Source organism: Streptomyces sp. NPDC050703 (genome assembly GCF_040654435.1).
In the GTDB taxonomy this organism is placed as follows: domain Bacteria; phylum Actinomycetota; class Actinomycetes; order Streptomycetales; family Streptomycetaceae; genus Streptomyces.
Genome location: NZ_JBFAHX010000007.1, coordinates 170957 through 227701, shown reverse-complemented (window position 1 = coordinate 227701; position 56745 = coordinate 170957). Strand labels below are relative to the sequence as shown.

Genomic DNA, 56745 nt, shown 5'->3' with positions numbered 1-56745 from the left:
TGTACGGGGAGTGGGCGAGCAGGATGCGGCCCTGGTGCTCGGGGAGCGGGGTCCGCGGGAAGTAGCGGTCGGCCTCGCCCGCGACCAGGTTCTCCAGCTCGTCGCCCTCGTGCGCCCCCGTGGCCTCCCAGAGCCAGTGGTCGGCGTTGCGCACGACCAGGGGGTGCGGCTCGGGGACCCGGCCCGCGTACTGGATGCCGATCAGCTCCTGTTCGGCGGTCTTGTCGCCGTCCCGCTCGCGCCAGAGGGCGGGACGGCCGGGGCCCCGCCGCTTGCGGCAGGTCAGCAGGCGGTCGGGGACGCCGGACGGGGAGGGTGCGAGCTCCACCTGCCAGTACATGGTGTTGGCGGAGAGGAAGACCAGGGAGGTGCCGCCGTCGCGGGCCAGCTCGGCGGTGCGGCGCATGGCGGGTGACCAGTACTCGTCGTGGCCGGGGAAGACCAGGCCGCGGTAGCGCCCGGGGTCGATGCGGCCCGCGTGCAGGTCGCGGGCGTCCGCGTACGCGATGTCGTATCCGTACCGCTCGGCCCAGCGGATGAAGTCGTAGGCGTGGCCCACGTGGAGCGGCAGGCCCGCCCCGGCGAACGGCCGGTCGAAGGAGACCGTGACGGCCGCCTCGGCCTCGCCGAGGAGGCGGCCCTGCTCGTCCCACGCGTGGTAGAGGCTGGCGCCCGTGCGGCCGTCCTCGGGGTAGAGGTTGTACGCCTGCCAGGTGACGTCCGGCAGGAGCAGCAGGAGGTCGGCGGGGTGGTCGTCGCGGACCGTGAAGGGGACGTGCGAGCGGTACCCGTCGGCGGTGGTCAGCACCGCCACGTACGCTCCCACGCTCCAGTAGCTCGGGATCTGCAGCCGCCAGGAGAGCCACCAGTGGTGGCAGGAGACGGTGCGGTCCGCGGTGAGCGGGGCGGGCTGGACGATGCCGGAGAGGCGGGGGCTCGTGGTGATCTTCGACGCGCCGTCGCCGCCGTAGTGCCCGATGCGGTAGATGTCGACGCTGAACTGCTGGGGCGGGTCGACCGTGACGTGGAAGTCGATGGCCTCGCCGGGGGCGGCCGCCCCGGTGGAGGTGAAGCCCTTGATCTGGCGGCGCACGTCGTCGGCGTTCAGGGGGCCGCCGGTGCGGGCCGCCGGGATGTTGGCCCCCGGGGCCGAGGCGTGCTCCACGTACCAGGGCATGACCTGGCCCGTGTCATCGAAGTAGTGCTCGGAGCCGCGGAGCCAGGGCAGCGGGCCCTGCCCGAAGGGGTCCGACACGGCGTGCGCCAGTGCACCCGATTCCCAGCGGCGGATCGGCTCCTGCCCCATGTGCCCTTCCCTCCCTCGCTCCCCCGAGCCGGCACCACCGGTCTGTACGTACGACCGGCGCCGCGCCCAGCACATCACATTACGCACGCACCTCGTCACCGTTCGTCGCGAATTGACGAGATCGGAACGTTGCCTTCCGGATATCTGTGCTCCGGCGCCTTCGGCGCGTGCGCCGGAGAGGGGGTGGGGAGGGTCCGGGGGGGCCTCGGGGGGGCGGGAGCCTCGGGGGGCGGGAGCCTCGGGGGGCGGGAGCCTCGGGGGCGGGAGCCCGGGAGCCTTGGGGGGCGGGAGCCCGGGAGCCCTGGGGGGCGGGAGCCTCGGGGCCGATGGCCCGGAAGCCTGGGGAGCACGGGAGCCTTGGGGGGGCGGAAGCCCGGAACGGGAGGCCGGGGCCGAGGGCCGAGGACCGGGGGCCGGAGGGCCGGAGTCCCTGGGAGGCCGGGGAGCCCCGAGGAGACGGGGAGCCCCGGGACGGGTCGGGGAGTCCCGGAAGGGCTGCGGCGGGCGGCCCGGTCAGGCCAGGCGGACCGGCTTCTCCGGGCGGACGCCGAGGCGGGCGAGCCAGTCGCGCAGCGGCGCGGGGTCGCCCCGCTCCACCAGGCTCCGCACGCTCGGCGCGAGGTCCGCCGCGCGCTCGCCGTCGACCAGCAGGGCGGGGCCGTCGAGCCAGTCAAGGCCGGGGGCGGCTCCCGCGGTGTCCACGGCGGCGCAGCAGACCATCGCGGTCACGTGGTCGGCGAGGAGCTCCCGCCCGGTGCGGGGCGGCTGGAGCGGGAAGAGGGGCAGCGCCCCGTCGACCCAGAGCGCCTCGTCCGGTCCCAGGCCGGCGGGGGCCGGGCGGGGCGGGGCCGCGGCCTCCTCACGGGCCAGCTCGGCCGTGAGCGAGGCGGCGAGCATGCCGCGGGGGCCCTCGTCGTGGGCGTCGTCGTGGGCGTCATCGTGGGTGACGCCGTGGGTGACGCCGATGACGTCACCGCGGGTGGCGTCGCCGTGCGTGGCGTCGCCGTGCGTGGCGTCGGGGGTGGCGCCGAGCGTGGCCTCGCTGCGGGTGGCGCCGAGCGTGGCCCCGCTGCTGGTGTCAACGGGCGCGGCATCGGTGGCGAGGCCGTACACGGCGTCACCGCGAGTGGCGCCGCCGGCGGGGGCTTCGGCGTGGTCGTCCGGGGCGGGAGCCGCCCGCCCAGCGGCGGGGTCGAGGCCGTCCGGGGCCCCGGGGCCCGGAGCCGTGAGGTGGGCGAGGACGCGGCCGAGGGTCGGCCCCTCGGGCCCGTCGCCCGCCGGGTCCGCGCGGTGGCCGACGCCGAGGGAGTCGAGGACGCGGTGCAGTCGCGCCGCGTCCGTACGCCACTTGCGGTCCACGACCTCGTCCGGATACTCCTGCCACGCCACCGGCGCCCAGTCGGGGCCCGGCTCGGCCGGACCGCCGTGGAAGAGACGGGCGGCGAGGAGCGACGCGGCCTCGTCCACCATGCCGGGCTCTTCGAGCAGGTCACAGGCGGGGCGCTCGCCCAGCCGCGAGGCGAAGCCCTCCGCGAGCCGGTCCCTGCGGGAGAGCTCGGTCAGCGCGGCGACCACGCCCGCGTCGAGCCGGGACGGCCAGCGGCCCATCCGCCAGGCGGGCAGCGCGACCCGGGTGAGCAGCCGGTCCCACCCCGCGTACGCGAGGCCGACCTGCTCCTGGGCGACGATCCGCACGCCGTAGTCCACCGCCTGGGCGCGCTCGGCGGCCGCCGCGGCGACGCCGCGCTCCATCTCGGCGGCATGCACCCGGCAGTTGCGCAGCAGCAGCCGGGCCACCCGGCCGACACCGGCGAGCAGCGGCCGGACCAGGGCGCTGCGGCCGGGGGCGGAGGCGTCGGCCACCGCGGCGTCCAGCCCGCGCACGAAGCGCCGGGCTGCGGCTATGTCGGGGTGCGCCGAGGGTCCCGTACCCGCCACGACGGGGGCGAGGACCGCGCGCAGTTCGCCGACCCGCATCCACCACAGGAACGGGGAGCCGATGACGAGCACGGGAGCGGTGAAGGGCGGGTGGTGCGGGGAGCGGGCGCCCTCGGCCGCCGCCTCGGCGGGTGGGCCGTGCGCCGGGTGGGTGCGGTCCTCCAGCCAGCTGTCGCAGTCGGGGGTGAGCGCTATCGCCGAGGGCGCGGGCACGTCGAGCCGGTCGGCGAGGTCGCGGACCAGGCGGTACAGATCCGGAGCGGACTCCTCGGGCACCGGCACCGTGGGGCTCAGGGCGGGCCTCGCCCTGGCCACGACCAGGGCGACGGCTCCCGCGGCGAGCAGGACCAGCAGGGCGAGGGCCGTGACGGCCCAGCGCGCGACGTCCCAACCGGGGCCCTCCATATGGCCCGTGACCCCGCCTGCGACGAGCACGACGGCCACGGCCGCGGGCAGCAGGGCGACGGCCAGCGCCCTGCTGCGCAGCCGCAGCACGGCGAGAGCCCGTGAACGCGCGGCCTGCGCGCCCACTTCCACACCCGGACCTGACACGACCGATGGCACCCCCTGCTGCCTACTGCTCGGCCACCGGCCGGGGCCGGTGGTACCCGTCAATGGCGTTGGCGTTGCTCATTCCCCCACTGTTGCACCCGCCGCCGACACCGCAATGCCGGTGGTCTGTTCGGCTATGGGTGCTCGGAACGCTTTCGCCGCACCCTAGTTGGGGTGCCGGACGTCGTCAGCCGGATGGGGCAGCGGTCACTCGATGGAATGGCTTTGGCTAAAGGTGACCGTCGAAACAGGCACCGGACGAGCGCCGAACGGGCATCGAACGAGCCCGAACGGACCCGAGCGAACCCGAGCGGACCTCAGCAGACACGGAACAGGCCCTGAATCCGAGGCTGGATTCAGGGCCTGAACTTGACCGAAAGTCATACGGCGGCGCCGCTTCGGCGTGCGTGCGCGGCGCCTGCGTGCGGTGCCGCTCGGTGCCTACGCCTCGGCCGCCGCCTTCGCGGCGATGTCCGTACGGTGCTGCGAGCCGTCGAGACGGATGCGGGACAGCGCGGTGTACGCGCGCTCCCGTGCCTCGGTGAGGCCGCTGCCGGTCGCCGTCACGGACAGCACGCGGCCACCGGCGCTGACCACGGCACCGCCCTCGCGCCGGGTACCGGCGTGCAGGACGTACGCGTCGGGGGCGTCCCGCGCCGCCACCTCGTCGAGCCCTTCGATGGGGTCGCCGGTGCGGGGCGTACCGGGGTAGTTGTGCGAGGCGACGACCACGGTCACCGCGGCGTCGTCGCTCCAGCGCAGCGGGGGCAGGTCGGCCAGGTTGCCGGTCGCAGCGGCCATCAGGAGCCCGCCGAGCGGCGTCTTCAGACGGGCGAGGACGACCTGGGTCTCGGGGTCGCCGAAACGGGCGTTGAACTCGATGACCCGTACACCGCGACTCGTGATCGCCAGGCCCGCGTACAGCAGCCCGGCGAACGGCGTGCCCCGGCGGCGCAGCTCGTCCACCGTCGGCTGGAGCACGGTCCGCATGACCTCGTCGACCAGCTCCGGGTCGGCCCAGGGCAGCGGCGAGTACGCGCCCATGCCGCCCGTGTTCGGGCCCGCGTCGCCGTCGAGCGCGCGCTTGAAGTCCTGGGCCGGCTGGAGCGGGACGACCGTCTCGCCGTCGGTGACCGCGAAGAGGGAGACCTCGGGGCCGTCGAGGAACTCCTCGATGACCACGCGGTCGCAGGCGAGGGCGTGCGCGCGGGCCGCCTCGACGTCGTCGGTGACGACGACGCCCTTGCCCGCGGCGAGCCCGTCGTCCTTGACGACGTACGGCGCCCCGAAGGCGTCGAGGGCCTTGTCGACCTGCTCGGGCGTGGTGCAGACGTAGGACCGTGCGGTGGGCACGCTCGCGCCCGCCATCACGTCCTTCGCGAACGCCTTGGAGCCCTCCAGCTCCGCGGCCTCCTTGGACGGGCCGAAGCAGGGGATGCCCGCGGCGCGCACGGCGTCGGCGACGCCCGCGACGAGCGGGGCCTCCGGGCCCACGATCACCAGGCCCGCGCCGAGCCGCTCGGCGAGCGCGGTCACGGCGGTGCCGTCGAGGGCGTCGACCGGGTGGGTCTCGGCCACTTCTGCGATGCCGGCGTTGCCGGGGGCGCAGTGCAGCTCGGAGACGTCGGGGTCGAGGGACAGAGAGCGGCACAGGGCGTGTTCGCGGGCACCACTGCCGATGACGAGGACCTTCACGGTGGTCAGCCTAACGGGTGGCTTCGTATGCCTCCCCTAGGTCCGGCTCCTGACCCTTTTGTACGTTCGTCCAGTCCTGGGTGCCGCGGTGGCTCGGCCCAGCCTCGCCGGGCCGGTGGCCTCTGGCCTCGATCGGCGCCCCGGGGCGAACCCACCGCCCTTCGCCCGCGCACCGGCCCGGCCCACCCCTTCGCCCGCGGACCGGCCCCGGGCCTGCCCCTTCCCCCCCGGCCCCCCGCCACTCCGCGACGGGTCTCTCCCATCCGCCCGCCCGTTCTCCGGGCCGTGCGGGCGGGTAGGGGCAGGCCGGCCGAGGCGCGGCCGAGGGCCGTTCACGGGCCACCGGGCACTGTCCTCGGGGCACGAGGCACGGGGCACGAGGCACGGGGCACGGAGCACGGGGCCCGCGGTCAAACGTTCGGGTACTCGTCCACCACCGTCGCGCCCAGTTCCCGCACGATCAGGTCGTGGCCCGAGAGGGCCGAGTCGACCAGGTCGGGGTCGTCGTCCGCGGGCATGTCGTCCTCGGGCGACACGTGCTCCGGAGCGGGGGCCGGGGCCGAGCGGGGCGGGGCCGCCGGTTCCGGCGCGGGGGCCGGGGCCGGGGGGGGCTGCTGGGGCGCGGCCTGGGGGCGCGGGGGCGCGGGGGCGCCGGCGCCGAAGCCGCCGCTGTAGCCGCCGCCGGGGGTGCCGCCGCCGAAGCCGCCCGAGGCTCCGCCGCCACCGCCGAAGTTGCCCGCGGCGGGCGGGGGCGCGGAGCCGCCCGAGGGGTCGACGATCGCCTCGACCTTCCACTGCACGCCGAACTGCTCCGACAGCGCCTGGCGCAGCACGTCCTCGCTGCCGCTGCTGGCGAAGTTGTCCCTCGCTCCCGCGTTGACGAAGCCGATCTGCAGGGTCGTGCCGTCGAAGCCCGCCACCTGGGCGTTCTGGCTGAGCAGAATCCAGGTGAAGCGGCGGCGGTTCTTCACCGCCTCCAGGATGTTCGGCCACAGGGTGCGGGGGTCGGGGCCGCCCGCGGGGGCCTGGGCGGCCATCGGGGCGGGCGCGGGGGCGGACGGCTGCGGGGCGGCTGCCTGCGGGGCAGGAGCCTGCGGGGCCCCGCCGGAGGGGGCGGCCGTGGGCCAGCCGCCGGGGCGCTGGGGGGCGGCCGTCTCGGCGGGAGCGGACGGGGCCGCGGGGCCGCTGCCCGGGGCGGATGCCGTGGGCCAGCCGCCGGGGCGCCGCTCACCGGACGGGGCGGCGGGGGCGGTGGCGGGCGGCGGAGTCGGGGCGGCGGGCGGCGCCGCCTGCGGGGCGGGGGCCTGCGGGGCGGGGGCCTCCGGGGCTGCGTCGCCCTGCGGTGCGCCAGGCCCTCGTACGGCCGCGCGGGCGGCGGCGGGACCGCCTCCCGGCGGCACGGGCGGGCCCTGCGGAACCTGCGGGGGTCCGGCCGGGGGCATGGCCACGCCGGGCTGCTGCACGCCCGCGTGGGCCTCGGGCCCCGGGACGTACCCCATGGCGGGTCCGGGGCCCGTCCCGCCGGGGACGAAGTTCCCCCCGCGCTCCAGGCGGTCGAGGCGGGCCATGACGGAGCGCTCGTCGTCATACGCCGCCGGAAGCAGCACGCGCGCGCAGATCAGCTCCAGCTGGAGCCGCGGCGATGTGGCGCCGCGCATCTCGGTCAGGCCGTCGTTCACCAGGTCGGCGGCGCGGCTCAGCTCGGCGGCGCCGAAGACGCCGGCCTGCGCCTGCATCCGCTCCACGACGTCGACGGGGGCGTCGATGAGGCCCTTCTCGGCGGCGTCGGGCACGGCGGCGAGGATGACGAGGTCCCGCAGCCGCTCCAGCAGGTCGGCGACGAAGCGCCGGGGGTCGTTGCCGCCCTCGATGACGCGGTCCACGACCTCGAAGGCCGCCGCCCCGTCGCCGGAGGCGAAGGCCTCGACGACGGAGTCGAGCAGCGAACCGTCCGTGTAACCGAGCAGGGACGTCGCCATGGCATACGTCACACCGTCATCGGCGGCGCCGGCGAGGAGCTGGTCCATGACGGACATGGAGTCACGCACGGAACCGGCGCCGGCCCGCACGACCAGCGGCAGCACGCCGTCCTCGACGGCCATGTCCTCCCGGCCGCAGACCTCCGCCAGGTAGTCGCGGAGCGTGCCGGGGGGCACGAGGCGGAAGGGGTAGTGGTGCGTGCGCGAGCGGATCGTGCCGATGACCTTCTCGGGCTCGGTCGTCGCGAAGATGAACTTGAGGTGCTCCGGCGGCTCCTCGACCACCTTCAGGAGGGCGTTGAAGCCCGCCGAGGTGACCATGTGGGCCTCGTCGATGATGTAGATCTTGTACCGGCTCGACGCCGGACCGAAGAAGGCCTTTTCCCGCAGGTCGCGGGCGTCGTCCACGCCACCGTGCGACGCGGCGTCGATCTCGATGACGTCGATCGAGCCCGGGCCGTTCCTCGCCAGGTCGCGGCAGGACTGGCACTCGCCGCAGGGCGTGGGAGTGGGACCCTGCTCACAGTTCAGACAGCGGGCCAGGATGCGCGCGCTCGTCGTCTTGCCGCAGCCGCGGGGGCCACTGAACAGGTAGGCATGATTGACCCGGTTGTTGCGCAGCGCCTGCTGCAGCGGGTCGGTTACATGCTCCTGCCCGATGACCTCGGCGAACGACTCCGGGCGATAACGGCGGTACAGCGCAAGGGACGACACACATACGAGGTTAATGGCGACCACTGACAACCCGGACCGCCCCAACGCAAAGCGCCCCCCACGCACCCGCCAGAGCCGACCTACCCTTGCTGCCTTCCGGCCCTGGGGGAGTTCAGTCAGATAGCGCCACGTGAGGGGCTGACGCCCACCCTAGCGGATCGCCGCCCCCGGATCGACTCCGCCCCCGCCCCCGCACCGCTCCGACCCCACCCCGGGAGCCCCCGACAGGATCATGTTCGCGAGCACCCCTCAACGTCTTGTATTGTTTGCGGCGGAGGATTCGCCTAGTGGCCTAGGGCGCACGCTTGGAAAGCGTGTTGGGGGCAACCCCTCACGAGTTCGAATCTCGTATCCTCCGCACTCGCCCGTCAGGGCAAACGAAGGGTCCGACCGCTCAGCGGTCGGACCCTTCGTCGTGAGCGCCCGCAAGGTCAGCCGCACTCTCCCGTGGGTCGGGCGGGTACTGGGCCGCAGCGGTCAAGTGGCTGGGGAACTCGGCGTTCGACAGCCACGACCCGGCCGCACGGCATGAGCACCGGGCGGTGATCACCGACGATTCCGTACCTCTCGTCGCCGTCTCCCGCAGCGGGTCGCTCGTTCCGGCCACTCGTTTCGGCCGCTCGTTGCGGCCTTCAGGCGGCGTACGGCCCCGACGGACTGCTCGGGTGTTTGGCGCCCGGTGTGAGCGGCCGGAGGGGTTCACCGTTCGCGGTGAGGGCTTCCGGCGTTCGTGGGGCGCCAGTCGAAGGGGAAGTGCTTGCTCGAACCGCCGCGGTACTCGTGGGAGAAGTCGAAGCCCTCCGCGTGGTCCCCGTCGACCACGCCCCAGGTGGCGATCTGGCCGGGGCCGACTTCGGCACCGGGTGCGTTGACGAGCTGAACCCGGCGGTCGGGGTCGGCCGTCGGGCCGGTGAGGGCGGTGGCGCCGACCGCGACCTTGTCGGCGACGGCGGCCCGCCAGTACGAGAGGTCCTCGGCGGCGTCGAAGCGTATGGGTGCGTAGCGGACTTCGCGCAGGTCGCTGATGAGCGAGCCGAACTGGCCGGGCCAGCCGCCGGCGCGGCCCGCGAAGATCTGCTCCAGGGCGTCGCGTTGCGACTGGTCGCCCCTGTCGTCGATGTACAGCATCGCCTTCATCGTCGCGTCGGGATCTCCGACCCACATGTTCCCGGCGAACTCGCCGAGCGCGACCACGCCCAGGCCGTCGAGGCGTACGTCGCCGAAGTACCCCTCATGGACCTGCCAGACGAGAGTGAACAGGCAGTCCCCGTGCGTCGGCGCCTGGGCGAAGGTGCACGGGCAGGGCAGCGAGCAGCTGCATACGTCGAACCACTCGCCCCGCAGATGCCAGTCCGGCACGGCGCCGTCGCCGTCCGCGCTGCCCGCCCTGTCCGCTCGTACGACCGTGCGGACGTCACTGACGGGGATGGGCTTCGACGCTGCTGAGGATGTGCACATGGTGGCCTCCTGCTTTCAGTGGCTTTCAGTGGCTTTCAGTTACTTTCGGGTACTTGCGGGTTGTCCGTGGATGCTTGTGGGTGCTTATAGGTGTGGGGGGTATGTCCGCACGCCTGGCCGATGCGGAGGCAGTGCGTATCGGCGTCAGTGGTGCGCGTGGACGACCGCGTGGCCCTTGCCGCGACCGATCATCCATTTGTTGACCGGGGTCGTGATCGCGAAGGCGACGGCGAAGCCGCCGAGCAGTGCCAGCCAGAACAGGGCGTCCGACAGATGCGCGTCCATCGCGCCCGGCGTCAGAGCGATGATGCCGTTGTCGACCAGTTCCATCACGGCGATCGAAACGGTGTCCGCGGCCAGCGCCACCTTGACGGCGCTCCTGAAGTCCAGGCCGGCCCTGAGGACGGCGAACAGGGTGAAGGAGTAGCCGAAGAGGAACGCCAGGGCGATCGCCAGGGCCATGGTGGGCACGTTGCCCCACATCAGGGCGGTGCCGATGACCATGCCGAGGATCTCGCCGATGGCGCATCCGGTCAGGCAGTGCAGCGTCGCCTTCGCCGCCATCGCCCAGGACGCGCCTCCGCCCGCGTGGCCGTCGTGTCCACCGCCACCGTGCCCACCGCCGCTCCGGTGTGCGGCGTGACCCTCGTGTCCGGCGCCGGCGTGGTGCGCGCCGTGGTCCATGGCACTCATGCGCTCATCCCCATTCCGAATTCCGAATTCCGATCGTGCGGTGCGGTGCGGTGATTCCGTCCGACCCGTCTGATCCGTCTGCTTCATCCGCTTCGTCCGCGCGTTGCGGCTGCTCTCGCGATGTGCAGGACCATATACCCCCCAGGGGTATCTACGCCACAGTTTTCTCCGACTACGGGCAGGGAGCGGGGAGGCCGAGGGAGGGGAGGGGCCGGTCGGCCCCTCCCCTCCCTCGCTCATGGGCCGGAGGTCAGTCCTTGCCGAGCAGGCCGTTCATCCTGGTGATCTCGGCGGTCTGGGACTTGATGACGGCGTCGGCCATCTTCTTCGCGCCGGGGAAGGCTCCTTCGGCCTTCTCCGTCTTCGCCATCGCCACCGCGCCCTCGTGGTGCTTCACCATCATCTTCATGAAGGCGGTGTCGAAGGCCCTCCCGGACGCCCTCTCCAACTCGTCCATCTCCTCGGGCGTCATCATTCCGCCGGAGCCGTGCGCGGAGTGGTCCATGGCGCCCTTCGCGGGGACTTCCTCACCCCAGGACGTCAGCCACCCGGACAGGGTCCTGATCTCCGGGTCCTGGGCCTTCTTGATCTCCCCCGCGAGCTTCTTCACCTCGGTCGACCCGGCCCGGGACGGAGCGAGGTCCGCCATCTCCACGGCCTGGCGGTGATGAGGGATCATCCCCTTCGCGAAGGCGACGTCGGCGGCGTTGTGCGCGCCCTTCTCCGCCGGCGCCGAGGCGGCCGGCGACTTCGAGCCGTGGCCGTCGTGTCCGGCGGAGCTGTCGCCGTCCGAGCCGCCGCAAGCGGCCAGGACGAGCGCGGCCACTCCCGCGCTCGCGACGGCGGCGGTGACACGGCGGAGGCGGGAACGGGTCTCGCCCGCGATGGCCTCGGTCAGAACGGCCCAATTGGTCAGATCAGACCGATTGGTCAGATTTGCCTGATTGGTCAGATCGGTCTTGCTCATGGTGGTGCTACTCCTTGGTACGCAGCCGCTCAGGGCATGCGTCAGTACGGATGAGGGCGTTCCTGGGCACGCGCCCGTCACCGGCCGGCCCGATGGCAGGACGGGAAGGGCGACGCGCGGGCCGCTCTATATCCGTAGGAGTTGCAGTTCAGCCAGGTCGGGCGGCGCCCGCCCGCTCTCGGCCGACCCCTCGGCGAGGGCGGGGAGTTCGGCGGCCGGGGGTGCGCCCCGCAGGGCCACGGCCGACGCCGGGGGCACGTAGGAGGTGCCGATCCCGGTCGCCGCGCAGGTCGCGTCCGCGTGGTCGACGTGGCCCGCTCCGCCGTCGGTGTGGGCGCAGTCCCCGCCCGCCTCGTGCGCAGCCGCTCCGGTCATCGCCGTTCCGTGCCCGCTCGCGGCGCTCGTGTGCGCCGCGCCGGGCACGGGGCCGGGGCCGGGCCCCAGACCGTGCATCGCCAGCACACCGGCCAGCACGACGAGCCCCAGCAGCAGAAGGCCGTGCCCGGCGGGGCGACGGCGCGACGGCTGCGCGGCGGAGGTCATGAAGCTCATCGTACGGTCGGGCCGACCACCCACCCTTCACCCCTCGCCCCTCCGCCCCGTCGCGCCCACCAAGAGACCTGCGCGGGCTAGGAGACCCGCGCGGACTTCGCCGGCGGCGATGGTTCCGTGGCCGCGGCGACGGCAGTGGTCAGGAAGCCGCGTATGTAACCGGCCACGGTGTCCAGGTGGCTTTCGAGGAGGAAGTGGCCGCCCCCGGGGATCACGTGGATCTCCGCGTCCGGCAGGTCCTTCGCGAAGGCGCGCGCGCCGTCCGGGCCGAAGATCTCGTCGCCCTCGCCCCAGACGGCGAGGAGGGGGACCCGCGACTTACGGAAGTAGGCGTGCACCTCGGGGTAGAGCGGCCGGTTGTGGAGGTAGTCGCGGAACAGGGCGAGCTGTACGAGGTCCTGGCCGGGACGGTTGACCTCGCGGTGGTCGGCGGCCCAGGTGTCGGGGTCGACCAGCTCGGGCCGCGCCACGCCGTGCAGGTACTGCCAGCGGATGGCGTCGAGCGAGAGGGCGGTGCGGGCGGCGGGCTCGGTCAGGGGGCCCGGGTTCTCGCCGTACGCCCAGAGCGGCGCCCAGAAGTCCGGTACGAAGCCCTCCTCGTAGGCGTTGCCGCTCTGCGAGATCACCGCGGTGATCGCGTCGGGGGCGCGCAGGGCCAGCCGCCAGCCGATGGGGGCGCCGTAGTCCTGGACGTAGACGGCGTAGCGGTCGATGCCGAGCTGGGCCAGGAGGGCTTCGGTGATGTCCGTCAGGGAGTCGAAGGTGTACGTGAAGGCGTCCGCGGGCGGGGCGTCGGAGTTGCCGAAGCCCAGGTGGTCGGGGGCGATGACGTGGAACCGGTCGGCCAGCGCCGGAATGAGGTGGCGGAACATGCGAGAGCTGGAGGGGAATCCGTGCAGCAGGACGAGCGTGGGCGCCTCGGGCGCTCCCGCCTCGCGGTAGAAGACGCGGTGTCCCCGCACGGACGCGTACTGGTGGCGGACCTCAGCCATGCTTAACCCCTTCGGAGCCTTATGGTGGTTACTGCCGGGTGACCAGTAGACCGCCGCGGGAGTAACCTGTCAAACCCCTTGATGGAGTTAGCGGAAGATGAGGTGCGGTCGATGCTCGACGACCAGGCCCTGATGTGGGCGCTGAACAGCACTCCCGTCGTCGACGGCCGGCCTCGGGATCTGTGGGACGACGACCGCGAGCTGGAGCGATGGGCCCGGGAACACGGTGGCCTCGGCGGTGACGAGGAGCGCCGATGGCTGCGCACCGCGCGGGACGCGCTCCAGGCCGTGGAGACGGGCGGGGCGGCGGGGCCCGGTCTGCGCCAGGTCCTCGCGGGCGTCCGCCGCGTCCCCGAGCCCGGCCCCTCGGGCGTCGAGTGGCGCCTGGAGGTGCCGCCGGAGCGCAGGCTCGCCGTGGAGCTCGTCCTCGCCTGGGCGGACGTCAAGGAGCGCTTGCCCGGCCGCCTGCGGCCCTGCGGGAACCCCGAGTGCCGCCTGTTCCTCCTGGACCGCAGCCGCGCCAACGCCGCACGGTGGTGCTCGATGAAGACCTGCGGGAACCGGCTCAAGGCCCGCCGGCACCAGGCACGGACACGGGAGAACCAGCGGCCCGGGCAGGGCCAGCGGTCGGAGTAGGAGCAGCGGCCCGGGCAGGACCAGCGGTCCGGACAGGACCAGCGGTCCGGGCAGGGCCAGCGGGACCACCGGGGCGGGCAGGGGCAGGGGCGGACAGCGCCGGAACCGTCGTGAGCGCGTGGAGGGAGGGGATGGCCGCCGTCGGGCTCACGGTCCTGACGGCGGCCATCGGCGAGGACGGTGCGGCTCCCCTCCGGTGCCGCCCTCGCATCTGACGTCCTCGTCGGTCCGTCCGGGACGAGCGGGAGTACGTCCCGGCCGTGCGCGGGCCGGAGGACGGGGCGCTGGTCGGTGCGGTGGGCCCGGGGTCAGGGGGCTCGGCGTGCGCGCACACCCCGCGACGGGCGCAGGGCGCGGCAACAGGCGGACCGGGGCGGTGAACGCCCGTTCGTTCGGTGCGCCTTTCCCCCGCAGTACAGCTCAGTTCATCTGCCCGCGCCAGAGCGCTATTCGGCCGCGGCGGGGCGGTTGTCCGGACGTGCACTCGTCACCTTCGGACATATCCCCCCATGTCCCCGGCGAGTGCGGTCCGGAACCAGGGGTACCCGGGCGCCACCTGATCACAGGACGAGGCGCCGCGAGGCGCGGAACGAAGCGCCGCGAGGCGCTGGACGAGGCACCGGAGGGTGCGGGACAAGGCACCGGAGGGTGCGGGACAAGGCACCGGAGGGTGCGGGACGACGCGCCACGGAGCGCAGGGCCAGGCGCCGCGGAGCGCAGGGCCGGGCGCCACGGGACGCGGGAAGACGCGCCGCGGCGCGCGGGACGACGAGGCGCTGTTGAGCGCGGGAATGGGAGCGTCATGACGGAGCGGTTCACGGCGGCGGACCTGGTTCTCTCCGCCGCGGCCCACGACGACGCCGAGGATCTGCCGCGGCGCCTGTGCGAGGCGCTGTGCGAAGGGCTGCCGGTCGACGGCGCCAGCCTGTCCTTCCTGACCGACACCCCTTACCGCCAACTGCTGTGCGCCTCGGGCACGCTGTCGCTCCGCCTGGAGGAGCTGCAGTTCCTCGCGTCCGAGGGGCCCTGCGTGACGGCCGTGACCAGCGGTCGGCCCGTACTGGTCAGCGACTTCAGGCAGCCGCTGACCCGCTGGCCGCTGTTCGAGGCCGCCATGCAGAGCGAGCTGAGGCAGGTCGGAGCCGTCTACGCCTTCCCGCTCGCCTTCGACGACAAGGTGTTCGGCTCGGTGGAGCTCCTGCGGCACGAGCCGCTGGTGCTCGACGAGGAGACGGCCGAGCAGGCCGAGACGGCCGCCTGCACCGTCGCCAAGGTCATGCTGCCCGCCTTCTGGCAGCTGCTGGCCCACGGGGAGCTGCCCCTCTGGGAACCCGCCGAGCAGATCGACACCCACTGGGGCACCACGCACCAGGCCACCGGCAGGCTCGCCGACCGCCTGCACATCACCCCGGAAGAAGCGCTCGCCCACCTGCGGGCCTCCGCCTTCGTGACCGGGCGCCCGCTGCCCGAGATCGCCCAGGAGATCATCGACCCGCCCACCTAGCCCGCCGTACAACCCTCACGTCCCGTCGAAGGTCTCTTGATCGCCCAGCGCATCGTCCACGCGCGCGTGGGCGCCCCTTTCGTAGCGGAACGCCCGTCTCCCGGGCTCCGCATGCCGCCGCAGGAGAGACCCCGCATGCCCCAGAAGTTCCGTACGGCCCTGGCCTGTGCCGCCACGGCCGCCCTGACCGGTTCCCTGCTCGCCGCGGGCTCCGCGCCGGCCGGGGCCGCGCCCGCGCCCGGTGGGGACCGGATACGCGCCGACTTCAACGGCGACGGCTACGGCGACCTCGCCATAGCGGCCCCGACCGCCAAGGTCTCGGGGAAGTCCGGCGCCGGTTACGTCGCCGTCGTCTACGGCACCGCCCGCGGCCTCGACACCGCCGAGCGCACGCTGATCAGCCAGGCGACCTCCGGCATCCCGGGCACCCCCGAGAGCAGCGAGTACTTCGGTGACCGGCTGACCGCCGGCGACCTCGACGACGACGGCTACACCGACCTGGTCGTCGGCGTGCACGCCGAGCAGATCGGCAGCACCGACGACTCCGGCGCGCTCACCGTGATCTGGGGCGGCGCGAGCGGCCTCAAGAAGGCCACGGACATCACGTCGCCCCTGCCGGCCAACCGCCACGAGCTGGGCTGGTCGGTGGCGACCGGCGACTTCGACGGGGACGGGAAGACCGACCTCGCCGCCGCCAACCTCGCCTCGCCCGAGCTGAACATCTTCAAGGGCCCGATCTCGCGCACCGGCAAGGCCGTGAAGCGCACGGGCATCGACACGTACGAGGCGACCGGCATCAACACCGACAGGATCGTCACCGGTGACGTGAACGGTGACGCCGCCACCGACCTGCTGATCATGGGCCAGGAGGAGCACGGCGACGGCTACCGCACCCGCGGCGTCCTCTACACGGGCGGTACGACGCCCAAGCCCGCGGGCAAGGTCGCGGGCGGTTACGCCGCGACGATCGCCGACGTGGACAAGGACGGCTACGGGGACATCGTCACCGGCAACTTCATGGAGAAGTCGACCGACGAACCGGACGGCGGCAAGGGCGGCGCCATCACCGTGACGTACGGAGCCGCGAACGGTACGAGCACCCGCACCCCGGTCCGCGTCACCCAGGCCACCTCGGGCGTGCCCGGCACCGCCGAGAAGGGCGACGCCTTCGGCTGGAGCCTCTCCGCGGGCGACACCAACGGCGACGGATACGCCGACATCGCGGTCGGCGCGCAGTCCGAGACCATCGGCTCCGCGCAGCAGGCGGGCACCGTCGTCGTACTGCGCGGTTCGGCGCGCGGGCTCACCGGCACCGGCGCGAAGGCCTTCTCGCAGAGCACCGCGGGTGTGCCCGGCACGGCCGAGCGCATGGACAACTTCGGCGGCGCCGTCCAGCTCACGGACGTGGACGGCAACGGGCGCGCCGAGCTGGTCGCCGCCGCCGCGCACGAGAACGACGGCGCGGGCGCCGTCTGGCTCTTCAAGTCCACCGCCTCGGGGATCACGGCGACGGGCTCGAAGTCGTTCGGCGCCGGTACGGTCGGCGGCCCCTCGGGCCTGGCCTACTTCGGCGACGTCCTGCAGGGCTGACCCGACCGGCGAGGGCCGACGGGCCGGGTCAGGGGGCCTAGCACCACCCCCGGAACACCTGGCCGCCGTATGCCGCCGGGGGCGCGGATCGACGAGTGTGGGGCGTGCCGGAACAGCACGTCCCCCGCTCCCCGCCGCGACGATCCGAGGCCCCGCCATGAGCATCCAGACCCTGCCGCAGACCACCCGCCCGCAGACCACTTGCCCGCAGACCACGCGTCCGGACGCCGGTCGCCCGGACGCCGAACCGTACGCGGACGCCGGACCGTACCCGGGCGCCGGACCGTACCCGGACACCCCGCCGCGGGAGGCCGCTGCCTTCGGCGGTGCGGCGTCCGCCGGGTTCTGGCGGGCGCCGTTCGCCGCCGTCACGTTCCGGGAGATCGGCCACGTACTCGTCTCCCTGCCCGTGGCGATCGCCGGGTTCGTCTTCGCCGTCACCGGGTTCGCGCTGGGGGCGGGGCTGCTCGTCACCGTGTTCGGGCTGCCCGTACTCGCCGCGGTCCTCGCGGGGGCGCGGGGGCTCGGGGCCGCCGAGCGCGGTCGGGCGCGCAGGGGGCTCGGTCTCGCCGTCGAGGGCCCCGCCCCGCTCGACCCGCGGCGGGACCGCGGCTGGTGGGCGGGGACGCGGGCGCGCCTCACGGACACCTCGGGGTGGAAGGCGCTGCTGTTCCAGGCCGTGATGTTCCCCTGGCGCGTGTTCAGCTTCGTCCTGACGGTGACCGTCTTCTCCACCGGCTGGGCGCTCGCGCTCTTCCCCACGTACTCCTGGGTCTTCCACCGCTACGTCGGCTGGCCCGGTTACCGCGTCTACGACTTCACGTCCGGCGGCGAGCGGCACCAGTACTACATCACCTCGCCCGCCCAGATCGCGGCCGTGGCGCTCATCGGCGCCGTCGTCGTCCTCCTCACCCCGAAGCTGGTCCGCGGCCTCACGAACGTCGACCGCTCGGCGGTGCGCTCACTGCTCGGCCGGGGCGCGGGCGGCTGAGCGGCCCGCACCGGCCCGCGCCGCCCTCCCCGCCCCGGGTGAGGCCCACCCCGGCGAGGACCACCGCCATGCCGACGACGACCCGCGGCCCGACGTCCTCGCCCAGGACGAGCGCGCCGAGCGCGACGGAGACGACGGGCAGCAGATAGCCGACGGTGGCGGCCGCGGTGGGCCCCTCGTCGGCGATCAGCCGGGAGTTGAGGTGGAAGGTGATGCCCGTGCCCAGCGTGCCGAGGACGACGACCGCGAGGATGCCGGTCGCCGTCGGCGACGAGGAGCCGCCGGGGGCCGCGGGCAGGGCGAGCGTGGTGAGCCCCGTCGCGGTCAGGAGCTGCGCGGCGGAGAGCGCGAGCGGCGCGGAGTCGCGGACGATGAGATGGCGTGCCATGTAGGCGAAGGCGACGGCGTAGCTGACGGCGGCGGCGAGCAGCGCGAGCGCGCCCCAGCTCGCGAGCCCCGTCTGCCGCCAGGGCGCGAAGATCAGCAGGGTCCCCGCGAAGCCGATGAGCAGTCCGGCGAGGCGGAGGCGGCCGAGGCGGCGTTCGGTGCGCAGCATCAGGCCGATGGCCACGGACCACAGGGGCGTCGTCGCGTTCAGGACACCCGCCACGCCCGAGTCGACGGTCTGCTCGCCGACGCCGAAGAGGAAGAACGGCAGGGCGTTGCAGAACAGGGCGGCCACGACGAGTTGGCCCCAGACCCGGCGGTCCCGCGGCATGCGCTGCCCTGCCGAGCGGGCGAGGACGAGCAGCACGGCGGCGCCGAGCGCACACCGGACGATCGTGAGGTGCAGCGGGGCGATGCCGCCTTCGAGCGCGAGCTTGATCCAGAGGAAGCCGGAGCCCCAGAGCAGGGCGAGGACGGCCATACGTACGAGGGTGGCGCGGGGGCCGCTGAGCATGGCTCGCCTCCGTCGGGAGCAGCGGGTGTGGGGTCCCTGGAAACGGTCCTCCGCCATGACCTGTAAGACAAGCGAAAAGAAGTGCACCCAGAATTAAGCACTGCTACATGCCGCTCCATGGCGCACCGCGCACGGCGCGTACGCCGCATCTCCTCGCCCGCCGCGTCCCCTCCCCTGCCGCATCTCCTCCCTCGCCACGTCTCCTCCCTCGCCACGTCTCCTCGCCCGCGCGTCCCCTCCCCCGCCCTCCCGTCGCCATACTGTTCGCATGCTCGACATGCGGCGCATGCAGATCCTGCGGGCGGTGGTCGCCAGTGGCTCGGTCACCGCGGCGGCCCGCAACCTCGGCTACACCCCCTCCGCCGTCAGCCAGCAGATGGCGGTCCTGGAGAAGGAGGCGGGCATCGCCCTCCTCGAACGGACGGGACGCGGGGTGCGCCCGACCGAGGCGGGCCGGACCCTCACCGAGTACGCGACGGCCATCGGCCGCCACGCCGCGGCGGCGGAGACGGCACTGGCCGAGCTGCGGGCGGGGCGTACGGGCCGCGTCTCGATGCGGTACTTCGCCACCGCGGGCGCGCCCCTGGTCGCCCCGGCGCTCGCCGCGCTGCGCCGCGCCCAGCCCGGCGTACAGGTGGAGCTGAAGCTGTTCGAACCCGCCGACCCGGTGCCCGAGGTCAAGGCGCGGCGGGCCGACCTGGCGCTGGTGGTCGGGCGCCCGGAGGCCGCGGTGGACGGCGTCCGCTTCGTGCACCTCCTGGACGACCACTACCGCGCGGTGCTCCCGGCCGGCCACCGCCTCGCCGCGCGTCCCGTGCTGGACCTCGCCGAGCTCGCCGAGGAGCCGTGGGTCGCGGGCGAGACGCCGGGACCGTGCCTCGACCCGGTGCTCGACGCCTGCGCGGCGGCCGGCTTCACCCCGGACTTCGTGGTGGAGAGCGGCGACTACGCCACGGCCCAGGGTCTGGTCGCCGCGGGCCTCGGCGTCACCCTGATCCCGGAGCTGGGCCTCGCGGGCGGCCACCGCCCCGACGTGGTCGTACGGGAGGTCACGGGCCCCCGCCCCGTCAGGTCGGTCCACGCGGCGATCCGCGACGGCACCCCGGTGCCGCCCGCGCTACGGGGCCTCCTCGACGCACTGCGGACGGCGGCGGCGCGAGCGCTGGGCGAGGCACCTCCGCGGGCCACGGACACCCCGGAGGCGCCGCCCCGTGGGATCGGCGGCGAGAGCAGCACACCGAGGACGCCTGAGGTCAGTCCTTCTGAGACCGGTCCACCGGAGGTCGGTCCGCCCAAGGTCGGGCCACCCGAGGCCAGTCCACCGGAAGCCAGCCCACCCGAGGCCAGTCCACCGGAAGCCGGCCCGCCCAAGGCCGGTCCGCCCAAGGTCGGGCCACCCGAGGCCCGTCCATCGGAAGCAAGCCCACCCACAGCCGGTCCACCAGAAGCCAGCTCACCCAAGGCCAGTCCACCCAAGGCCGGTCCACCGGAGGTCAGTCCACCCAAGGCCAGTCCGCCGGAGGTCAGTCCGCCGGAGGCGCCGCGTAGCAGCGCAGGGTGACCCGTCCGCCCGGCTGCCACTCCTGCTCGACGACGTCGAGGAGCCGCCAGCCGAGGCGTTCGTAGAGCGCGGCGGCCGAGGCGTCGGAGGAGACCACGTCGAGGACCGGATGCAGTCCGCGCGCCCGCGCCTCCCTGGTCGCCCGCCCCATGAGGAGCGCCCCGATCCCGTGGCCGCGCGCGTCCGGCGCGACGAAGAGGCGGCCGACCACGGCCGTCGTCCGTACGTCCACGCCCGCACGCGCGCTCCACAGCCCGGGCGCCACGTCCCCCGCCGCGCCGGGGGCCAGCGACACGTGCCCCACGACCCGTCCGTCGAGCTCGGCCACCCAGGCGCTGAGCGAGGCGGTCCCGGCGAGCCAGGCGCCGGGCTCCGCGGGCCAGTTGACGGGATAGCCATCGGCTTTGTGCACCTGCGCGAGCACTCCGACGCACGCCTCCACATCGCCCTCACCGCCCCGCTCCCGCAGGTGGAGGACAGGGTGGCCGTCGGTCGCGTCGGCGACCTGGTCTCGTCTCATCGGAGCATCGAAGCACAGGCCCGCCGGTACCGGCACGGCCAGGCCGACCGGGCCCATTTCACCCCCGGGCCACTACGCCCCGCCCCGCCCGGGGAAATGCCCTGAATGAGCCGCCCCGTTCCGTTCGCACCGCGCCTCCGGGCGCGACCACGGCCGAACCCTGCGGCACGGCTTCGCGGGCAGCCACATGTGGGGCTTCGGGCCTGGCCACACGTGGGGCATCCACCACACCCCTGCGAAGCACCACGGACCCCCGACGCACCCCGGACCCTGGACGCGCCCCGGACCCGCGAAGCGGCACGGACCCGCCAAGCGACACGGATTCCGGAGGCGACGCACGCGCAGGACGCGCCCGAAGCCCGTGCCCGTCGTGCGGGCGAGCGGCGAGCGGCGAGCGGCGAGCGGCGAAGGAGCGTGACGCCCGCCCCCGGGAACGGCTGACGAGAGCCCGGCGCGACGCGGCCCCCGGGGGCGCGCTCGCGCCGGACCGCACACCGGAACCCGCGGTTCGACGCGTCGCCTTCGCGCCACCACCGACACGTTCGGGCGATTCCCGCTCCCCGATGTGGACGGATCCGCCCGGTTCTCGGCCATGTGAGCCGCCGCTTCCGGCTTGAGTGTTCCGGGTTTGCCCTGATATCAGGTGTCATTTCCCGCAGTCGCACTCGGTCACCATGGCTGCGCCCGGAGAGCCTTGCCCGGTAGGCTTTCCGTGTGATCTTCAAGCGCATCGGAAACGGCCGGCCGTACCCCGACCACGGCCGGGAAAGCACCCGCCAGTGGGCGGACGTCGCGCCGCGCCCGGTCCGCCTCGATCAGCTCGTGACGACCAAGGGGCAGCTCGACCTGGAGACGCTGCTCGCCGAGGACTCCACGTTCTACGGCGACCTCTTCGCGCACGTGGTGAAGTGGCAGGGCGACCTCTACCTGGAGGACGGACTGCACCGCGCGGTCCGCGCCGCGCTCCAGCAGCGCCAGGTCCTCCACGCCCGCGTGCTCGAACTGGGCTGACGCCCGGCCGCACGCCCGGCCGCCGCCGGCCCCACTCCACCCGGGCCCCACTCCACCTGGCCCTGGGGCCCACTCCCCCTGCCCCGGAGCCCACCCCCCCCCCGGCATTGGCCCTTTCGGGTTGCACTCACCCCGGCTGGATGATCATTTAGTAGGCATCGTCACCGGGCCGCACTACGCTGCGCCCATGAGCATGCTCACTCCCCCCGGCATGGGCGGCGAATACCGCATCACGGGGGACAAATATCCGCGAATGCGCCGCACCGGCGGCCGCCGCAGGATCGTGCTCGCGGTCGTCGCGTCCGCCGCGGCCCTCGCCCTGATCAGCTGGGGCACCCTGCAGCTCATCCACGTCTTCTCCGGCGGCGCCAAGGCCTCCGCCGCGGGCGGCGCCGCCGACTGCGACCGCCGGGCGGAGCGGTCCGCCGCGGCCAGGGAGGCGAAGCCGCTGCCGAAGCCCGGCCAGATCAAGGTCAACGTCCTCAACGCCACGCCCCGCGGCGGCCTCGCCAAGAAGACCGCCGACGAGCTGAGGAAGCGCGGCTTCACCATCGGCGAGGTGGGCAACGCCACCAAGGCCCTCGACAAGAAGGTCAAAGGCGTCGGGCTGCTGCTGGGCGCCCCCGCCGCGGCGGACACCGCGCTCCCCGTGCTCGGCACGCAGCTCGCGGGTGCCGAGCGCAGGGCGGACGCCCGCAAGGGCGGCGAGGTCGACCTGATCATCGGCGACCTGTTCAAGGGCCTCGCCAAGAAAGAGGACGCCGACAAGGCCCTGGCGGCACTCGCCAAGCCCGAGCCGACGTCCCGGCCGTCGGGCAAGGACTGCTGACGGCGAAGAACCGCTGACGGCGAAGAACTGCTGACAGCGAAGAACTGCCCACGGCGAAGAACCGCCGGCGGAGGAGGAACACCGGCCAAGGGCCGGCCGCCGCTACTCCGCCGTGCCGTACATGCGGTCCCCGGCGTCGCCGAGACCCGGCACGATGTAGCCCTGCTCGTTGAGCCGCTCGTCGACCGAGGCCGTCACGACCGTCACCGGCGTGCCCGCCAGCTCGCGCTCCATGACCTCGACGCCCTCGGGGGCGGCGAGCAGCACCACGGCGGTCACGTCGTCGGCGCCGCGCTTGATCAGCTCCTGGATCGCCGCGACCAGCGTGCCGCCCGTGGCGAGCATCGGGTCCAGCACGTACACCTGGCGCCCGGAGAGGTCCTCCGGCATGCGCGTCGCGTACGTGGAGGCCTCCAGGGTCTCCTCGTTGCGGATCATGCCGAGGAAGCCGACCTCGGCGGTCGGCAGCAGCCGGACCATGCCGTCGAGCATGCCGAGACCCGCGCGCAGGATCGGCACCACCAGCGGGCGCGGGTGCGACAGCTTGACGCCCGTCGTCCGCGTCACGGGGGTGTCGATGTCGACCTGCTCGGTGCGCACGTCCCGGGTGGCCTCGTACGCGAGCAGGGTGACCAGCTCGTCGGCGAGGCGCCGGAAGGTCGGGGAGTCGGTGCGCTTGTCGCGCAGCGTGGTGAGTTTGTGCGCCACCAGCGGGTGGTCGACAACATGCAAACGCACAATACCTCCAAGGGTCTGAACAGCAATATGGCCGCTCACAGCGACCCTTTGCACCAGGCTACCGGTGCTGTGGCGGTATGCCCGATCGTGATGAGACCGCCGCCCTGGCGTGGGGTGGCGGCTCGGGCGATGGAGACGTATTGAGCTCCAGCAGGATTTCCCGTTCTGGAAAGCCGAGCCTCTTGACCCTGGTCACGGCCGGTCGGAAGCCTCGTCTTCGGCAACCACCGTCAAGAGGGGCACGCCATGGACGCACCGCTGCGGAAGCTGTCTGGAGACCCGGACTGCAAGAACGGCACATGCCCGGCCCTGTGGATCAAGAACAAGAACGGGGACTACGTGGTTCAGGGCTACGTCGTCACCGACTCCGCCGAACTGGCACAGCTCGACTTGCCCGAAGGGGAGACAGCCGTCATCGTCCCGGCCACCGTCCTTGAGGAGTACTTCCGTGCCTGATCTCCTGACCGGCGAGGCGTTCGGCCAGCTCTTCGAGACCTTCGAGCAAACCGCGTTCCGACTGGAAACCCTGGACGAGTACGACGTAGAGGAGGAGCGCGAGGAGATCGCGCAGTTCCTCGCGGGTGAGGACATGGGGCCCGCATGGGCCGACAACCCTTGGATCAGAGCCATGACCGACAAGGGCAAACAGGTGACCCGCGTCCACGTCCTTCGGTCCCCGCTGACTGACTACCTGCGCTACGAGCTAGCGGCGTACCCCGGCAACATCACGGCCGGCGAGTCCATTGGGATCATTGACCGGGCAGAGCGGGACGTGAGCGGCCTCCCGGATCACGATTTCTGGCTCTTCGATGACCGTTACGTGTATCGCATGCATTACACCGCCAAGGGTGCGTTCGTCGGTGGTGAGTTGCTCCCCGCCGACAGGCTCAGCCAATACCAGGCCTACCGCGACCGGGCCCTAGCTGAGGCTGTGCTATTCGCCGCGTACTGGGAGCAGCACCACTGACCACAGACTCCCTTGGGGCAGCCCTGCGGACGCTGCGAGAGGCATCGGGACTTACCGGTGACGTTGTCGCCCGTAGGGCTTCTATGTCTGCGGGCAAGCTCTCCAAGATCGAGAACAACAAGGTCCGGCCTACGCTCCAAGACGTTGACCTCATCCTGTCGGCCCTGAGTATCTCGGCTGAGGCCAAAGAACAGTTTCTCGACACCACCCGCGCCGAAGCCACTGAAGCCACAGCATGGCGCCTGCTGCGGCGTATGGGTCCGTGGAAGCACCAGAACACCATCAAGGCCATTGAGACCAGCACGACCGTGCTCCGACTGTTTCAAGGGCAGCTAGTACCGGGGCTGCTCCAGACACCGGAGTACGCCTCGGCCGTTTTCAGCGTGCCGCCGGTGCTTCCCGAGGAGACGAGGGGCCGGACTGTGGCAGCAAGGATTGAGCGGCAAGAAACCCTGCACGATCCGCAACGGTCGTTTAGGTTCCTGATCCGAGAGCACGTCCTACGGTGGCAAGTGGCTATTATTGGTCATCCTCCTGCGGCTCCAGATGGCCATAGATTTCACTTAGCTCGCGGTCTCGCAATTTTTCCTAGTACTCATAAACCGTCTGCATGTTTGATCCCAGCCGCTTCGCAATGGCCACGAAGGCGGACTCTTTCTGCTGTTGCGTTGTGTTGAGGACATGAAGTCCGCCGGGCGGGAGCCCATCGCCGGGTAGTGCCATAGCTGCTGCCACCTTGGCGAGATCTCCAATCCAGATACAGGCAGCCCGCTCTTTCGGGTCCTTCCCGGAGCGCCAGAATCCAATGAACACATTGTGTTCAATCAAGTATTCCCGTTGTTCTTCATCCGTCATACCTTCCCACTTCTGACGGAAGGTACGGCCGGTAGGAACGTAATCGACGGTATCCGGGATCACCGGCTTGGCCTCAAGCTCTTTGATTCGAGCCAGCATGTTCCTGCGCTTCTTGAAGTATGATGCCCGGTCGTCGTCGTACCAGCCGTCTTCATCTTCCCTTTCGATTCGAGCCAGACGACTCCTGTACTGTTCCAGTTCAACCGTGTGGTCTTCACCTTTAGTCTTGACCATCCTCACTTCCTCCCGGTCACCCAAGTGAAGGAGTAGAACCCGATCCAGGAACTCATCGAGGATGCCCTTCTCGATGTACCCGGGTTCGCTGCATTGCGCCGCCTTGGTCGAGGAAGAGCACCGGTACCGCTCGTAGGTCTTGGTCCCGCTCTTGAGCTTGTGGGTTACGCGATTGACGGTTGCCCTCTGACCGCAGGTACCGCACTTCCCTACACCGCTCAGCCGGGCCACACCGCTACGAGCTCTCTGCGGCTTGGAGGACCGCTCTCCGATCTTGTCCAGGATCTCCGTGCGTTCGGCCTCAGTAAAGATCGGTTCTGCCGTGAAGGTCACCGGATCCCCGTTGTCCAGCTCAACTACCCGGACTCTGCCGGTCTCCTTGTCGGCGTGCTCCAGCTGTCCGACACAGGAGAGCTTCTGGAACTGCCGGCTGAGGGTCGAAGGGTGCCACTGGATCCCCTGAGGTTCCCTCTGCCTCTTCTTGGTTCCTGGGAGCGCCGGAAGGGTGCGCTCGTAGTCCCGCCAAGTCAGGATCGACCGCTCGTTCAGATCAGCAGCGATCTTCCGTAGCGGCTCCCCGTTCAGGACGCGGCGCGCCACCTCTCGGAAGAGCTTGGCGTAGGTCGGCTCCTGGACCAGCTTGTAGTGGATTTTGTCCCCAACCTGGATCGGGATGGGCTTGTACCCAAAGGGGAGGTTGCCCCCAGCCCACATGCCGTTGCGTCGGAGGTAGTCACGGGAGTCCAAGGCGCGCTGCCGGATCTTCCGCAGTTCTCCAGCCGCCTGGGTCGCCTTGGCGTAGGCAATCAGGCGCCCGGTCTCGGTCGTGAGGTCGAAGGAAGGGTCGTCCTCGACGAACACGCCCTTCTTCCAGTCCATGACGTCCTTGACGAACGCCATGAAGTGGAGGTCATCACGGCCCAGACGGTCCTGGGTGCTGATCCAGATGGCATCCCACTCGTCTCGCTTGTCCTCGGCCAGCCACGGACCAAGCTCGGGCCTGTCCTTAAGGTCTATGGAGCCGGATACCGAACGGTCCTCAGTCGCGTGGACGAGACATGCCCACGGGTTCCGGTGAAGCCAGTCCTTCAGCTTCTCGTGCTGCCGCTCGATGGACGTGCTGGCGTCGTCGTCCAGGGAGATGCGGAGAGCCGCAAGGATGCGGACCGATCCGCCATCTCGACTCGTTCTTGCAGGTGACATGGGCACTGCCTAACCTCTCTGACCGCTCTTGTGTTCTAACAAGTTGTCGAGTCGTCGACGACGTGGATCTGTATGACACCAACAGTAACCGGGGCCCGCCCCCGTCCCGCGCTGGCATCAATGCCGCCGACCGGGGGAAGGTGGGGACGTACGACTTGAGGCGGTGTGGCGATGGCGGAGAGCAAGCCGGAGGACGAGACCGATGCCGAGCGCCGCAGGCGGCGTGCGCAGTTCCTCCGCGAGCGCAACGAGGCCATCGAGCTGCGGGAGCGCGTGAAGCCGCGCCGCGCCCGGGCGGCACGGATGCGTCAGCAGATGCGCATGCGCACCTTCCGCTGGTGACGGCCCCGCTCCGCGACGGGGTGTGAAGGGGCCGGGAAAAAACCCGACGCGGACACAGGGGGCCGAAGACCTCTCCTGACGGCGCTGTTTCTGCCACGATTCCGAATGGGCGGGGCTCGGCACCGCGACCCCCGCTCCCCGACCTCGCCGGGGGGACCCCAAACCGCCAACCGGCACCGCTTATGACCAGTGGGAGAGTCACGGTGTACTTCGCCGCACTGCTCGCGCGCACCGAAGACGGGTGGGAAGCGAGCGACACGGAGCTCGACGATGTGGAGACCCTGGCGGATCTGGCCGATCTGGCCCGTGAAGCCACGGCCGACCACGACGACGACACAGTGCTCGTCTTCATCGAACAGGAAGACGCGTGGTTCGGCGTCGTCCGCGTGGACGGCGAGGAGGACCCTCGTATCTACGTCTCGGACGCCGCCGCGGCCGCCCGTAGCTCGTACGGGGAGATCCTGCTCACCGACGAGGTGCTCGGCCGCGATCCGGACGCGTCCGACGACCTGGACGTCCTCGACCTGGACGGCACGGAGGACGGCGAGCCGGAGGACTCCGCCGACGACGAGGACGAAGGCCCCGCCGACGCCGGGGAGGCGGCGCCCGCGGGCCCGCTCGGCGACACGGAGATCCTCACCGACCTCGGGGTGCCGGAGAAGGAGCTGCTCGGCCTCGAACCGGGTGACGCCCTCAACGACATCGCCGAAATCCTCGGGGCGGCGGAGGTGCTCGAAACCGTCCGCTAGGTTCCCCGTGTGAACGATCCGACCGAACACCGCACCGCCGGCGGCGATCCCGTACGCGACCGCTGGCGGGCGCCCATGCGGCTCGCGCTGGCCGAGGCCGAGCTGGCCGTCGGGGGCGGCGACGTCCCCGTGGGTGCCGTCGTGCTGTCCCCGGACGGCACGACGGTGCTCGCCACGGGCCACAACGAACGCGAGGCGACCGGCGACCCCACCGCCCACGCGGAGGTGCTGGCCGTCCGGCGGGCCGCGGCCGAGCTGGGCGAGTGGCGCCTCACCGGCTGCACGCTCGTCGTGACCCTGGAGCCCTGCACGATGTGCGCGGGCGCGATCGTGCAGTCCCGCGTCGACCGGGTCGTCTACGGGGCGCGGGACGACAAGGCGGGCGCGGCCGGGTCCCTCTGGGACGTGGTGCGGGACCGCAGGCTCAACCACCGCCCCGAAGTCGTCCACGGCGTGCTCGCCGACGAGGCCGCCGCGCTTCTCACCGGCTTCTTCAGGGCGTCACGGGGAACCGATTTCTGACCACGGCCCATCGTGGGCTAGAGTTCCTCTCGGTAGCGTGTCCGAGCGGCCGAAGGAGCTCGCCTCGAAAGCGAGTGTGGGGAAACTCACCGAGGGTTCAAATCCCTCCGCTACCGCTCTTGATACGAGGGGCCCGTCCGATCGGACGGGCCCCTCGTCGTTTGTGGCGCCGTCCGCCGTCGTATGTGCCGCCGTCCGCTCGTCGCATGTGGCGCCGTCCGCCGGGGCCGCGCAAAGGGTGTCCGCCGATGGGTCGTTGGTCCTCGGAAACCCCGTGAACAGGGTCCGGGTTAGACTCACGGCCGTCCCAGGGGGCGCAGGGAGCACGGACAGCCGGAGCACGGGCAAGGGGAGGCCAGATCGTGGCGTTGCAGTGGAAGAAGCTCGGCCTCTTCGTCGTGGTCGTCTTCGTGCTCTACGTGATCATCACCGACCCCGCCAAGGCCGCGGACTACGTGCAGATAGGCTTCGAGGGTGTCTCGACCGCCGCTCAGAGCATCGGCGACTTCATGACGTGGGTGGCCAACGGAGGCAAGGACTGAGCGGTTCCGAGGCCGTCAGGCCCGAAGCCCCCTCCAAGGAGTGCGCGTGATCCGCCATCTGGTCCTCTTCAAGCTCAACGACGGCGTACGGCGCGACGAGCCGCGCGTGGTCGAGGGCGTCAATGCCTTCCGCGCGCTCGGCGGCCAGATCCCGGAGCTGACGTTCTGGGAATGCGACTGGAACATCACCGACCGCCCCATCGCCTACGACTTCGCGATCAACTCGGCGGTCGAGGACACCGAGGCCCTGAAGCGGTACATCGAGCACCCGGCGCACCAGGCCGGCGTGGCGCTCTGGCGCGAGTTCGCCACCTGGGTGATCGCCGACTACGAGTTCTGAGCCGCCCGCCCCGCGTCTCCCCGAACGGCCCCGCACCGCACCGGTGCGGGGCCGTTCCGCGGTCAACACGTGGTTATGGGGTGCTTGCACACGGTGCACATGTCTTGTGATGCTATGACCGCTTTTGACGGATGAGTTGACCGAGGCCGATCGACGTACCGACCTGGGCCGACTGATCCTGACCGGGCTCGACTGAGAAGGGGTGGCGTTGACCGTGCCGGCCAGTACTGCGCCTGAAGCTCCGCCCCCGAGGACCGCACCGGGCACCGGGAGCTCCCGGGGCGCGGACACCCGGGCTCTCACGCAGGTCCTCTTCGGCCGGCTCAAGGACCTCGAACCGGGCAGCCCGGAGCACGGCCGCGTGCGCGGCGCGCTCATCGAGGCCAACCTGCCCCTCGTGCGGTACGCCGCCGCGCGCTTCCGCAGCCGCAACGAGCCGATGGAGGACGTCGTCCAGGTCGGGACCATCGGGCTGATCAACGCCATCGACCGGTTCGATCCCGAGCGCGGGGTGCAGTTCCCCACCTTCGCGATGCCCACCGTCGTCGGCGAGATCAAGCGGTACTTCCGCGACAACGTCCGCACGGTCCACGTCCCGCGCCGGCTGCACGAGCTGTGGGTGCAGGTCACCGGGGCGACCGAGGACCTCACCACGGCCTTCGGGCGCTCCCCGACGACCGCGGAGATCGCCGAGCGGCTGCGCATCACCGAGGACGAGGTGCTCGCCTGCATCGAGGCCGGGCGCTCGTACCACGCGACGTCGCTGGAGGCGGCCCAGGAGGGCGACGGGCTGCCGGGGCTGCTCGACCGGCTCGGCTACGAGGACCCCGCGCTCGACGGCGTCGAACACCGCGACCTCGTACGCCATCTCCTCGTCCAGTTGCCCGAGCGCGAACAGCGCATCCTGCTCCTGCGCTACTACAGCAATCTGACGCAATCACAGATCAGCGCCGAATTGGGTGTTTCCCAGATGCATGTGTCCCGGCTTCTGGCCAGGAGCTTCGCTCGGCTTCGGTCCGCAAATCGGATCGAGGCGTAACCGTATCGGGTGGAGTGCGGTCGGGGCTGTTCCCGACGGCACTCTTCTCCGAAATGCCGCAGACCCCCTCTTTCCTGCACGGATGTCACCCTTGTTTGTCGACAAGTAACTACAGCGCGTTGCCGACATGTGACATTCTGCTGGAACCGCGTTTGCCGTAGCCCCACCTCCGGTATTCAGGTGGAGGCTGCGTTCCTCCGACGGGAGCGCCCACCGCGACCGTCCGCGACCTCAAGGGGGTGGCATGTCCGCAGACCAGGGCAGCTCGAAGGTGCTCACGCTCACGCTCGCCGAGAGCCCGAGCGAATCCGCGCCCGACGCGCTTCACGGCTCACCGGCCTCGGAGGCCATCGACACCCGGACCCTGTCCCGCTCCCTGTTCCTGCGGCTCGCCGCGCTCGACCAGGACAGCCCGGAGCGCGTCTATGTACGCGACACGCTCATCGAGCTCAACCTCCCGCTCGTGCGGTACGCGGCGGCGCGCTTCCGCAGCCGCAACGAGCCGATGGAGGACATCGTCCAGGTCGGAACGATCGGCCTGATCAAGGCGATCGACCGTTTCGACTGCGAACGCGGCGTGGAATTCCCGACGTTCGCGATGCCGACGGTCGTCGGGGAGATCAAGCGCTTCTTCCGGGACACCAGTTGGTCGGTGCGCGTCCCGCGCCGCCTCCAGGAGCTGCGGCTCGCGCTCACCAAGACCAGCGACGAGCTGGCCCAGCGGCTCGACCGCTCGCCGACCGTGCCCGAACTCGCCCTCGCGCTCGGGGTGTCCGAGGAGGACGTGGTCGACGGGCTCGCGGTGGGCAACGCCTACACCGCGTCCTCGCTCGACTCCCCGGCCCCCGAGGACGACGGCGGCGAGGGCTCCCTCGCGGACCGCCTGGGGTACGAGGACTCGGCCCTTGAGGGCGTGGAGTACCGCGAGTCCCTCAAGCCGCTGCTCGCCAAGCTGCCGCCGCGCGAGCGCCGCATCATCATGCTGCGCTTCTTCGCCAACATGACGCAGTCGCAGATCGGCGAAGAGGTCGGCATCTCGCAGATGCACGTCTCGCGGCTCCTCACGCGGACGCTGGCCCAGCTGCGCGACGGCCTGATCTCGGACTGACCCCGCCGCCGCGTCCCAGCGGTCCGCGAAGCCGCCGCCGACGGTGACTCGGAGGGGAAGTCACCCGGCGGCACAGTCACCCCACCCGTGAGGCGCGCCCCCCGCGAGGGGCGCGGCGAAGCGCGCGCCCGGCCACGGCGGCGCCGTTCACCACACGCGGGACGAGAGTGACCCGGTCAGGGGCGCGGGGAACCGCGCGCCCGGCCAAGACGGCGCCGCACTCGCAGCCCGGCCCAGCGACGGCCCACACCAGGCCGCGGGGCCCGCTACGCCAGCGCCAGCCAGGCCACGCCGGCGATCACGGCGACCGCGACGATCACGCCGAGGATGAGCCCCACCCGCGGCCCTGAAGAGGCGGCGGCCTGCTGCCGGGAGCCCTGCGGGGCCTCGTCGACGAACGCCCGGAACATCTGCGTGCTGCCGGCGGGATCGGGGTTGCCCTGGTGACCCTGGGGGTTGTGTGCCATGAGGCAGGACCCTAGCGAATGCACGGCTCCGGGCCCAACCCCCGTCGGCCAGGGACTTTACGTTCCGGCCTCCAGGCCTTTGCCGAGACTTTAAGCCATTGGTCCGGTTTTAGTTTGCCTGCGGCAACCAACTGGTTTTATCGTTGCCCTAAGCAACAAAACAGGAGGTGCCGTGGCCGCGCAGCGTCAGTACGAGGAGCTGGCCCGACAGCTCAGCGCCATCGGCGCCGTGAAGCGCGGACTCGGACGGGGCCTGCCCCATGACTGCCCGGGCGGATCGGCCGCCGTGCTCATCCTGCTCGACCGCCACGGCGCGATGCGGATGAGCAGGCTGGCGGAGCTGCTGGCCGTCGACACGTCGGTGACCAGCCGGCACGTCGCCCATGTCGCGGAGAAGGAGTGGATCGTCCGCGATCCCGACCCCGCCGACAAGCGCTCCCGCATCCTGCGGCTCACGCCCGGGGGCAAGGCCAAGGTCGAGGAGCTCTCCGAGCTCTCCATCCGGACGCTCACCCACTACTTGCACGACTGGACCGACGACGAGGTCGTCCAGCTCAGCACGTTGCTCGCGCGACTGCGCGACAGCTTCGGGGACTGCCGTGCGGCTTCGGCCCGGCTCCCCCACGACGTGCACACCCACGACGTGCGGACCACGTCGGAGACCACCCGTACACCCGCGTAAGAAAAGGAAGTCCATGGCAACAACCACACCAGCCGGTGTGCGGGGCAGCCATGCCAAGCACGGAGCACCTCACGGGCATTCCGGTGAGAACGCTCCGATGACGCACCGGCAGATCGTGGAAGCGCTGTCCGGGCTGCTGCTCGGCATGTTCGTCGCGATCCTGTCGTCGACGATCGTCTCCAACGCCCTGCCCGAAATCATCGGCGACCTCGGAGGCGGCCAGTCCGCCTACACCTGGGTCGTCACCGCCTCGCTGCTCGCGATGACGGCGACCACCCCCCTGTGGGGCAAGCTCTCGGACCTCTTCAGCAAGAAGGCCCTGGTCCAGATAGCCCTGATCATCTACGTCGGCGGCTCCGTCGTCGCCGGTCTCTCGCAGAGCGCCGGCATGCTGATCGCCTGCCGTGTCGTCCAGGGCATCGGCGTCGGCGGTCTCTCCGCCCTGGCGCAGATCGTCATGGCCGCGATGATCTCCCCGCGTGAGCGCGGGCGCTACTCCGGCTATCTCGGTGCCACCTTCGCCGTCGCCACCGTCGGCGGCCCGCTGCTCGGCGGTGTCATCACCGACACCTCGTGGCTCGGCTGGCGCTGGTGCTTCTACGTCGGCGTGCCCTTCGCGATCATCGCGCTGATCGTGCTCCAGAAGACCCTGAAGCTCCCCGTCGTCAAGCGCGACGTGAAGGTCGACTGGGCCGGTGCCTTCTTCATCAGCGCCGCCGTCTGCCTGCTGCTCGTCTGGGTCACCTTCGCCGGCGACAAGTACGACTGGATGTCCTGGCAGACCGGCGCCATGGTCGGCGGCTCGATCGTCCTCGGACTGCTCTTCGTGCTCGTCGAGTCGAAGGCCGCCGAGCCGATCATCCCGCTGCGGCTCTTCCGCAACCGCACCATCACGCTCGCCTCGCTCGCCTCGCTCTTCGTGGGTGTCGCGATGTTCGCGGGCACGGTCTACTTCAGCCAGTACTTCCAGCTGGCGCGGGGCGAGTCCCCGACCATGTCCGGTGTGCTGACGATCCCGATGATCGGTGGTCTGTTCGTCTCGTCCACCGTGTCGGGCCAGATCATCACCAAGACGGGCAAGTGGAAGGCCTGGCTGGTCAGCGGTGGCTTCCTGGTGACGGCGGGCCTCGGTCTGCTCGGCACCATCCGGTACGACACGGCGTACTGGCACATCGCGATCTTCATGGCCCTCATGGGCCTTGGCATCGGCATGATGATGCAGAACCTGGTGCTCTGCACGCAGAACCAGGTCGCCCCCGAGGACCTCGGGTCCGCCAGCTCCACCGTCACCTTCTTCCGCTCCCTCGGCGGTGCGATCGGTGTCTCGGCGCTCGGCGCGATCATGGCCACGCGGATCACCGACTACGTCAAGGACGGCATCAACGACCTCGGCCCGAAGGCTGCGGCGCAGTTCGGCCACGGCGGCACCGCCGGCGGCGGCATCCCGGATCTGGACAAGATCCCCGAGCCGTTCCGCACGGTCATGGAGAGCGCGTACGGGCACGGCATCGCGGATGTCTTCCTCATCGCCGCGCCGCTCGCGCTGATCGCCTTCCTGATCACCATCTTCATCAAGGAGGTCCCGCTGCGGACCTCGGGCGGCCTCGCCCAGGCCGCGGGCGAGACCACGGACGCGGCGGCTCCGGCCACCGCACCCGCCGCCGCCCCGGCTGCCGGGACCACCGCCGAGCAGCCCGTCCTCGCCTCCGTCGCCACGGGGGCCGAGACCGGGCCCGAGGGCACGCAGCGGCTCGCCGCCGTGGCGTCCGCCGCCGATGCGGGCTCCGGTGAGCTGCCGCGGATCACCGGCGGCGTCCCGGTCCACGGCTACGTCCGCGGCGCCGAGAGCGCGCCCGTGCCGCAGGCCGCCGTCACGCTGATCTCCCTCGGGGGACGGCAGCTCGGCCGGTCGGTCGCACAGGGCGACGGTTCCTACGCGGTCGACGCCCCCGGCGCCGGTTCGTACGTGCTGATCGCCTCCGCCGACGGGTTCCAGCCGCAGGCCTCGACGGTCGTCGTGGGCGAGGACGCCCTCGCGTACGACATCCTGCTCAGCGGCACCAGTGGACTCAGCGGTCTGGTGCGGGACGCGGACAGCAAGCTGCCCGTCTCCGGCGCCATGGTCATCGTGACCGACGTGCGCGGTGACGTCCTGGCCACCGGGCTCTCCGGTGAGCAGGGCGAGTTCACCTTCGCCGAGCTGGTGCCCGGCACCGTGACCATCGCGGTGAACGCCGCGGGCCACCGGCCGATGGCCCTGCCCGTCGAGATCGGCGGCGCCGGTGTCACCCGGGTCGAGGTCGAGCTCAACTCCGGCGCGCAGGTGCTCGGCACCGTGCGGGCCGGCGGCGCGGCGCTGAACGACGCCCGGGTCACCCTGGTGGACGCGGCGGGCAACGTCGTCGCCACCGCGACCACCGGGGCGGACGGAGCCTACGGCTTCACCGACCTGGACAGCGGTGAGTACACGGTCATCGCGACCGGTTACCCGCCGGTGGCCACCGGCCTGACGGTGACCGGCAGCGGCGTCGACGGCCACGACATCGAACTCGCCCACCCGGGCGAGTGAAGGACCCGGCCCGTGGCCGCGCCCCGAGCGGAGGCGCGGCCACGGGCCGGTCGCGGAAAAGGGCCCCCGGGCCGATGGTGGCATTCACGGCAGGGGACGGCCGGCCACCACCGGCCCGGGGGCCCTCTGCGAGGGCCGCACGGCCCCGCGGCAGACCCCGCCAGACTTGATCTTCTCGATCTTCTCGATCTTTCTTGATCTTTTTATGGCCTTCGCTGACGGAGGCCCGGCAAGGAGTGAACGGATGGGACTCAACGCTCGGATCCGGACGCGTGACGGTTGGGCCGTGCCCCACGCCGTCGTGACGGTGACCGACATGACCGGGGCGCAGGTGCTGCGCGCCGCGGCGGACGAGGAGGGACTCGTACGGGACACCACGGCTCTGCCGGCGGGCCCGTACACCGTCATCGTCACCGCCGTCGGCTACGCGCCCGTCGCCTCGACCGCGCTCGTCACCGCCAGTGGGCGGGCCGACGTGGGCAACGTCGTCCTCGCCCGGCAGGGCGGCACCGAGCTGCCGCCGCCGGGGCCGTGGACGATCGACCCCGCGCACTCGACGGTCGCCGCCGTCGCGCAGCACCTCGGGATCACCAGCGTGCACGGGCGGTTCCTGGAGTTCGGCGGGCGGGTCGAGATCGCGGAGGACGTGGAGAAGTCGCGCGTCGAGGCGGTCATCCGCTCGGCCTCGATCGACACGGGCAACGCGATGCGGGACGGCCACCTGAAGTCGGCGGACTTCCTGGACGTCGAGCGGTACCCGGAGATCACCTACCGCTCGGCCGGCCTGACGCCCGCGGGCCAGGACCGCTGGACGGTCCACGGCGAGCTGGGCATGCACGGGGTCGTACGCCCCGTCGACCTGGAGCTCAGCTACCTCGGCACCGGGGCCGACCCGTGGGGCGGCACGCGCGCCGCGTTCCGGGCCACGGCGGAGCTGCGCCGCGAGGACTTCGCCATGAACTACAACCAGGTCGTCCAGGCGGGCATCTCCGCCATCGGCACGACGCTGCGGGTGGAGCTGGACATCCAGGCGGTGCAGGGCGACGCCCTCCCGCAGGTCTGACCCGCCGGCCGTCGCGGGGGCGGGGCGGCATCGCGCCACCCCGCCGCCTCGTCACTCCCGGGTGACCAGCGCCTCGATCCCGGCGATCATGAGGTCGAGGGCGATCGTGAAGTCCCGGTGCCACATCTCCTCGACCGTGTCCTCGCCCCGCGCCTTGATCAGCTCGTCCGCGCTCTCCAGGACCTCGTGCGCGGCCAGTTCGTGGTGGACGGTGCCGATCGCCTCCCGGTAGTACTCGTCCTGGGAGACCCCGGCCTCCGCGCACCGCGCGATGTAGTGGCCCTCGATGGTCCCGAAGCCGTACACGAACTGGAAGACCGCCGAGATCGCGCCGTTCTGCGCGTACGCGGGAAGTCCGGTGTTGCGTACGGTCCGCTGGATCGCGACGGCGAAGGCCAGCCAGTTCGGGCCGATGTTGAGATAGCGGCCGACCAGCGGCGACACCCACGCGTGGCGGATCAGCAGCCGCCGGTACTCCTCCGCGAGGGCCCGCAGCTGCTCCCGCCAGGCGCCGGGCGCCGCCTGCGGATCGGGAATCCGCATCTCCCCGCACACCGCGTCCAGGGCGAGTTCGAGCAGGTCGTCCTTGGTGTCCACATACCAGTAGACGGACATCGCGGTGACGTTCAGCTCGGTCGCGAGCCTGCGCATGGAGAACTTGGCGAGGCCCTCCGCGTCCAGGAGCCGCACCGTGGCGCCGGTGATCCGCTCCCGGTCGAGCCCGCTCGGCTGGTCGCCCTTGCGGGTGCCGCCGCGGGACGCCTTGCCGTGCAGCCAGACGCTCGTCCGCGCCGTGTTCTTCGTGCGGCCGGCTGCCTTGACCATGGCGCACCTTCCTGATCGCTTCTCGAACCCGGGGCGACCGGTCCGGAAACCGGCTGCCCGCCCCACCAGGATGCTATGCCGCCTTCGTCCCCGCGGAGTCCGCCCTCTCCGCCCTGCGCAGCAGCGCCGCGGCGAGGACGCCCCCGAGGAAGACCGCGACGGCCCCCACGAGCTGGCTCGTCTCCAGGCCCGAGGAGAACGCGTCGGCGATCCGCGCCCGCTCCCCTTCGGACCCCGCCGCGGCCATGGCCGCCGGGAAGGACGCCGCGGAGACCGCCACGAGCGAGGCGAAGCGGGAGTTGAGGACCGCGCCGAGCACGGCGACGCCGAGCCCGTTGCCGAACTCCGCGAGCGTGCCGTTGATGCCCGCTCCCACGCCCGCCTTCTCCACGGGGATGGCGCTCATGATGGCGTTGGCCATGGCCGGCATGGCGATCGCGATGCCCGCGCCCATGACGACGAGCCCGGCGAGCATGCCGTTGTAGTCGTCGCCGCCGAGCAGGGCGATCACCGCGAGCCCGGCCGCGAGGCCGCTCATGCCGGTCAGGATCGTCACGGGCGTGCCGAGCTTCGCGTGCAGCCTGGCGCCGAGGCCCGTCAGGTTCAGGGCCACGATGGTGACCGCGAGCGGCGCCGTCCGCAGCCCGGCCTCAAGAGGCTCGTACCCGAGGACGAACTGCAGGTGCTGGGTGAGCAGGAACAGCGAACCGCTGAGCCCGAAGGCGACGAGGATCGCGCCGGCCACCGCCCCGACGAAGCGCTGGTTGCGGAAGAAGTGCATGTCCAGCATCGGATACGGGATGCGCAGCTCCCAGAGCGCGAAGGCGCCGAGGACCAGCACACCGACGGCCGCCGCCACGCCGACCCGCGCCGACGTCCAGCCGTGCTCGGGGCCCGAGATGATCGCGTAGACCACGGAGGCCATGCCGATCGTGGAGAGCAGCGCGCCGAGCAGGTCGGGGCGGTCGCCCTGCGGGTTCTTCGACTCGGGTACCAGCTTGGCGACCGCGACGAGGCCGAGCAGCGCCACGGGGAGGTTGATCAGGAAGATCGAGCCCCACCAGAAGTGGTTCAGCATGAAGCCGCCGAGCAGCGGTCCCGCCGCGAAGCCCAGGGAGCTGACGGTCGACCAGATGCCGATCGCCTTGACGCGCTCGGAGTCGTCGAAGATCTGCATGACGACCGCGAGCGTCGTGGTCATCAGGAGCGCCCCGCCGACGCCCATGCCCGCGCGGGCGGCGATGAGCTGCGCCGACGACTGCGCGAACGCGGCGACCAGCGAGCCGACGCCGAAGAGCGCGAGGCCCGCCATGAGCATCTTCTTGCGGCCGTAGCGGTCGGCGGAGCTGCCCGCGGTGAGCAGCAGGCCGGACTGCACGAGCGAGTACGCGTTGATCATCCACTGGATGTCCGATGTGGACGCGTCCAGCTCCTCGGTGAGGGAGGGGATCGCGACGCTCAGGACGGTGTTGTCGAGCAGCACGGTGAGCTGGGCGAGGCAGATGACGCCGAGGATCAGCCAGCGCTGCGGGTGCCGGGACGTGGCGGCCGATGTCTCGGCGGTCGTCGCCGTCATGGGGTGGGCTCCTTCGGGGACCGGGGGAACGACTGCTCTACGGTGTACGGGAAGCTTTCCCGTACACCGTAGAGCACTTCCTTTACGCCGTACAAGGCGTTTTCGGTCGCCGTGCCCCCGCTCCCGCCGCCGGGCGGCTGCCCCGCTACTTCTTCGGCCGCGTCAGGTCGTAGAACGTCGCGTCGCCCGCCGTGACCTTCGTGAACGTCGACTCCACCCAGGAGGAGATCGCCGACGACGTCCCCTTGCCGCCCATGCCGCCACCGCCCATGCCGCCACCCGCGACGAAGTAGTGGACCTCGCCGTCCGCCACGTACCGCTTGAACTGCCGCAGCGTCGGGGAGGGATCGCTGCCGTTGAAGCCGCCGATGGCCATCACCGGCTCACCGGTGGCGAGTTGGTGGCTCGCCGCGTTCTGCGAGCCGATGGCCGCCGCGGCCCAGGTGTAGTCCCCCGCGTCCTTCTCCAGGAGATTCTTGGCCTCGGCGGAGACCTGGGCGCCGTCGAGCAGGCCGCCCATGCCGCCCATCCCGCCGCTTCCGCCGCCCTCGCGCGAGCCGCCGCCGGGGAAGCCGCCCTGACCGCCCTGCCGCGCCTGCCCGCTGCCGCCGGGGCCGTCGGGGACGCTGGCCGGTGCCTGTCCCGTGCCGGCGGCGCCGCCCGGGCCGCCGCCCGCCGGAGGCTGGGCCGCCCTGCCCTGGCCGCCCTGGTTCCCCTGGCTGCCCGGCATGCGCGGGCCGCCGTCACCACCGTCGCCGCCCGGACCGCCCCGGCCGGGACCGCCCCCGGGACCCATCCGCCCCGCGGACGCCGGACCCGCCGTCACGATCGAGCCGGTGTGCGCGCTGTCCACCGTCGAGAGGGTGTAGGCCAGCGGGCCCGCGAGCGACGCCGCGAGGCTCACGGCCACCGTGGTGAGGGCGAGGCGGCGGCCGAACCGCCCGGCGAGCAGCAGGCCCGCCGCGCCCACGAGGCCGGCGCACAGCACCGCCCAGCGCAGCCACGGCAGGTGGTCGGGGACCCGGGCGAGCAGGACGTACGCCCAGACCGCCGTGGCCGCGGCCGTCGCGCCGAGCGCCGCGCACGCCCACCGCGAGGCCCGCTCCTCCCACAGGACCGTGGCGCCCATGCCGATCAGCGCCGCGATGCAGGGCGCGAGCGCCACCGTGTAGTACTGGTGGAAGATCCCCGCCATGAAGCTGAAGACGGCCCCGGTCATCAGGAGCGAACCGCCCCACGCCACGAACGCCGCCCGCGCGGTGTCCGTCCGGCGCGCCCCGCGGGTCAGGACGAGCCCGGCGGCCAGGAGGATCAGCGCGGCGGGCAGCAGCCACGCGATCTGGCTGCCGACCTCGGAGCCGAACATCCGGCCGATGCCGGTCTCGCCCCACTGACCGCCGCCACCGGGACCGCCGCGCCCGCCGACGCTGCCGGTCTCCTCGCCGTTGATGCGGCCGAGCCCGTTGTAGCCGAAGGTCAGCTCAAGGAAGGAGTTGTTCTGCGAGCCGCCGATGTACGGGCGCGAGGACGCGGGCCACAGCTCCACGACCGCGACCCACCAGCCGCCGGCCACGACCGCCGCGAGCCCGGCGAGGGCGAGCTGGCCGAAGCGCCTGCGCGGCCGTACCGGCGCGCACACCGCGTACAGGACGGCCAGCGGCGGCAGGATCAGGAACGCCTGGAGCGTCTTCGCCAGGAAGGCGAGGCCCACTGCGGCGCCCGCCCACACCAGCCACGTGGTGCGGCCCTGCTCCAGGGCGCGCAGCACGCAGTAGACCGTGACGGTCATCAGGAGGGCGAGCAGCGCGTCCGGGTTGTTGAAGCGGAACATCAGCGCGGCCACCGGCGTCAGCGCGAGCACCGCGCCCGCGATCAGACCGGCCGCCGGGCTGAACCGCCGCCGCACGGCCGCGTACAGCACGGCGACCGTCGCGACCCCCATCAGGACCTGCGGGACGAGCACCGCCCAGGAGCTGAGCCCGAAGAGCCGTACGGAGAGCGCCATCGGCCAGAGCGCGGCCGGGGGCTTGTCGACGGTGATCGCGTTGCCCGCGTCGAGCGAGCCGAAGAACAGGGCCTTCCAGCTCTGGCTGCCCGCCTGGACGGCCGCCGAGTAGAAGGAGTTGGCGTAACCGGAAGCGCTGAGGTTGAAGAGGTAGAGGACCGCCGTGGCGAGGAGCAGGCCGAGCAGCGCGGGGCGCGCCCAGCGGGGGTCGTCGGGACGGCCGCGCCAGAGGCGGGCGCCTGCGGGCCACCCGCGGACGCCTGTGGAGGGGATCGTCGTCATCGTGCGTTCCTCGGGTCGTCGGAGCTGGTCGTTCCGCATGGGCGCGGGGCCTCCCGGTCGTCGGACCGGTCCGGGAAGACCCACGCCCGCAGCAGCAGGAACCGCAGGACCGTCGCCGCGAGGTTCGCCGCGACGAGGACCGCCAGTTCCGTGGAGTGCGCCGGGTCGCCGGACGCCGCGCCGAGCGCCGCGAGCGAACCGCTGGTCAGGGCCAGGCCGATCGCGAAGACGACGAGGCCCTGCGCCTGGTGGCGGATCGCGCGGTCCCTGCCGCGTACGCCGAAGGTGAGCCTCCGGTTGGCCGCGGTGTTGGCGACGGCCGACACCAGCAGGGCGAGCGCGTTGGCCGTCTGCGAGCCCGTGAACGTACGGAAGCCGCTGTAGAGCAGCAGGTAGAAGAGGGTCGAAAGGGCGCCGACCACGCAGAAGCCGACGAGCTGCCTGGCCAGGCCGCGCGGGACGCCGGCCAGCTCCCGGTCCCTCGGGTCGTCCCCGAAGGGGCGGGCGAGCCGGTCGAGCGGCAGCGCGCCGACGGCGAGGGCGCGGCCCACCCGCCACACGCCCTTGAGGTCGTCCGTGGCCGTCCGCACCAGGTGCACCGTGGAGTCCGGGTCGTCGACCCAGTCGACCGGCACCTCGTGGATGCGCAGTCCGGCGCGCTCGGCGAGCACCAGCATCTCGGTGTCGAAGAACCACCCGGTGTCCTCGACCAGCGGCAGCAGCACCCGCGCCACATCGCCGCGGATCGCCTTGAACCCGCACTGGGCGTCGGAGAACCGCGCGTGCAGGGAGCCGCGCAGGATGAGGTTGTACGCCCGCGAGATGAACTCCCGCTTCGGCCCGCGCACCACCCGTGAGCTGCGCGCGAGGCGCGAGCCGATCGCCAGGTCCGAGTGTCCGGAGATGAGCGGGGCGACCAGCGGGAGCAGCGCGTTGAGGTCGGTGGACAGGTCCACGTCCATGTACGCGAGGACCGGCGCGTCGGAGGCGGACCAGACCGCCCGCAGCGCCCGGCCGCGCCCCTTCTGGTCGAGCCGGACGTGCCGCACCTCCGCCACGGATTCCGCGAGCCCGGCGGCGACCGCCGGGGTGCGGTCCGTGGAGGCGTTGTCGGCGACCGTGATGCGGAACGGGTAGGGGAAGGTGCGTACGAGGTGGTCGCGGAGCCGCACGACGCACGGCCCGAGGTCCTTCTCCTCGTTGTAGACGGGGATCACCACATCGAGGACGGGGACCTCGCGCCACGCGGCGGGAAGGTGCTCCCGGGCCGGCAGGGCGCCCCGCGCCCGGGAGGGGACGGCTCGCGTGGCCGCTGGGGCGGACGCGGCCGGTGAGGGATCGGTTCGCATGCCACCGACGGTCGCCAAGTGGTCTGTCAGGGCGGTGTGGTGAGCCTGTGGCCCCGCTGTGAGGTGGGTTCGGGGGCCGGTCCCCGGCCGGCTGCGGGCGGCTCGGCCGGCAGCTCGACGGCGAAGACCGTCCGTCCCGGCACGCTCTCGACGGCGACCGTGCCGCCGTGTGCGGTCACGATGGCGCGTACGAGGGCCAGTCCGAGGCCCGTGGAACCGGCCTTCCGGGAGCGGGACGCGTCGCCGCGCGCGAACCGTTCGAAGACGGAGGGCAGCAGCTCGGCGGGGATGCCGGGCCCGTCGTCCCGCACCTCGACGCGGACGCGGCCCCCGGCCGCGCGCACCCGGACGGTGACCTCCGTGCCCGGCGGGGTGTGGGTGCGGGCGTTGGCGAGGAGGTTGGCCACGGCCTGGTGCAGCCGGTCGGTGTCGACGCGGACCAGGGCGGCTTCGTCGGGCCCCGGCAGTTCGAGCCGCCAGCGGTGGCCGGGCCCCGCGGCACGGGCGTCACCGACGGCGTCGACGACCAGCGGCGCGAGGTCACCGGTCCGGTACGCCGAGGGGCGCACGCCCCCGCCGCCCGCGAGCCCCGCCCCCTCCTCCCGCTCCGCGTCGAGCCGCGCGAGCAGCAGCAGGTCCTCGACGAGCCCGGTCATCCGCTCGGCCTCGGACTCGATCCGCCCGAGGGCGTGCCGCGTGTCGGGCCCGGCGGACTCCCGCCCGCGCCGCGTCAGTTCGGCGTAGCCGCGGATGGAGGCGAGCGGCGTACGCAGCTCATGGCTGGCGTCCGCGACGAACTGCCGCACCCGCGTCTCGCTGCGCTGACGTGCGTCGAGGGCGGAGTGGACGTGGTCGAGCATGCGGTTGAGCGCGGCGCCCACCTGGCCGACCTCGGTGTGCGGATCGGCGTAGGGGGCCCGCTCGGGCAGGGCCACCTCGCCCCGGTGCAGCGGCAGTTCGGAGACGCGGGTCGCGGTGGCGGCGATCCTGCGCAGTGGGCGGAGGGCCACCCCGACCATGGCGGCGCCCGCGAGCGAGGCGGCGGCGAGGCCCGCGGCGGTGACGCTGACCTCGACGACGATCAGCGTGCTGAGGGTGTTGGCCACCTCGGCGGTCGGAACGCCGACGACGAAGTCGCCGTTGACCCCGGCCGCGTACGTGACGCGGTACTCGCCGAGCCCGGGGACGTCGACGGTGTGCTCGTCGCCGTCCCTGGGCACGGAGGCGAGCGCGTCGGCCTGGCCGGAGTCGAGGCGCGTCGCCTCGGGCGGTTCGCCGACGCTCTCCGCCTCGGTGCTGACCAGCGCGCGCTCGATGGACCCGGCGGTCACCTCGGCGCCGATCGTGCCGATCTCCTGCGGCCCGCGCGAGACGAACTCCAGCGGATCGCGCGCCGCCGGGGGCCCGTTGCCGCGGTGCCCCGGCAGGGCGGCGCCGTCGGGCACCTCGGCCGGCCCGGCGGCACGCGCGGCGACCTGGCCGAGGGCGCCGTCGAGCTGGTCGTACAGATGGGACTTCAGGGCGATGGTGGTGACGGTCCCGATCACCGCGCAGACGACGGCGATCAGCGCGACGGCGGAGAGCACGAGCCGCGTACGCAGGGTGCGCCGCCGGGCCGGCGCCTGTACTCGTATCCGTGGCTGTGGCTGTGCCCGTCTCACGAAGGCACGGGCACGGCGGACTTGATCAGGTACCCGGCGCCGCGCCGCGTGTGGATCATCGGCTCCCGGCCCGCGTCGATCTTCCTGCGCAGATACGAGATGTAGAGCTCGACGACGTTGGCCTGGCCCCCGAAGTCGTAGTTCCACACCCGGTCGAGGATCTGCGCCTTGCTGAGGACCCGCCGCGGATTGCGCATGAGGTAGCGCAGCAGCTCGAACTCGGTCGCCGTGAGGTGGATGGAGTCCCCGCCCCGCGTCACCTCGTGGCTGTCCTCGTCAAGGGTCAGATCGCCCACGACCAGCGTGGAGTCGCTGCGCTTGTCCGCGGCCCCGGCCCGCCGGATCAGCCCGCGCAGCCGGGCCACGACCTCCTCCAGGCTGAACGGCTTGGTGACGTAGTCGTCGCCGCCCGCCGTGAGCCCCGCGATGCGGTCCTCCACGGCGTCCTTCGCGGTCAGGAACAGCACGGGCACGTCGGGCATCTCGCGGCGCAGCCTGCCGAGGAGGGAGAGGCCGTCCATGTCCGGCAGCATCATGTCGAGCACCACGACGTCGGGCCGGAAGGCCCGCGCGGCCCGCACCGCGCCCGCCCCGTCGCCCGCGCTGCGGATCTGCCAGCCCTCGTAGCGCAGGGCCATGGACAACAGCTCGGTGAGCGACACCTCGTCGTCCACCACGAGTACGCGGACGGGGCTCCCGTCCGGCCTGAGCAGTGCGGAGTGCGCCTGGGGCGAGATCGTGGTCATACCCCACACCTTCGGAGCCGCCCGTGAGAGCACTCTTGCGTGAACCTGTGAATTCCCTGAGAAAGGCGGGAGACAGGCGGGGCCGCCCCCGGGGGGCCGGCATCCGCCGGTAGCGGAGGGATGCCGTACGCTCCAGGCCCCCACGTCAGGCGGACGGCGACGCCCCGCGTCAGAACAGCCCCACCTGCTCCGCGCCGCCCGCGGCCCCGCCTCCGTCACCCCCGACGGCCACCACGGGCACCACGGGCACGGTCACGCCGTCCGCCGCGTCCGCCCTGACCAGCTCCCACCCCACGAGCACCCGCGTATCGACCACCAGGAGTGTGGACTCACCCGCCCCGCCCGGCACCGCCAGGTGGAGGTCCGGCCCGGCGGCGGCCACGAGGCGTCCCCCGACGCTCCCGCCGGCGACCAGCTCCCGCACCACACCCGTGGCTTCGCCTGCCGGTGCCGCGAGGCCGAAGGCCGGGGCGTGGTCGACGGCCGCGAAGCCGATGCGCCGCAGCGACTCGGCCCAGCCGTCCAGGGCCACGGCCCGCCCGTACAGCTCCTCCAACTCCCGCGCCCGCTCACCCCACTCGGGCAGGGCCGCCCGTACCGCCCGCTTGCGTGCGTACGGCACCCGGTCCGGCACCCCCAGCGCCGCCCGCAGCAGCTCCTCCGTGCGCCGGGCCGCCATCAGCGGTCCCCGCCCGAGCCAGCAGAACGCCACGGCCCCCTGTTCGAGCAGCCGCGCGGAACCCCGTTCCTCGGCGGTGATGCCGGCCTTGACCATCCCCGGCCCGAACCACGCCAGGTAGACCCGGTACGTCCGCGGATCATCGGGCACCCCGTCCGCGGCCACGGAGAACGCCCTGTCGAGCCGTGCGCACTCCGGGCACCGCGCCTGCGTGGCCCGCCCCGGCACCACGGCCCGCAGCGGACAGGCGTTCCCCCGCGCCCCCACGCACCACCGCTCACCGACGGCCCGGAACCCGACCGCCTGCCCGTACGCGAGGGAACTCACCCGACCACCCGCCCACCGCAACACGGGCCGCCCCTCCGGCCACCCGAGCCCCGCACAACGCCACTCCAACGCGGCACTCCTTCCACCGGCCGGACGACTCATCCTCCGGCCCCCGGCGGGTCAGTTCTTCCTCAGTGACCCGGAATCGCTCCGGCTTCCACATCGGGACCGTGGTCCCCCCACGTTATGCGGGCTCGGAGAGGACGGGGTCTACGTCTGCCTCCGGCCCGCCCAGAGCGCGCAACCCCCGCCCCGCCGCCGGCGAGAGCGTCAAGGCAGGAGACCGGACCGCTCCTCAGCCTGGACAGGGTCTGCGGGACTGGTTCTGCGATGCTGGAGGCCCATCGAGAGGGGCCGCAACGATGCAGTGGAAGATCCATGGGGAACGTCCGATCTACGAGAACGCCTGGGTCAACGTGTGGCTCACCGACATCGAGACCCCGGACGGGAACCGCTGGGAGCACCACGTCGTCAAGCTCCGCCACCTGGCCGTGGCGGCCGTGATCAACGATCGGCGCGAGGTTCTCATGATGTGGCGCCACCGCTTCATCACGGATGCCTGGGCCTGGGAGCTGCCCATGGGCCTGGTCGAGCTGGGCGAGACCCCCGCCGAAGCGGCCACGCGTGAGGTGCTGGAGGAGACCGGCTGGCGCCCCGGCCCGGTCAAACCGCTCATCTACGCCGAGCCGGCCAACGGCATCACCGATTCCCAGCACCACGTCTTCCGGGCCGATGGGGCGACGTATGAAGGGCCACCGACCGAGAAGAACGAGTCGGACCGGGTCGAGTGGATTCCGCTGGCCGACGTGCGGGGCATGATCGACCGGCGCGAGATCGTCAGCAGCGGCTCCCTCGTCGGGTTGCTCTACGTCCTCATGGACGAGACGATCCGCTGATCTGGCGGGGCATCGCTTCCCCGGAGCCGGGACCGGAACGCCACTGCGGCCGGTTCGCGGCGAAAGGGCTCCAGTTGCTCGTAGAACTCGCGGAAGTGGCCGGCGACCCGTTGCGAGCTGATGGCCGCCGCCGGGACCAGGGCATCCATGGCCGTGTGGCACGCCTCCTCAAGCTTGCCGCAATCGAGTTGGGTACGGGCGAGCCAGCAGGCGTGGAAGGCGCGGCCCCGGTGGTTCGTCCGGTGCTCTCGGCGCAGGGCGTCCGCGATCAAAGGTTCGGCAAGGACAGCTTCACCCAGGCGCCCGTACGCGATGCCTGTGTCCGCGACCAGCTTCGGCTCGTCGAAGTACGCCACCCATGCGGGGTCCGGATCGTCGGTGCTGATCCGTCCGAAGTGAGTGTGGGCTTCCGCGATCGCGGTATGGGTGGCGCTGTGGTTCGCGAGGGTGGCGTGGGCGAATGCCTCGCGCATCGCGAGCATGGCCAGGACGCGCGACGTCGTCCCTGCTGCGGCCCTGGCCTGGTCCTGAGCTGCCGCCACGAGAGCGAGTGCGTCCCCCGGCCTGTCCTGGTAGGTGGCCTGAAGGCTCATGCAGGCGAGTACGTTGGCCATGAACTGGTGGTCGTCGACCGCCTTGGCCAGGCCGAGGGCTTCGGTGAAATAGGCCCGTGCCTGGTGATACTGGCGGGCGTCGAAGTATGTCCAGCCGGTGAGACGGGCCAGCTCGGCAGCGATGCTGTGCAGGCCGTCTCGCATGGATGAGGAGCGTTCCTCCTTGAGGAGGCCGACGACGTAGCGAAGCTGTCCGACGACCGCCGGCCGCAAGGTCTCGCCGCCGTGTTCGTCGTCCCGGCGCCAGTAGTCCGTGATCAACGAGTGCAGCGCGTTCAGCGTCGACGAGTTGAGTTCACTTTCGGCTGCCAGGGCGAGAATGCTGTCCACGTCCCTTCCCGACAGGCCCGCGGCCGGCCGGGGGCCGGCGGGCGATGCCGCTTCGGTGGGCTCTTGTGGTGGCACGGTCAGGTTCTGCGGTGTCTCCCAACTTCGACGGGCCAAGCCGAGCATGTGTCCGGGAATGCACAGACCGTCCGCGATGCGTTCGATCACGTCCATGTGCAGCAGTTGCCGCCGTCCGTCGATCACCTCGCCGACACGGCTCGGGGTCAGGTCACAGCGTCGCGCGATCATCGACGGGTAGATGCCTGCTCTCGCCTTGACCAGCTGAAAGACGCGGCCGAAGTCCCTGGCTCGGCATGCCTCGATCATCACTGGATCCGCGAGCAGGCCGACGGGAAGTTCCTTCGAGCGGGATGGCTCGGGCATCGGCATGCTCCGGTACGAAGACTACGGATCGCTGCTCATTGTCGACCGTGGGTGATGTTATCCAAGTTGGGTATTCCGCTTGGCCTTTCTGGCCTACCTCCCGGATCGCGATGCTCCTACTCATGGCGAACGGACAGGACGACGTACGGATGACGCTGCGGGTCTCGCGCGACTCCGGCCGGACGTGGGGGCCTCTCACGGAGGTGCATGTGGGCAGAGATCCGGCGCTCCCGGACAGCTCCGGCCGCTTCCCGCCGTGTGCCTGTCGCCGATGTGCGGAGCGGAACTCCGCCGAATCCTTCTGGACGGTGTTGTGATGCGGTGCGTTCACTGGCGCCGGGTGCCCCTGGACCTGGCGCGGGAAGCGCGGGAGAAGCCGGCCGTTGATCACGTCGACCCAGCGGTGCAGTGTCAGTTGTCCGCACACGGCGACAGTGACCACTTCGGCCTGCTCAGCGACGCCGGCGCGTACGGGACCGCACTGTGGCTCCGTTGGGGCGGGACGAACGAGGCGGAGCTCGACGTACTGCCGGACTGCCCGGTGGCCGCCCAGGGACCCGACGGTGAGGGCTGCTGTCTGTTCGCCGACCACGCCGAGCAGCACACCTGGGAAGACACCCCGGAGGAGGACCCGTACACCAGTTCCGCCGGTCCGGCTCCTTGACGACGGCACGACCGGTGCCCGCGTAACCGTCTGAATCGCCCCGGCATCCGGTTGGCGTCACCCACTGCCGTCAGGACATACGCCAGAGGCCCCGTGGATTCCTCCACGGGGCCTCTGGCGTGCTGTGCACTCGGCAGGATTCGAACCTGCAACCTTCTGATCCGTAGTCAGATGCTCTATCCGTTAAGCTACGAGTGCTTGGTTTTTCTTTTGTTCTTGTCTCCGCTTCCCGGCCCTTCGGCCCGTTCCCCGGCGACAGGAAGAACATTACATGACTGCCGCCGCCATGTGAAATCCATTGGGCAGACCCCTTGTGAGCTGCGGAAACACCGTCCAGCGAGGTCTGCGAGGTCCGCGGGGCCCATGACGCGCCGAAGCCCCGGTCCAGGAGGACCGGGGCTTCGGGCTTGCTGCGGAGGCGGAGGGATTTGAACCCTCGATGGGCTTTAAGGCCCAAACCGCATTAGCAGTGCGGCGCCATAGACCGGACTAGGCGACGCCTCCAGCTTGCACACCACCACGAGCGCGGGGGTGCGTGCAGATGATGACACAGCCAGGCGGCGTGTCACCAATCGCGGCTTCCACGGTACTAGGAGCGCGCCCCGCAGAGCAAAGCACTTCGCCCCACCCGCAACGTCCCGTGGCGCACGGCGTTAGAGGCGGTAGAGCCACCCGTTTACGTTCCGCCGATCCCGTGGGAGCCCCCATGCTGCGCCGTTTCCTCCTCACCGCCGCCGCCTCCGCCGCCGCGCTGTCCGCCGTGCCCTCCGCCGCGCAGGCGGCCTCCGTCCCGGTGGCCCCGACCGACCGGCTCACCATCACCGTCGCCGGCTCGGGGCACGCCGACGGTACGTACGTACTGGACTGCCACCGCACGGGCGGCACCCACCCCCAGGCGAAGAAGGCGTGCGCGCGTCTCGACGCGGTCACGGTCTACGGGAAGGACCCGTTCGCCAAGACGCCGCCCGGCACGATGTGCACCATGCAGTACGGCGGGCCCGCCACCGCGCGCGTGACGGGCACCTGGCAGGGGCGGCCCGTCAACGCCACGTACGACCGCGGCGACGGCTGCGAGATCTCCCGCTGGAACCACCTCGTCCCCGTCCTTCCCGACGTCTCCGCGCGGGCGTGACCGGAAGGGCGTGACAGGAAGGGCGCGGCGGCGGGGCGGCCGCCCGTCGTGCGGGGCGGCCGGGTGGCCGCGTACGAGCGCGGCCGAGGCCCCCGCCGTGACCTGGAGCTACGGAAAACTCACACGTTCTGCGTGCGACCTCCCTCTCATCCGGCGTCGCGCCCACAACCACTCCCCGTAGACTCCCTCCCGTGACACGCCACGGGCCGAGGGGCAAGATGGCCTGAGCGAGTCGGCAAGCAGCGGTAACCAGGGAGGAAGCGTCGTCGTGAGCAGCAGGCCATCCCGAGGCGCTGCTCGCCTCGCAGCCATACTCGACGCGCTCCCGGACGCCCTGGTGCTCGTCAACGCCAACGGCACCGTGGTGAACGCCAACGCGATCGCCCTGGAGGCGTTCGAGGCACCGGGCACGGCCCTGGTGGGGCGCGGACTGCTCGATCTGCTGCCGCAGTTCGACTCCCGGCTCATCCCCGGGTCCATGCGGCGCCCCGACACCATCGACGACCGCGGCAGGACCAAGCCCACCCGGATGATCGCGCGCCGCACCGACGGCGGCGAGTTCCCCGTCGAGGTGACCAGCTCCCCGCTTGAGGACGGCAGGGACGCGTACGACCAGTACGGGTACACCGGCGACGAACTGCTGATGCTCGTCGTACGGGACCTTTCGGGCACCGTGGACACCGAGGCCGAGCTGGCGCGTTCGCAGCGGCAGACCGAGATGATCCTGCGGGCCGCGGCCGAGGGCGTCGTCGGCACGGACACCGAGGGACGCGTCGTCCTGGTCAACCCGGCCGCCGCCCAGATCCTCGGCTTCCGGGCGAGCGACCTCGGCGGGCGGGAACTGCACCCGCTGGTCCTGCACTCGCGTGCCGACGGCGAGCCCTTCCCCTACGACGAGTCCCCGCTCGCCGACACGCTCCGCTCCGGGCGCAAGCACCGGGTGCGCGGGCAGGTCCTGTGGTCCAAGAGCGGCGCCAAGGTGCCCGTCGACCTCACGACGTCGCCCGTGCGCGACGGGGACCAACTGGTCGGCGCGGTGATGACGTTCACCGACCGCAGGCCCTACGACGAGCTGAACGAGAAGTACGAGGCCGCCCTCGCACGGCACGCGGAGGAGCTGGCTGCCGCCGCCGAGGAGCGCGCCGCCGAGATCAAGGCGGCCGAGGAGCAGCGGGCCGAGGAACTCGCCGCCGAGAAGGAGCGGTACGCGGCGCTCGCCGAGCGCGAGAAGGACCGCTTCGAGGAGCTGGCCGAGCGCGAGAAGGCGCGGTACGAGGCGCTGGCCGCGCGGCACGAGCAGCTGCTCGCGGTCCTCGGCTCCTCGCTGCGCGGGCCCCTGGACGAACTGCGCGGGGAGCTCGCCGCCCTCGCGTCGGACGACGCGGGTCAGCTCTGGCCCGAGGCCAACCAGGTCCTGCACCACCTGTCCGCCGGGTACGCCCGGATGACCACGCTCGTCGACAACGTCCTCGGCTTCCAGCGCCTGGACGCGGGGGACGAGCGGCTGTCCCGTACGCCGGTCATGCTCGACGCGGTCGTCGCCGCCGGTGTGGAGGGCGCGGTCGAGCTGATCGGGCCCGGGCGCGCGCAGTTCGCGGTGCACGCGCCGCCGATCGAGGTCTCGGTCGACGCGGGGCGGCTCGCCACGGCCGTGGCGCACCTCGTCGCGGACGTGGCCGGGATCGACGCCACCGGCAACACGCGCGCGGGTCTCGGCGCGGGTACGGCGGCCGGCGGTTACGTGGACTCGACCATCGTCGTGGCCGCGGCGCAGCGGGGCGAGGTCGTCCGCATCGAGGTGCGGGGGCCGTACGCCGGTGGCGATCCGGTGCACGAGCCGATCGTGCGGGGCATCGTGCGGGCGCACGGAGGCGTGCTCCAGACCCACGAGGTGCCGGGGACGAGCGGCAGTGCGTACGTACTCGAAGTGCCGATCGGGGCGGGTTCCGCGGAGAGCGGTGTCCCCGGGACGCCCTCTGCGGAGAGTGGCGCCCCGAAGGGCGGCTCTACGGAGACGCCGGTTCCCTCGGCGGGAGCGGCGGCGCCCGGCGGCGCGGTCGCCGTGCCCGAGCAGGCCACGGGCGGCGGGCGCCGGCGCGCCCGGCGTCCCTCCGTGGACTCGTTCCTGGAGAGCGGTGCCGCGGCGGAGGCCCCCGGTGGTCCCGAGGCCGGGGCGCCCGCCGCGCCGACCGGTACGGGACGGCGCAGGGGCCGGCGTGCCGCGGAGGCCGCTCCCGACACGCTCGGCGGCTCGGTCACGACCGCTCCGGGGGCAGGGACCGCCGGGACCGCCAGGATCGGCGCGCAGGCGCAGGCTCCGGAGACGTCCGGCGGAGCCGCCGGGGCGACGGGCGGCGCTACCCAGGGCGGCGCTTCGGGCGGGACCGGGCGGCGACGCGGGCGGCCGAGTGCCGCCGAGACACCGCAGAGCCTCCCGCAGACCGCGGAGGCTGCCGGTTCCGTGGTGACCGCGGCCGAGCATGCCGCCGGGTCCGCCGCGCTGGGTCAGACGGTGCCGCCGCAGGGCGTGCCGGTGCCCGCGGGCGGTACGGGACGCCGCGCACGGCGGGGCGGTGAGCAGCACGCGCTGCCCGCGCTGGCCTCCGGCCCCGCGGAGTCCTCCGGCAACCCCGGCGGCGAACTCGCCGCGGTGGAGGCCGGGCACGGCGACGCCGCGCGGCCCACCGGGCGCCGGGCGCGGCGCGCGCTGGCCGCAGCCAAGGAGCGTGCCGCCGCCGAGGAGGCGAACAGCGGGCGCGTCTTCGCCCTGCCGCCCGCCACGGCCGACCGCGCGCCGGGCCAGGAGCTGGGCGGCCAGGAGCTGGGCGGCCAGGAGCTGGGCGGCCAGGAAGTCGGTGCCCAGGGGCTGGGTGGCCAGGAGCCGGGCGGTCGGACGCCGGGCGGTCGGACGCCGGGCGGTGAGGGAAGCGCGGGCCACGCGGGCGTGGCCGGGCCTGGGGCCCCACAGGCGGGCGTGGGCCACGCCGTGGTGAACCAAGGCGCCGTCGCCGTGAGCCAGGCCGCTCCCCAGCAGGGCACCGGGACGCCGGATGCCGGAACTCAGGGTGCCGGTACGCGGGGCGGTGCCCCCCGGCCCGGCGCCGGCACTCTCGGCCACGCCGTGCTGAACCAGGCGGCGGCCGGCCGTGCCGCCGTCGGCGAGGCTCCGCTGCCCGGCGGGTTCGTGGGCGCCGGAGTGCCTGGTTCCGCGCCGTATCCGGGCGCCCCGGGTGACGGCACCGGACAGCACACCGCCGCGCCGCACGTCCCCGACGACGACCACACCCCGCCGCAGCCGCACCCCGCGCAGGCTCCAACGGGGCGCCGACGCTCCCCGCAGACGCCTCAGGTTCCGGGGGCCGCCCCGGGCAACGGCAACGCTCCGGGCACCACTCCGGGCAACGGCACCACTCCGGGCAACGCCCCGGGCGGCGTTCCTCCGCGGCAGGCGCACCCTCAGCCTCCGGCTGCCCCCGGCGGCCCGACCGGCCCTGCGGCCACGGGCAGCCCCGCGGCACCGCCGGCCCCGAACGCACCGCCGGCCCCGAGCGCACCGCCGGCCCCGGCCGCCCCCGGCCCGCTCCCCGAGCCGCAGCCGTGGCCCGAGGGCGGCACCCCGGCGGCCGGTGTTCCGGCGGCGCAGGGCGACCCGCACTCCACGGGCACACCGGCGCACGGCGTTCCGACGTCCACGCCCAGGGGCGCCACACTTCCGCCGGAGCGCGGTACGCAGGCGCGCGCCGCCCAGCCGCTGCCCGCCGAGGCCGCGCCGGTCGACCCCAACTCGACGCAGGGGCGCGCGTTCAGCGTGCGCACGCTCGGGCAGGGCGTGCCGTTCGGCCAGCAGATCGCCGAGCAGCCGCGCGGACCGCAGGACGAGGCGGCGCCGCCCGCGCAGGACCGCCGCCCGACGCAGCCCCCGCGCGTCCCGCAGGCTCCGCAGCCCCCGCTGCCCCCCGAGGCGGCGCCCGCGCCGCCGCAGGCTCCGAGCGGTTCGGGGCGCCGGCGCAGGCTGGGCACGCCCCCGGACCCCGCGGCCGAGGAGCGCGCCGAGCCTTCGGCGCGCCCGCACCACCCGCAGCCCCACGCTTCCGGCCCCGCGCTGCCCCAGTCCCGTATCGCCACCGTGACGGAGGGCGCCGGGCGTTCGTACGCGATCGGCGCCCCCGACGAGGACGCCGACGAGGGCCCCGAGCCGCTGGACGGCCCCGGTGGCGCGGTCGAGATCTCCAACAGGCCCCAGCCGCGGCCGATGGACGACGAGCTGCCGCCCGAGCCGCTGGACAATCCCCGCCGCCTCCTGGTGTGGCCCGCGCCCGACGTCACCACCCAGCAGGCGCTCAGCGACCGGGGCTACCGTCCCGTGATCGTGCACTCGCGCGAGGAGGTCGACGCGCAGATCGCGGCGTTCCCCGCGGCCCTGTTCGTGGACCCGCTGACCGGACCGATCACGCGGACGGCGCTCCAGTCGCTGCGGCAGGCCGCCGTGGCCGCCGAGGTGCCGGTGCTCGTGACGGCGGGTCTCGGCCAGGCGACGCGGGAGGCGGCGTACGGCGCCGACCCCGCCGTACTTCTGAAGGCCCTCGCCCCGCGCGACAGCGAGCAGCATCCGCCGCGTGTCCTGCTCATCGAGGAGCACGAGGAGATCGCGCTCGCCCTGACCGCCACGCTGGAGCGGCGCGGCATGCAGGTGGCGCGGGCCCAGAGCGACGCGGACGCGGTGACGCTCGCGGCCCAGATGCGGCCGAACCTCGTGGTGATGGACCTGCACCAGGTGCGCCGCCGCAGGGCGGGGATCATCGACTGGCTGCGGGCGAACGGGCGGCTGAACCGCACGCCGCTGGTCGTCTACACCGCCGCCGTCGACGAGACGGAGCTGCCGCGGCTCGCCGCCGGTGAGACGGTGCTCTTCCTCGCGGAGCGTTCGACGAGCCCCGAGGTGCAGGGCCGCATCGTGGACCTGCTGGCGAAGATCGGCACGAACTGAGGCGAGGGGCAGGGGCCGGGGGTCGCCCCCTGCCCCTGCCCCTCCCCCTGCTGCCGGCGAAGACCGGGTCAGAGCCGCGTGACGTCCAGTTCCCCGGCGGCGTACTGCCTGCGCAGGACCTTCTTGTCGAACTTGCCGACGCTGGTCTTGGGCACGGCCGGGATGACGGCCCAGCGCTCGGGGAGCTGCCACTTGGCGACGCTGCCGGCGAGGAAGTCGCGCAGCGCGGTGTAGTCGGCGGCGGCGTCCTCCTTCAGGACGACCGTGGCGAGCGGGCGTTCACCCCACTTGTCGTCGGGGACGGCCACCACGGCGGCCTCCGCGACGTCGGGGTGGGCCATCAGGGCGTTCTCCAGCTCGACCGAGGAGATCCACTCGCCGCCCGACTTGATGACGTCCTTCGCCCGGTCGGTGAGAGTGAGGAAGCCGTCGGAACTGATCACGCCGACGTCACCGGTCTTCAGCCAGCCGTCCTCGCTGAACTTGTCGGCCGGCCGGTGGTGCTCGCCGCCCGCGCCGCCGTAGTAGGAGCCCGCGATCCAGGGACCGCGCACCTCCAGCTCACCGGCCGATACGCCGTCCCAGGGGAGGTGTTCGCCGCCGGGGCCGACCAGGCGGGCCTCGACGGAGGCGGGGAAGCGGCCCTGGGTGAGCCGGTAGCCGAACTCCTCGTCGGTGCCGACGGCGTGGGCCGGGGGCCGGGCGATCGTGCCGAGCGGTGACGTCTCCGTCATGCCCCAGGCGTGGCAGACCCGCATGCCGAGGCGGTCGAAGGCCTCCATGAGGGACGCCGGACAGGCCGAGCCGCCGATGGTGACCTGGCCGAGGGAGCTGACGTCGCGCGGCTTCGCGGTCAGCTCGGCGAGCAGGCCCTGCCAGATGGTGGGGACGGCGGCCGCGTGGGTGGGCCGCACGGTCTCGATCATCTCGGCCAGCGGGGCGGGCTGCAGGAAGCGGTCGGGCATCAGCATGTTGACGCCGGTCATGAGGGTGGCGTGCGGCAGCCCCCAGGCGTTGACGTGGAACTGCGGGACGACGACCAGGGAGGTGTCCGCGTCGGAGAGGCCCATCGACTGGGCCATGTTGACCTGCATGGAGTGCAGGTAGATGGAGCGGTGGGAGTAGACGACGCCCTTGGGGTCGCCGGTGGTGCCCGAGGTGTAGCACATGGCGGCGGCGGCGCGTTCGTCCAGCTCGGGCCAGTCGTAGGCGGTGGGCTTGCCGGCGAGCAGTTCCTCGTACTCGTGGACCTGCGCCCGCGCGTCCGCGAGGAGGGAGCGGTCGCCCGGGCCCGAGACCACGATGTGCTCGACGCCGGGCATCCGGGGGAGCAGCGGGGCGAGGAGGCCGAGGAGGGAGCCGTTGACGATGATGACGCGGTCCGCGGCGTGGGCGACGATCCACGTGAGCTGGTCCGCGGGCAGCCGCAGGTTCAGGGTGTGCAGGACGGCGCCCATGCAGGGCACCGCGTAGTAGGCCTCGACGTGCTCGGCGTTGTTCCACATGAAAGTGGCCACCGGCTCGTCGTCGGCGACGCCGAGGTCATCGCGCAGGGCGTGGGCGAGCTGGGCGGTGCGTTCGCCGAGCTCACGGAAGCTGCGGCGCTGCGGGGCGCCGTCACCGGTCCAGGTGATGACCTGGGACGTCCCGTGCACGGTCGTACCGTGCCGAAGGATGCGGGTGATGGTCAGCGGTACGTCCTGCATCGTGCTCAGCACGGCGTCCTCCTGGGCTACATCGCCTACGCGGCAGTAGGGGCTGGGCCGATTCTGCGCGCATACCGCGCGGTATGTCACTAGGCCAGGGGATGATCGATCATCGGATCGGGCCGGAGGCGCCCGGTGCGGGGCGGCGGGGCGGGCCTGCGGCCGGACGGAACGGCCGCTTCAGCGGACCGGCGTCAGTTCCGGGTCGTCGCGGAGCTTGCCGAGGGCGCGCGACACCGCGCTCTTCACCGTGCCGACGGAGACGCCGAGCACCTCGGCGGTCTGGGCCTCGCTGAGGTCCTCGTAGTACCTGAGGACGACCATCGCCCGCTGCCGCGCGGGCAGCCTCATGATCGAGCGCCACATCGCGTCGCGGAGCGCCTGCTGCTCGGCCGGGTCACCGGCCGGCGCCGCGTCGGGCTCCGGCAGCTCGTCGCAGGCGAACTCGTCGACCTTGCGCTTGCGCCACTGCGACGTGCGCGTGTTCAGCAGGGCGCGGCGCACGTAGCCGTCGAGCGCGCGGTGGTCCTCGATCCGGTCCCACGCGACATACGTCTTGGTCAGCGCGGTCTGCAGCAGGTCCTCGGCATCGCTCGGGTTCGCGGTCAGCGAGCGGGCGGTGCGCAGCAGTACGGGCTGGCGGGCCCGTACGTAGGACGCGAACGACGGGTAGGCGAAGGACCCGGCGGCCCGTGCCGGACCCGTGCCCCGCGTCGCGGCCTTCGATGCGCTGGTGCACACGGACACCATGGATGCGGTCATGGCTCCACGCTAGA

The 56745-nt window shown here is 72.5% G+C and carries 46 protein-coding genes, 4 tRNA genes, 1 other RNA gene and 3 pseudogenes (1 of these 54 running past the window's edge); 27 read left to right on the top strand and 27 right to left on the bottom strand.

What is annotated here, in order from left to right; all coding sequences use genetic code 11:
* From AB0I16_RS09855 to ffs, 5 genes are all read right to left on the bottom strand, one after another.
* A protein-coding gene (locus AB0I16_RS09855; protein WP_363248782.1) for a N,N-dimethylformamidase beta subunit family domain-containing protein crosses the window boundary here: on the bottom strand, positions 1-1306 show its 5' portion. It extends 182 nt beyond the left edge of the window; the window shows 1306 of its 1488 coding nt (coding positions 1-1306); it begins with the start codon at positions 1304-1306; the stop codon falls past the left edge of the window.
* 513 nt (positions 1307-1819) lie between these two features.
* A complete protein-coding gene (locus AB0I16_RS09850) occupies positions 1820-3796 on the bottom strand; it encodes a hypothetical protein (RefSeq protein WP_363248781.1) in 1977 nt (658 codons plus the stop codon).
* Between the two features lie 441 nt (positions 3797-4237).
* Positions 4238-5491, bottom strand: a complete 1254-nt coding sequence (gene purD, locus AB0I16_RS09845) for a phosphoribosylamine--glycine ligase (protein WP_363248780.1) — start codon at positions 5489-5491, stop codon at positions 4238-4240.
* Positions 5492-5901: 410 nt separating this feature from the next.
* A complete protein-coding gene (locus AB0I16_RS09840; protein WP_363248779.1) occupies positions 5902-8184 on the bottom strand; it encodes a DNA polymerase III subunit gamma and tau in 2283 nt (760 codons plus the stop codon).
* A 44-nt stretch (positions 8185-8228) separates the two neighbouring features.
* Positions 8229-8327: signal recognition particle sRNA small type (gene ffs, locus AB0I16_RS09835), an RNA gene on the bottom strand.
* 130 nt (positions 8328-8457) lie between these two features.
* Here ffs and AB0I16_RS09830 point away from each other — a divergent pair.
* Positions 8458-8542 (top strand) — tRNA-Ser (locus AB0I16_RS09830).
* 115 nt (positions 8543-8657) lie between these two features.
* Positions 8658-8850: pseudogene (locus tag AB0I16_RS09825) on the top strand (hypothetical protein); the annotation flags it as partial.
* 33 nt (positions 8851-8883) lie between these two features.
* Here AB0I16_RS09825 and AB0I16_RS09820 read toward each other — a convergent pair.
* The 5 genes from AB0I16_RS09820 to AB0I16_RS09800 all read right to left on the bottom strand — a co-directional run bounded on the left by AB0I16_RS09820 (position 8884) and on the right by AB0I16_RS09800 (position 12846).
* Complete coding sequence (locus tag AB0I16_RS09820) at positions 8884-9642, bottom strand: DUF1326 domain-containing protein (protein ID WP_363248777.1); 759 nt, start codon at positions 9640-9642, stop codon at positions 8884-8886.
* A gap of 144 nt (positions 9643-9786) precedes the next feature.
* Positions 9787-10335, bottom strand: coding sequence for a DUF4396 domain-containing protein (locus tag AB0I16_RS09815; RefSeq protein ID WP_363248775.1), 549 nt, complete (start codon positions 10333-10335; stop codon positions 9787-9789).
* 250 nt (positions 10336-10585) lie between these two features.
* Positions 10586-11302 carry a DUF305 domain-containing protein gene (locus tag AB0I16_RS09810; RefSeq protein WP_363248774.1) on the bottom strand — a complete coding sequence of 239 codons (717 nt, stop codon included), beginning with the start codon at positions 11300-11302 and terminating at the stop codon, positions 10586-10588.
* 126 nt (positions 11303-11428) lie between these two features.
* Positions 11429-11845 carry a DUF6153 family protein gene (locus tag AB0I16_RS09805; protein ID WP_363248773.1) on the bottom strand — a complete coding sequence of 139 codons (417 nt, stop codon included), beginning with the start codon at positions 11843-11845 and terminating at the stop codon, positions 11429-11431.
* 86 nt (positions 11846-11931) lie between these two features.
* Positions 11932-12846, bottom strand: a complete 915-nt coding sequence (locus AB0I16_RS09800; RefSeq protein ID WP_363248772.1) for an alpha/beta hydrolase — start codon at positions 12844-12846, stop codon at positions 11932-11934.
* 111 nt (positions 12847-12957) lie between these two features.
* Between AB0I16_RS09800 and AB0I16_RS09795 the strand changes: the two genes are divergently transcribed.
* From AB0I16_RS09795 to AB0I16_RS09780, 4 genes are all read left to right on the top strand, one after another.
* Entirely contained in the window at positions 12958-13482 is a 525-nt protein-coding gene (locus AB0I16_RS09795) for a CGNR zinc finger domain-containing protein (RefSeq protein WP_363248822.1), read from the top strand.
* An 802-nt stretch (positions 13483-14284) separates the two neighbouring features.
* Positions 14285-14986 (top strand): GAF and ANTAR domain-containing protein, encoded by a 702-nt coding sequence (locus tag AB0I16_RS09790; RefSeq protein WP_363248771.1) that lies wholly within the window; start codon positions 14285-14287, stop codon positions 14984-14986.
* Positions 14987-15121: 135 nt separating this feature from the next.
* Complete coding sequence (locus AB0I16_RS09785) at positions 15122-16576, top strand: FG-GAP-like repeat-containing protein (RefSeq protein WP_363248770.1); 1455 nt, start codon at positions 15122-15124, stop codon at positions 16574-16576.
* 157 nt (positions 16577-16733) lie between these two features.
* Positions 16734-17567, top strand: a complete 834-nt coding sequence (locus tag AB0I16_RS09780) for a sensor domain-containing protein (protein ID WP_363248769.1) — start codon at positions 16734-16736, stop codon at positions 17565-17567.
* Here AB0I16_RS09780 and AB0I16_RS09775 read toward each other — a convergent pair.
* Positions 17509-18468 carry a DMT family transporter gene (locus AB0I16_RS09775; RefSeq protein ID WP_363248768.1) on the bottom strand — a complete coding sequence of 320 codons (960 nt, stop codon included), beginning with the start codon at positions 18466-18468 and terminating at the stop codon, positions 17509-17511. The two genes, AB0I16_RS09780 and AB0I16_RS09775, sit on opposite strands and share 59 nt — an antisense overlap.
* Before the next feature lie 268 nt (positions 18469-18736).
* Here AB0I16_RS09775 and AB0I16_RS09770 point away from each other — a divergent pair.
* Positions 18737-19621: pseudogene (locus AB0I16_RS09770) on the top strand (LysR family transcriptional regulator); the annotation flags it as partial.
* A 370-nt stretch (positions 19622-19991) separates the two neighbouring features.
* On the opposite strand, the gene AB0I16_RS09765 reads toward AB0I16_RS09770, so the two are convergent.
* Positions 19992-20549 (bottom strand): GNAT family N-acetyltransferase, encoded by a 558-nt coding sequence (locus AB0I16_RS09765; protein WP_363248767.1) that lies wholly within the window; start codon positions 20547-20549, stop codon positions 19992-19994.
* Between the two features lie 714 nt (positions 20550-21263).
* On the opposite strand from AB0I16_RS09765, the gene AB0I16_RS09760 reads away from it, so the two are divergent.
* A complete protein-coding gene (locus tag AB0I16_RS09760) occupies positions 21264-21560 on the top strand; it encodes a type II toxin-antitoxin system VapB family antitoxin (RefSeq protein ID WP_003955420.1) in 297 nt (98 codons plus the stop codon).
* Between the two features lie 187 nt (positions 21561-21747).
* Positions 21748-22389 (top strand): LytR C-terminal domain-containing protein, encoded by a 642-nt coding sequence (locus AB0I16_RS09755; protein ID WP_363248766.1) that lies wholly within the window; start codon positions 21748-21750, stop codon positions 22387-22389.
* A gap of 102 nt (positions 22390-22491) precedes the next feature.
* Here the strand turns inward: AB0I16_RS09755 and upp are convergent, their stop codons facing one another.
* On the bottom strand, positions 22492-23127 hold the full coding sequence (gene upp, locus AB0I16_RS09750; RefSeq protein ID WP_363248765.1) for a uracil phosphoribosyltransferase: 636 nt from the start codon (positions 23125-23127) through the stop codon (positions 22492-22494).
* 246 nt (positions 23128-23373) lie between these two features.
* Here upp and AB0I16_RS09745 point away from each other — a divergent pair, with 246 nt between their 5' ends.
* The 3 genes from AB0I16_RS09745 to AB0I16_RS09735 are packed head-to-tail and all read left to right on the top strand — an operon-like array spanning position 23374 to position 24771.
* Complete coding sequence (locus tag AB0I16_RS09745; protein ID WP_363248764.1) at positions 23374-23583, top strand: hypothetical protein; 210 nt, start codon at positions 23374-23376, stop codon at positions 23581-23583.
* Complete coding sequence (locus AB0I16_RS09740; protein ID WP_363248763.1) at positions 23576-24094, top strand: DUF6879 family protein; 519 nt, start codon at positions 23576-23578, stop codon at positions 24092-24094. The genes AB0I16_RS09745 and AB0I16_RS09740 overlap by 8 nt, the downstream gene beginning before the upstream one ends.
* Positions 24064-24771, top strand: a complete 708-nt coding sequence (locus tag AB0I16_RS09735) for a Scr1 family TA system antitoxin-like transcriptional regulator (protein WP_363248821.1) — start codon at positions 24064-24066, stop codon at positions 24769-24771. The genes AB0I16_RS09740 and AB0I16_RS09735 overlap by 31 nt, the downstream gene beginning before the upstream one ends.
* On the opposite strand, the gene AB0I16_RS09730 is transcribed toward AB0I16_RS09735, so the two are convergent.
* The gene (locus AB0I16_RS09730) at positions 24683-26386 is read right to left on the bottom strand and encodes a recombinase family protein (RefSeq protein WP_363248762.1); all 1704 of its coding nucleotides are present in this window, start codon (positions 26384-26386) and stop codon (positions 24683-24685) included. The genes AB0I16_RS09735 and AB0I16_RS09730 overlap by 89 nt on opposite strands.
* Before the next feature lie 171 nt (positions 26387-26557).
* On the opposite strand from AB0I16_RS09730, the gene AB0I16_RS09725 reads away from it, so the two are divergent.
* From AB0I16_RS09725 to AB0I16_RS09690, 8 genes are all read left to right on the top strand, one after another.
* On the top strand, positions 26558-26728 hold the full coding sequence (locus AB0I16_RS09725; RefSeq protein ID WP_363248761.1) for a hypothetical protein: 171 nt from the start codon (positions 26558-26560) through the stop codon (positions 26726-26728).
* A 203-nt stretch (positions 26729-26931) separates the two neighbouring features.
* Positions 26932-27477 carry a hypothetical protein gene (locus AB0I16_RS09720; protein ID WP_363248760.1) on the top strand — a complete coding sequence of 182 codons (546 nt, stop codon included), beginning with the start codon at positions 26932-26934 and terminating at the stop codon, positions 27475-27477.
* A 75-nt stretch (positions 27478-27552) separates the two neighbouring features.
* The gene (tadA, locus tag AB0I16_RS09715) at positions 27553-27999 is read left to right on the top strand and encodes a tRNA adenosine(34) deaminase TadA (protein ID WP_363248820.1); all 447 of its coding nucleotides are present in this window, start codon (positions 27553-27555) and stop codon (positions 27997-27999) included.
* Positions 28000-28030: 31 nt separating this feature from the next.
* Positions 28031-28115 (top strand) — tRNA-Ser (locus AB0I16_RS09710).
* 246 nt (positions 28116-28361) lie between these two features.
* Positions 28362-28541, top strand: coding sequence for a hypothetical protein (locus AB0I16_RS09705; RefSeq protein ID WP_363248759.1), 180 nt, complete (start codon positions 28362-28364; stop codon positions 28539-28541).
* Between the two features lie 46 nt (positions 28542-28587).
* Positions 28588-28881, top strand: coding sequence for a Dabb family protein (locus AB0I16_RS09700; protein WP_363248758.1), 294 nt, complete (start codon positions 28588-28590; stop codon positions 28879-28881).
* A 202-nt stretch (positions 28882-29083) separates the two neighbouring features.
* Entirely contained in the window at positions 29084-29920 is an 837-nt protein-coding gene (locus tag AB0I16_RS09695) for an RNA polymerase sigma factor SigF (protein WP_363248757.1), read from the top strand.
* 244 nt (positions 29921-30164) lie between these two features.
* Positions 30165-31028 carry an RNA polymerase sigma factor SigF gene (locus AB0I16_RS09690; RefSeq protein ID WP_062780947.1) on the top strand — a complete coding sequence of 288 codons (864 nt, stop codon included), beginning with the start codon at positions 30165-30167 and terminating at the stop codon, positions 31026-31028.
* Between the two features lie 266 nt (positions 31029-31294).
* On the opposite strand, the gene AB0I16_RS09685 is transcribed toward AB0I16_RS09690, so the two are convergent.
* Positions 31295-31495 carry a hypothetical protein gene (locus AB0I16_RS09685; RefSeq protein ID WP_363248755.1) on the bottom strand — a complete coding sequence of 67 codons (201 nt, stop codon included), beginning with the start codon at positions 31493-31495 and terminating at the stop codon, positions 31295-31297.
* A gap of 172 nt (positions 31496-31667) precedes the next feature.
* On the opposite strand from AB0I16_RS09685, the gene AB0I16_RS09680 reads away from it, so the two are divergent.
* The 3 genes from AB0I16_RS09680 (at position 31668) to AB0I16_RS09670 (ending at position 35809) form a co-directional block, all read left to right on the top strand.
* Positions 31668-32177 carry a MarR family transcriptional regulator gene (locus tag AB0I16_RS09680; protein ID WP_363248754.1) on the top strand — a complete coding sequence of 170 codons (510 nt, stop codon included), beginning with the start codon at positions 31668-31670 and terminating at the stop codon, positions 32175-32177.
* Between the two features lie 13 nt (positions 32178-32190).
* Positions 32191-34746 carry an MFS transporter gene (locus tag AB0I16_RS09675; RefSeq protein ID WP_363248753.1) on the top strand — a complete coding sequence of 852 codons (2556 nt, stop codon included), beginning with the start codon at positions 32191-32193 and terminating at the stop codon, positions 34744-34746.
* A gap of 244 nt (positions 34747-34990) precedes the next feature.
* Positions 34991-35809: a YceI family protein gene (locus tag AB0I16_RS09670; RefSeq protein ID WP_363248752.1), complete on the top strand. Its 819-nt coding sequence runs from the start codon at positions 34991-34993 to the stop codon at positions 35807-35809.
* Positions 35810-35860: 51 nt separating this feature from the next.
* Here the strand turns inward: AB0I16_RS09670 and AB0I16_RS09665 are convergent, their stop codons facing one another.
* The 7 genes from AB0I16_RS09665 to AB0I16_RS09635 all read right to left on the bottom strand — a co-directional run bounded on the left by AB0I16_RS09665 (position 35861) and on the right by AB0I16_RS09635 (position 45361).
* Positions 35861-36634, bottom strand: a complete 774-nt coding sequence (locus tag AB0I16_RS09665) for a TetR/AcrR family transcriptional regulator (protein WP_363248751.1) — start codon at positions 36632-36634, stop codon at positions 35861-35863.
* A gap of 73 nt (positions 36635-36707) precedes the next feature.
* On the bottom strand, positions 36708-38210 hold the full coding sequence (locus AB0I16_RS09660) for an MFS transporter (RefSeq protein WP_363248750.1): 1503 nt from the start codon (positions 38208-38210) through the stop codon (positions 36708-36710).
* A 145-nt stretch (positions 38211-38355) separates the two neighbouring features.
* The gene (locus AB0I16_RS09655) at positions 38356-40497 is read right to left on the bottom strand and encodes a glycosyltransferase family 39 protein (RefSeq protein WP_363248749.1); all 2142 of its coding nucleotides are present in this window, start codon (positions 40495-40497) and stop codon (positions 38356-38358) included.
* Entirely contained in the window at positions 40494-41846 is a 1353-nt protein-coding gene (locus tag AB0I16_RS09650) for a bifunctional glycosyltransferase family 2/GtrA family protein (protein WP_363248748.1), read from the bottom strand. The genes AB0I16_RS09655 and AB0I16_RS09650 overlap by 4 nt, the downstream gene beginning before the upstream one ends.
* Positions 41847-41872: 26 nt before the next feature.
* Positions 41873-43480, bottom strand: a complete 1608-nt coding sequence (locus tag AB0I16_RS09645) for a HAMP domain-containing sensor histidine kinase (protein WP_363248819.1) — start codon at positions 43478-43480, stop codon at positions 41873-41875.
* Positions 43481-43503: 23 nt separating this feature from the next.
* Complete coding sequence (locus tag AB0I16_RS09640; protein ID WP_363248747.1) at positions 43504-44253, bottom strand: response regulator transcription factor; 750 nt, start codon at positions 44251-44253, stop codon at positions 43504-43506.
* A gap of 169 nt (positions 44254-44422) precedes the next feature.
* A complete protein-coding gene (locus tag AB0I16_RS09635; protein WP_363248746.1) occupies positions 44423-45361 on the bottom strand; it encodes a DUF2797 domain-containing protein in 939 nt (312 codons plus the stop codon).
* Between the two features lie 260 nt (positions 45362-45621).
* Between AB0I16_RS09635 and AB0I16_RS09630 the strand changes: the two genes are divergently transcribed.
* Entirely contained in the window at positions 45622-46155 is a 534-nt protein-coding gene (locus tag AB0I16_RS09630; protein WP_363248745.1) for an NUDIX hydrolase, read from the top strand.
* On the opposite strand, the pseudogene AB0I16_RS09625 reads toward AB0I16_RS09630, so the two are convergent.
* A pseudogene (locus AB0I16_RS09625) lies at positions 46133-47480 on the bottom strand (hypothetical protein). The gene AB0I16_RS09630 and the pseudogene AB0I16_RS09625 overlap by 23 nt on opposite strands.
* A 415-nt stretch (positions 47481-47895) precedes the next feature.
* On the opposite strand from AB0I16_RS09625, the gene AB0I16_RS09620 reads away from it, so the two are divergent.
* Complete coding sequence (locus tag AB0I16_RS09620; RefSeq protein WP_363248744.1) at positions 47896-48144, top strand: hypothetical protein; 249 nt, start codon at positions 47896-47898, stop codon at positions 48142-48144.
* Positions 48145-48269: 125 nt separating this feature from the next.
* Here the strand turns inward: AB0I16_RS09620 and AB0I16_RS09615 are convergent.
* A tRNA-Arg gene (locus tag AB0I16_RS09615) sits at positions 48270-48342 on the bottom strand.
* Positions 48343-48557: 215 nt separating this feature from the next.
* Positions 48558-48648: transfer RNA gene (locus AB0I16_RS09610), tRNA-Ser, on the bottom strand.
* Between the two features lie 202 nt (positions 48649-48850).
* Between AB0I16_RS09610 and AB0I16_RS09605 the strand changes: the two genes are divergently transcribed.
* The gene (locus tag AB0I16_RS09605; protein WP_363248743.1) at positions 48851-49276 is read left to right on the top strand and encodes an SSI family serine proteinase inhibitor; all 426 of its coding nucleotides are present in this window, start codon (positions 48851-48853) and stop codon (positions 49274-49276) included.
* 268 nt (positions 49277-49544) lie between these two features.
* Entirely contained in the window at positions 49545-54263 is a 4719-nt protein-coding gene (locus AB0I16_RS09600) for a PAS domain-containing protein (protein ID WP_363248742.1), read from the top strand.
* A 68-nt stretch (positions 54264-54331) separates the two neighbouring features.
* On the opposite strand, the gene AB0I16_RS09595 is transcribed toward AB0I16_RS09600, so the two are convergent.
* A complete protein-coding gene (locus AB0I16_RS09595) occupies positions 54332-55981 on the bottom strand; it encodes a long-chain fatty acid--CoA ligase (RefSeq protein ID WP_363248741.1) in 1650 nt (549 codons plus the stop codon).
* 168 nt (positions 55982-56149) lie between these two features.
* Positions 56150-56731 carry a SigE family RNA polymerase sigma factor gene (locus AB0I16_RS09590; RefSeq protein ID WP_363248740.1) on the bottom strand — a complete coding sequence of 194 codons (582 nt, stop codon included), beginning with the start codon at positions 56729-56731 and terminating at the stop codon, positions 56150-56152.
* Between the last annotated feature and the right edge of the window lie 14 nt (positions 56732-56745).

Excerpts from the sequence above, each read along its gene's own strand:
- AB0I16_RS09820 (WP_363248777.1), bottom strand. The coding sequence starts at position 9,642 with ATGTGCACATCCTCAGCAGCGTCGAAGCCCATCCCCGTCAGTGACGTC.
- AB0I16_RS09815 (WP_363248775.1), bottom strand. The coding sequence starts at position 10,335 with ATGAGTGCCATGGACCACGGCGCGCACCACGCCGGCGCCGGACACGAG.
- AB0I16_RS09810 (WP_363248774.1), bottom strand. The coding sequence starts at position 11,302 with ATGAGCAAGACCGATCTGACCAATCAGGCAAATCTGACCAATCGGTCT.
- AB0I16_RS09805 (WP_363248773.1), bottom strand. The coding sequence starts at position 11,845 with ATGACCTCCGCCGCGCAGCCGTCGCGCCGTCGCCCCGCCGGGCACGGC.
- AB0I16_RS09800 (WP_363248772.1), bottom strand. The coding sequence starts at position 12,846 with ATGGCTGAGGTCCGCCACCAGTACGCGTCCGTGCGGGGACACCGCGTC.
- AB0I16_RS09795 (WP_363248822.1), top strand. The coding sequence starts at position 12,958 with ATGCTCGACGACCAGGCCCTGATGTGGGCGCTGAACAGCACTCCCGTC.
- AB0I16_RS09790 (WP_363248771.1), top strand. The coding sequence starts at position 14,285 with ATGACGGAGCGGTTCACGGCGGCGGACCTGGTTCTCTCCGCCGCGGCC.
- AB0I16_RS09785 (WP_363248770.1), top strand. The coding sequence starts at position 15,122 with ATGCCCCAGAAGTTCCGTACGGCCCTGGCCTGTGCCGCCACGGCCGCC.
- AB0I16_RS09780 (WP_363248769.1), top strand. The coding sequence starts at position 16,734 with ATGAGCATCCAGACCCTGCCGCAGACCACCCGCCCGCAGACCACTTGC.
- AB0I16_RS09775 (WP_363248768.1), bottom strand. The coding sequence starts at position 18,468 with ATGCTCAGCGGCCCCCGCGCCACCCTCGTACGTATGGCCGTCCTCGCC.
- AB0I16_RS09765 (WP_363248767.1), bottom strand. The coding sequence starts at position 20,549 with ATGAGACGAGACCAGGTCGCCGACGCGACCGACGGCCACCCTGTCCTC.
- AB0I16_RS09755 (WP_363248766.1), top strand. The coding sequence starts at position 21,748 with ATGAGCATGCTCACTCCCCCCGGCATGGGCGGCGAATACCGCATCACG.
- AB0I16_RS09745 (WP_363248764.1), top strand. The coding sequence starts at position 23,374 with ATGGACGCACCGCTGCGGAAGCTGTCTGGAGACCCGGACTGCAAGAAC.
- AB0I16_RS09730 (WP_363248762.1), bottom strand. The coding sequence starts at position 26,386 with ATGTCACCTGCAAGAACGAGTCGAGATGGCGGATCGGTCCGCATCCTT.
- AB0I16_RS09725 (WP_363248761.1), top strand. The coding sequence starts at position 26,558 with ATGGCGGAGAGCAAGCCGGAGGACGAGACCGATGCCGAGCGCCGCAGG.
- tadA (WP_363248820.1), top strand. The coding sequence starts at position 27,553 with ATGCGGCTCGCGCTGGCCGAGGCCGAGCTGGCCGTCGGGGGCGGCGAC.
- AB0I16_RS09690 (WP_062780947.1), top strand. The coding sequence starts at position 30,165 with ATGTCCGCAGACCAGGGCAGCTCGAAGGTGCTCACGCTCACGCTCGCC.
- AB0I16_RS09685 (WP_363248755.1), bottom strand. The coding sequence starts at position 31,495 with ATGGCACACAACCCCCAGGGTCACCAGGGCAACCCCGATCCCGCCGGC.
- AB0I16_RS09675 (WP_363248753.1), top strand. The coding sequence starts at position 32,191 with ATGGCAACAACCACACCAGCCGGTGTGCGGGGCAGCCATGCCAAGCAC.
- AB0I16_RS09670 (WP_363248752.1), top strand. The coding sequence starts at position 34,991 with ATGGGACTCAACGCTCGGATCCGGACGCGTGACGGTTGGGCCGTGCCC.
- AB0I16_RS09665 (WP_363248751.1), bottom strand. The coding sequence starts at position 36,634 with ATGGTCAAGGCAGCCGGCCGCACGAAGAACACGGCGCGGACGAGCGTC.
- AB0I16_RS09660 (WP_363248750.1), bottom strand. The coding sequence starts at position 38,210 with ATGACGGCGACGACCGCCGAGACATCGGCCGCCACGTCCCGGCACCCG.
- AB0I16_RS09655 (WP_363248749.1), bottom strand. The coding sequence starts at position 40,497 with ATGACGACGATCCCCTCCACAGGCGTCCGCGGGTGGCCCGCAGGCGCC.
- AB0I16_RS09650 (WP_363248748.1), bottom strand. The coding sequence starts at position 41,846 with ATGCGAACCGATCCCTCACCGGCCGCGTCCGCCCCAGCGGCCACGCGA.
- AB0I16_RS09640 (WP_363248747.1), bottom strand. The coding sequence starts at position 44,253 with ATGACCACGATCTCGCCCCAGGCGCACTCCGCACTGCTCAGGCCGGAC.
- AB0I16_RS09635 (WP_363248746.1), bottom strand. The coding sequence starts at position 45,361 with ATGAGTCGTCCGGCCGGTGGAAGGAGTGCCGCGTTGGAGTGGCGTTGT.
- AB0I16_RS09630 (WP_363248745.1), top strand. The coding sequence starts at position 45,622 with ATGCAGTGGAAGATCCATGGGGAACGTCCGATCTACGAGAACGCCTGG.
- AB0I16_RS09605 (WP_363248743.1), top strand. The coding sequence starts at position 48,851 with ATGCTGCGCCGTTTCCTCCTCACCGCCGCCGCCTCCGCCGCCGCGCTG.
- AB0I16_RS09590 (WP_363248740.1), bottom strand. The coding sequence starts at position 56,731 with ATGACCGCATCCATGGTGTCCGTGTGCACCAGCGCATCGAAGGCCGCG.